Annotated in this window: 51 protein-coding genes and 1 pseudogene (2 of these 52 cut by a window edge); 20 read left to right on the plus strand and 32 right to left on the minus strand. The window is 71.8% G+C overall.

What is annotated here, in order from left to right:
• Window positions 1-549 carry the 3' portion of a serine protein kinase RIO gene (locus AC1QRC_RS13775; protein ID WP_484203850.1) on the plus strand. It extends 324 nt beyond the left edge of the window, so 549 of the gene's 873 nt are visible here — the last part of the coding sequence; its start codon lies off the left edge, out of view; its stop codon occupies window positions 547-549.
• Here the strand turns inward: AC1QRC_RS13775 and AC1QRC_RS13780 are convergent.
• From AC1QRC_RS13780 to AC1QRC_RS13790, 3 genes are all read right to left on the minus strand, one after another.
• Window positions 540-1487 carry a diacylglycerol/lipid kinase family protein gene (locus AC1QRC_RS13780; RefSeq protein ID WP_484203851.1) on the minus strand — a complete coding sequence of 316 codons (948 nt, stop codon included), beginning with the start codon at window positions 1485-1487 and terminating at the stop codon, window positions 540-542. The two genes, AC1QRC_RS13775 and AC1QRC_RS13780, sit on opposite strands and share 10 nt — an antisense overlap.
• Window positions 1488-1492: 5 nt before the next feature.
• On the minus strand, window positions 1493-3391 hold the full coding sequence (gene dxs, locus AC1QRC_RS13785) for a 1-deoxy-D-xylulose-5-phosphate synthase (protein WP_484203852.1): 1899 nt from the start codon (window positions 3389-3391) through the stop codon (window positions 1493-1495).
• A gap of 65 nt (window positions 3392-3456) precedes the next feature.
• Entirely contained in the window at window positions 3457-4470 is a 1014-nt protein-coding gene (locus AC1QRC_RS13790) for a LacI family DNA-binding transcriptional regulator (RefSeq protein WP_484203853.1), read from the minus strand.
• 203 nt (window positions 4471-4673) lie between these two features.
• On the opposite strand from AC1QRC_RS13790, the gene AC1QRC_RS13795 reads away from it, so the two are divergent.
• From AC1QRC_RS13795 to AC1QRC_RS13820, 6 genes are all read left to right on the plus strand, one after another.
• Window positions 4674-4985 (plus strand): sugar-binding domain-containing protein, encoded by a 312-nt coding sequence (locus tag AC1QRC_RS13795; protein ID WP_484203854.1) that lies wholly within the window; start codon window positions 4674-4676, stop codon window positions 4983-4985.
• A gap of 165 nt (window positions 4986-5150) precedes the next feature.
• Window positions 5151-5294 carry a hypothetical protein gene (locus tag AC1QRC_RS13800; RefSeq protein ID WP_484203855.1) on the plus strand — a complete coding sequence of 48 codons (144 nt, stop codon included), beginning with the start codon at window positions 5151-5153 and terminating at the stop codon, window positions 5292-5294.
• A 203-nt stretch (window positions 5295-5497) separates the two neighbouring features.
• Window positions 5498-6148, plus strand: coding sequence for a glycoside hydrolase family 2 TIM barrel-domain containing protein (locus tag AC1QRC_RS13805; protein ID WP_484203856.1), 651 nt, complete (start codon window positions 5498-5500; stop codon window positions 6146-6148).
• Between the two features lie 93 nt (window positions 6149-6241).
• Window positions 6242-6379 carry a glycoside hydrolase family 2 TIM barrel-domain containing protein gene (locus AC1QRC_RS13810; protein WP_484203857.1) on the plus strand — a complete coding sequence of 46 codons (138 nt, stop codon included), beginning with the start codon at window positions 6242-6244 and terminating at the stop codon, window positions 6377-6379.
• A gap of 13 nt (window positions 6380-6392) precedes the next feature.
• Window positions 6393-7841: a glycoside-pentoside-hexuronide (GPH):cation symporter gene (locus AC1QRC_RS13815; protein ID WP_484203858.1), complete on the plus strand. Its 1449-nt coding sequence runs from the start codon at window positions 6393-6395 to the stop codon at window positions 7839-7841.
• Between the two features lie 2 nt (window positions 7842-7843).
• Window positions 7844-8503: a cytidylate kinase-like family protein gene (locus AC1QRC_RS13820; protein ID WP_484203859.1), complete on the plus strand. Its 660-nt coding sequence runs from the start codon at window positions 7844-7846 to the stop codon at window positions 8501-8503.
• Between the two features lies 1 nt (window position 8504).
• On the opposite strand, the gene AC1QRC_RS13825 is transcribed toward AC1QRC_RS13820, so the two are convergent.
• The 5 genes and pseudogenes from AC1QRC_RS13825 to AC1QRC_RS13845 all read right to left on the minus strand — a co-directional run.
• Window positions 8505-9083 carry a DEAD/DEAH box helicase family protein gene (locus AC1QRC_RS13825; RefSeq protein ID WP_484203860.1) on the minus strand — a complete coding sequence of 193 codons (579 nt, stop codon included), beginning with the start codon at window positions 9081-9083 and terminating at the stop codon, window positions 8505-8507.
• A gap of 76 nt (window positions 9084-9159) precedes the next feature.
• Entirely contained in the window at window positions 9160-9525 is a 366-nt protein-coding gene (locus AC1QRC_RS13830; protein WP_484203861.1) for a hypothetical protein, read from the minus strand.
• A gap of 31 nt (window positions 9526-9556) precedes the next feature.
• Window positions 9557-10312: an iron ABC transporter ATP-binding protein gene (locus tag AC1QRC_RS13835; protein WP_484203862.1), complete on the minus strand. Its 756-nt coding sequence runs from the start codon at window positions 10310-10312 to the stop codon at window positions 9557-9559.
• Window positions 10309-11352 (minus strand): iron chelate uptake ABC transporter family permease subunit, encoded by a 1044-nt coding sequence (locus AC1QRC_RS13840; RefSeq protein WP_484206650.1) that lies wholly within the window; start codon window positions 11350-11352, stop codon window positions 10309-10311. Before AC1QRC_RS13840 ends, AC1QRC_RS13835 begins: the two co-directional genes overlap by 4 nt.
• A gap of 1 nt (window position 11353) precedes the next feature.
• A pseudogene (locus AC1QRC_RS13845) lies at window positions 11354-11908 on the minus strand (iron chelate uptake ABC transporter family permease subunit); the annotation flags it as partial.
• A 16-nt stretch (window positions 11909-11924) separates the two neighbouring features.
• Between AC1QRC_RS13845 and AC1QRC_RS13850 the strand changes: the two are divergent.
• Entirely contained in the window at window positions 11925-12053 is a 129-nt protein-coding gene (locus AC1QRC_RS13850) for a calcineurin-like phosphoesterase C-terminal domain-containing protein (protein ID WP_484206651.1), read from the plus strand.
• A gap of 120 nt (window positions 12054-12173) precedes the next feature.
• On the opposite strand, the gene AC1QRC_RS13855 is transcribed toward AC1QRC_RS13850, so the two are convergent.
• The 3 genes from AC1QRC_RS13855 to AC1QRC_RS13865 all read right to left on the minus strand — a co-directional run bounded on the left by AC1QRC_RS13855 (window position 12174) and on the right by AC1QRC_RS13865 (window position 18337).
• A complete protein-coding gene (locus tag AC1QRC_RS13855) occupies window positions 12174-15002 on the minus strand; it encodes an aconitate hydratase (protein WP_484203863.1) in 2829 nt (942 codons plus the stop codon).
• Window positions 15003-15146: 144 nt separating this feature from the next.
• Complete coding sequence (locus tag AC1QRC_RS13860) at window positions 15147-16391, minus strand: class I SAM-dependent RNA methyltransferase (protein WP_484203864.1); 1245 nt, start codon at window positions 16389-16391, stop codon at window positions 15147-15149.
• On the minus strand, window positions 16388-18337 hold the full coding sequence (locus AC1QRC_RS13865; RefSeq protein ID WP_484203865.1) for an APC family permease: 1950 nt from the start codon (window positions 18335-18337) through the stop codon (window positions 16388-16390). The genes AC1QRC_RS13860 and AC1QRC_RS13865 overlap by 4 nt, the downstream gene beginning before the upstream one ends.
• 55 nt (window positions 18338-18392) lie before the next feature.
• Here AC1QRC_RS13865 and AC1QRC_RS13870 point away from each other — a divergent pair, with 55 nt between their 5' ends.
• The gene (locus tag AC1QRC_RS13870; protein ID WP_484203866.1) at window positions 18393-19055 is read left to right on the plus strand and encodes a potassium channel family protein; all 663 of its coding nucleotides are present in this window, start codon (window positions 18393-18395) and stop codon (window positions 19053-19055) included.
• A gap of 13 nt (window positions 19056-19068) precedes the next feature.
• Window positions 19069-19737: a potassium channel family protein gene (locus tag AC1QRC_RS13875; RefSeq protein ID WP_484203867.1), complete on the plus strand. Its 669-nt coding sequence runs from the start codon at window positions 19069-19071 to the stop codon at window positions 19735-19737.
• Between the two features lie 10 nt (window positions 19738-19747).
• On the opposite strand, the gene AC1QRC_RS13880 is transcribed toward AC1QRC_RS13875, so the two are convergent.
• The 8 genes from AC1QRC_RS13880 to AC1QRC_RS13915 all read right to left on the minus strand — a co-directional run bounded on the left by AC1QRC_RS13880 (window position 19748) and on the right by AC1QRC_RS13915 (window position 25527).
• Window positions 19748-20473 (minus strand): DUF3159 domain-containing protein, encoded by a 726-nt coding sequence (locus AC1QRC_RS13880; protein ID WP_484203868.1) that lies wholly within the window; start codon window positions 20471-20473, stop codon window positions 19748-19750.
• On the minus strand, window positions 20466-20831 hold the full coding sequence (locus AC1QRC_RS13885; RefSeq protein WP_484203869.1) for an OB-fold nucleic acid binding domain-containing protein: 366 nt from the start codon (window positions 20829-20831) through the stop codon (window positions 20466-20468). Before AC1QRC_RS13885 ends, AC1QRC_RS13880 begins: the two co-directional genes overlap by 8 nt.
• Window positions 20828-21598, minus strand: a complete 771-nt coding sequence (locus AC1QRC_RS13890) for a DUF3710 domain-containing protein (RefSeq protein WP_484203870.1) — start codon at window positions 21596-21598, stop codon at window positions 20828-20830. Before AC1QRC_RS13890 ends, AC1QRC_RS13885 begins: the two co-directional genes overlap by 4 nt.
• A 7-nt stretch (window positions 21599-21605) precedes the next feature.
• Window positions 21606-22109 carry a dUTP diphosphatase gene (gene dut / locus AC1QRC_RS13895; protein ID WP_484203871.1) on the minus strand — a complete coding sequence of 168 codons (504 nt, stop codon included), beginning with the start codon at window positions 22107-22109 and terminating at the stop codon, window positions 21606-21608.
• 48 nt (window positions 22110-22157) lie between these two features.
• Window positions 22158-22457 carry a DUF4193 domain-containing protein gene (locus AC1QRC_RS13900; RefSeq protein WP_484203872.1) on the minus strand — a complete coding sequence of 100 codons (300 nt, stop codon included), beginning with the start codon at window positions 22455-22457 and terminating at the stop codon, window positions 22158-22160.
• Between the two features lie 221 nt (window positions 22458-22678).
• Entirely contained in the window at window positions 22679-23563 is an 885-nt protein-coding gene (locus tag AC1QRC_RS13905; RefSeq protein WP_484203873.1) for an inositol monophosphatase family protein, read from the minus strand.
• 6 nt (window positions 23564-23569) lie between these two features.
• Window positions 23570-24859 carry a ferrochelatase gene (locus AC1QRC_RS13910; RefSeq protein ID WP_484203874.1) on the minus strand — a complete coding sequence of 430 codons (1290 nt, stop codon included), beginning with the start codon at window positions 24857-24859 and terminating at the stop codon, window positions 23570-23572.
• Window positions 24856-25527: a trimeric intracellular cation channel family protein gene (locus AC1QRC_RS13915; protein ID WP_484203875.1), complete on the minus strand. Its 672-nt coding sequence runs from the start codon at window positions 25525-25527 to the stop codon at window positions 24856-24858. The genes AC1QRC_RS13910 and AC1QRC_RS13915 overlap by 4 nt, the downstream gene beginning before the upstream one ends.
• Before the next feature lie 133 nt (window positions 25528-25660).
• Between AC1QRC_RS13915 and sepH the strand changes: the two genes are divergently transcribed.
• Window positions 25661-27217 carry a septation protein SepH gene (sepH, locus tag AC1QRC_RS13920; protein ID WP_484203876.1) on the plus strand — a complete coding sequence of 519 codons (1557 nt, stop codon included), beginning with the start codon at window positions 25661-25663 and terminating at the stop codon, window positions 27215-27217.
• Window positions 27218-27242: 25 nt separating this feature from the next.
• Here sepH and AC1QRC_RS13925 read toward each other — a convergent pair whose 3' ends face one another.
• From AC1QRC_RS13925 to AC1QRC_RS13945, 5 genes are read right to left on the minus strand one after another with little or no spacing between them, the layout of a single operon-like run.
• Complete coding sequence (locus tag AC1QRC_RS13925) at window positions 27243-28844, minus strand: MFS transporter (protein WP_484203877.1); 1602 nt, start codon at window positions 28842-28844, stop codon at window positions 27243-27245.
• Window positions 28845-28855: 11 nt separating this feature from the next.
• Complete coding sequence (locus tag AC1QRC_RS13930) at window positions 28856-29542, minus strand: thymidine kinase (RefSeq protein WP_484203878.1); 687 nt, start codon at window positions 29540-29542, stop codon at window positions 28856-28858.
• Window positions 29543-29553: 11 nt separating this feature from the next.
• On the minus strand, window positions 29554-30696 hold the full coding sequence (locus AC1QRC_RS13935) for an alkaline phosphatase family protein (RefSeq protein WP_484203879.1): 1143 nt from the start codon (window positions 30694-30696) through the stop codon (window positions 29554-29556).
• Between the two features lie 14 nt (window positions 30697-30710).
• Window positions 30711-31292 carry a DUF5998 family protein gene (locus tag AC1QRC_RS13940; protein ID WP_484203880.1) on the minus strand — a complete coding sequence of 194 codons (582 nt, stop codon included), beginning with the start codon at window positions 31290-31292 and terminating at the stop codon, window positions 30711-30713.
• A gap of 41 nt (window positions 31293-31333) precedes the next feature.
• Window positions 31334-33982 (minus strand): bifunctional acetate--CoA ligase family protein/GNAT family N-acetyltransferase, encoded by a 2649-nt coding sequence (locus AC1QRC_RS13945; protein ID WP_484203881.1) that lies wholly within the window; start codon window positions 33980-33982, stop codon window positions 31334-31336.
• 111 nt (window positions 33983-34093) lie between these two features.
• On the opposite strand from AC1QRC_RS13945, the gene AC1QRC_RS13950 reads away from it, so the two are divergent.
• Complete coding sequence (locus tag AC1QRC_RS13950) at window positions 34094-37363, plus strand: S41 family peptidase (RefSeq protein ID WP_484203882.1); 3270 nt, start codon at window positions 34094-34096, stop codon at window positions 37361-37363.
• A gap of 25 nt (window positions 37364-37388) precedes the next feature.
• Here the strand turns inward: AC1QRC_RS13950 and AC1QRC_RS13955 are convergent, their stop codons facing one another.
• Both AC1QRC_RS13955 and AC1QRC_RS13960 read right to left on the minus strand, forming a co-directional pair.
• Window positions 37389-38768, minus strand: coding sequence for a WD40/YVTN/BNR-like repeat-containing protein (locus AC1QRC_RS13955; protein WP_484203883.1), 1380 nt, complete (start codon window positions 38766-38768; stop codon window positions 37389-37391).
• Entirely contained in the window at window positions 38765-39271 is a 507-nt protein-coding gene (locus AC1QRC_RS13960; RefSeq protein ID WP_484203884.1) for an RNA polymerase sigma factor, read from the minus strand. Before AC1QRC_RS13960 ends, AC1QRC_RS13955 begins: the two co-directional genes overlap by 4 nt.
• Before the next feature lie 107 nt (window positions 39272-39378).
• Between AC1QRC_RS13960 and AC1QRC_RS13965 the strand changes: the two genes are divergently transcribed.
• Window positions 39379-39999, plus strand: coding sequence for a nitroreductase family protein (locus tag AC1QRC_RS13965; protein WP_484203885.1), 621 nt, complete (start codon window positions 39379-39381; stop codon window positions 39997-39999).
• Here AC1QRC_RS13965 and AC1QRC_RS13970 read toward each other — a convergent pair.
• A complete protein-coding gene (locus AC1QRC_RS13970) occupies window positions 39996-40865 on the minus strand; it encodes an AraC family transcriptional regulator (RefSeq protein ID WP_484203886.1) in 870 nt (289 codons plus the stop codon). The two genes, AC1QRC_RS13965 and AC1QRC_RS13970, sit on opposite strands and share 4 nt — an antisense overlap.
• A gap of 27 nt (window positions 40866-40892) precedes the next feature.
• Here AC1QRC_RS13970 and AC1QRC_RS13975 point away from each other — a divergent pair, with 27 nt between their 5' ends.
• Window positions 40893-41363, plus strand: a complete 471-nt coding sequence (locus AC1QRC_RS13975) for a VOC family protein (protein ID WP_484203887.1) — start codon at window positions 40893-40895, stop codon at window positions 41361-41363.
• A 559-nt stretch (window positions 41364-41922) separates the two neighbouring features.
• Here AC1QRC_RS13975 and AC1QRC_RS13980 read toward each other — a convergent pair.
• From AC1QRC_RS13980 to AC1QRC_RS13990, 3 genes are all read right to left on the minus strand, one after another.
• Window positions 41923-42456: a P-loop NTPase family protein gene (locus tag AC1QRC_RS13980; RefSeq protein ID WP_484203888.1), complete on the minus strand. Its 534-nt coding sequence runs from the start codon at window positions 42454-42456 to the stop codon at window positions 41923-41925.
• Window positions 42457-42531: 75 nt separating this feature from the next.
• Window positions 42532-43110 (minus strand): hypothetical protein, encoded by a 579-nt coding sequence (locus AC1QRC_RS13985; protein WP_484203889.1) that lies wholly within the window; start codon window positions 43108-43110, stop codon window positions 42532-42534.
• A gap of 163 nt (window positions 43111-43273) precedes the next feature.
• Window positions 43274-44863, minus strand: a complete 1590-nt coding sequence (locus tag AC1QRC_RS13990) for a hypothetical protein (RefSeq protein ID WP_484203890.1) — start codon at window positions 44861-44863, stop codon at window positions 43274-43276.
• Window positions 44864-45670: 807 nt separating this feature from the next.
• On the opposite strand from AC1QRC_RS13990, the gene AC1QRC_RS13995 reads away from it, so the two are divergent.
• From AC1QRC_RS13995 to AC1QRC_RS14020, 6 genes are all read left to right on the plus strand, one after another.
• A complete protein-coding gene (locus AC1QRC_RS13995; protein ID WP_484203891.1) occupies window positions 45671-46861 on the plus strand; it encodes a winged helix DNA-binding domain-containing protein in 1191 nt (396 codons plus the stop codon).
• 133 nt (window positions 46862-46994) lie between these two features.
• On the plus strand, window positions 46995-47747 hold the full coding sequence (locus AC1QRC_RS14000) for a gamma-glutamyltransferase (RefSeq protein WP_484203892.1): 753 nt from the start codon (window positions 46995-46997) through the stop codon (window positions 47745-47747).
• Window positions 47704-48732, plus strand: coding sequence for a gamma-glutamyltransferase (locus AC1QRC_RS14005; protein ID WP_484206652.1), 1029 nt, complete (start codon window positions 47704-47706; stop codon window positions 48730-48732). The genes AC1QRC_RS14000 and AC1QRC_RS14005 overlap by 44 nt, the downstream gene beginning before the upstream one ends.
• A gap of 83 nt (window positions 48733-48815) precedes the next feature.
• On the plus strand, window positions 48816-50597 hold the full coding sequence (locus AC1QRC_RS14010; RefSeq protein ID WP_484203893.1) for a cell wall-binding repeat-containing protein: 1782 nt from the start codon (window positions 48816-48818) through the stop codon (window positions 50595-50597).
• Window positions 50598-50726: 129 nt separating this feature from the next.
• A complete protein-coding gene (locus tag AC1QRC_RS14015; protein ID WP_484203894.1) occupies window positions 50727-51815 on the plus strand; it encodes a class I SAM-dependent methyltransferase in 1089 nt (362 codons plus the stop codon).
• A gap of 10 nt (window positions 51816-51825) precedes the next feature.
• Window positions 51826-53979 carry an alpha/beta fold hydrolase gene (locus AC1QRC_RS14020; protein ID WP_484203895.1) on the plus strand — a complete coding sequence of 718 codons (2154 nt, stop codon included), beginning with the start codon at window positions 51826-51828 and terminating at the stop codon, window positions 53977-53979.
• Here the strand turns inward: AC1QRC_RS14020 and AC1QRC_RS14025 are convergent.
• Window positions 53959-56697, minus strand: a complete 2739-nt coding sequence (locus tag AC1QRC_RS14025; protein ID WP_484203896.1) for a helix-turn-helix transcriptional regulator — start codon at window positions 56695-56697, stop codon at window positions 53959-53961. The two genes, AC1QRC_RS14020 and AC1QRC_RS14025, sit on opposite strands and share 21 nt — an antisense overlap.
• A 20-nt stretch (window positions 56698-56717) precedes the next feature.
• On the minus strand, window positions 56718-57671 hold the 3' portion of the coding sequence (locus AC1QRC_RS14030) for an ABC transporter permease (protein WP_484203897.1). It continues 60 nt past the right edge of the window; only the last 954 of its 1014 coding nucleotides appear in the window; its start codon lies off the right edge, out of view; the stop codon is at window positions 56718-56720.

A 57671-nucleotide genomic window follows, 5' to 3' on the forward strand; every position in this document is an offset into this window, starting at 1 on the left:
CACACCAGCTTCCGCCGCAGCGCCGCCTACACCGAGGACCGGCGGGCGCGCCGCAGCCGCGACAACCGCGCGCTGGACCGCAAGTCAGCCTACGGCCGCGCGGTCGCCGCCGGCATGTGGGCGACCGCGGAGTGGGAGGCGCTCAACCGGTACTGGAGCGCTGGCGTCGCGGTGCCCTACCCCGTGCAGGTCGATGGCACCGAGATCCTGATGGAGTTCATCGAGGTGGACGGCGAGGCCGCGCCGCGGCTGGCCGAGACCAGGCCGGGCCGGGAGCTGCTCGCGCACTACCTCGACCAGCTCCGCGAGGCGATGGTGCGACTCGCCGCGCTCGGGGTCGCCCACGGCGACCTGTCTGCCTACAACATCCTCGCCGCCGGCGAGCGCCTGGTGATCATCGACCTGCCCCAGGTGGTCGACCTGGCGGCCAACCCTGCCGGGTTCGAGTTCCTGCACCGGGACTGTCGCAACGTCGCGCGGTGGTTCACCGCCCGGGGCCTGCCGGTCGACCCGGACCGGTGGTATGCCGAGCTGCTCGACTACGCCTGAGAGGGCTGGCGGCGCGGCGCCGGCCCCCGCACCCGCACCCGCAGTGCGCCGGTGTCCACCCAGGCGGTCACCTCACGCACGCCCGGGTGGGCGTCGCCGTCCACCTGGACACCGGTGGGCGCGGGCAGGGACACCCGTATGTCGTGTGCTGGGCGGAAGCCGATCCCGCTCACCGGTCGTCGGTGGTGCAGCACACCCTGCAGCGCGATGGGCACCCAGCCCCACAGTGACCGGGGCGCCACCAGCGCCGCGTCGAGCACCCCGTCGTCGAGCCGGGCACCGGGGACCACCTGGATGCCCCAGGGAATCGAGCCGCAATTGGCCAGCAGGAGGCTCCAGGCCCGCACCTCCTGCACCGCGCCGCCGTCCCGTCGGACCCGCATCGGAAGCAGTGGTGCCCGCAGTCGCCGCAGCCCCGGGAGCAGGTAGGCGAGCGCACCGAGGTGGCGCTTGAGCCAAGGTCGGGTGTGGGCCACGGTCGTGGCGTCGTGGCCGATCCCGACCACGACGAGGAAGACCTGCTCCCCGGAGTCGGCCGCTCCCCCGGGTCCCTCCTGCTCGTACCGCACCCGGCCCAGGTCGATGAGGCGCTCGGTCCCGTCCAGGGCGACACGCACCGCCTCGCCCAGGTCCCGTGGAAGGTCGAGGTTGCGGGCCAGCAGGTTGCCGGCCCCGAGCGGCAGGACGCCGAGCGGGACCCCGGAGCCGGCCAGCACCTGGGCGACCTCGCGGACCGTGCCGTCTCCCCCACCGGCGACCACGAGGTCGGCACCCCCGCCGAGGGCCCGTGCCGCCTGGGTTCCCCCGGGCTCGGCCTCGGTCGTCGGCAGCACCTGCACCGGTGGCCACCCCCGTGAGGCGCAGGCTGCGTGGAGCAGGTCGGCGGCCCGCCGTGCGCCCGACCTGGCGGGGTTGAGGATCGCGACGACGCGGGGCATCGCGATCAGCCCGGTGAGTCGGCCAATCGCCCGGTGACGGAGGTGGCGATGACGTCCGGTGTGAGTCCCACGTGCTCCAGCACCTGACCACGGGAGCCGTGGTCCAGGAACTCCTTGGGGATGCCGTAGCACCAGACCGGCTGCGCGTGCCCCTCCCGCCGCAGGGCGGTGGTGAGTGCCTCCCCGATCCCGCCGTCGACGATGTTGTCCTCAACCACGACGACGTGCCGGCTGCGTCGGGCCAGGTCCACCAGGTCGGAACTGACCGGCAGCACCCAGCGGGGGTCGACCACCTGGACGCCTACGCCCGCCGAGGCCAGCTTGTCGGCCACGCCCAGGCAGATCGGTGCCATGGCACCCACCGACACGATGACCACGTCGGGCGTCGGGTGTGCCTGCCCCTCGGCGTCCAGGTCCCGCAGGACGTCGACGGTGCCGTGCCGACCGACAGCGTCGATGGGCTCGGCGACGCTGCCCTTGGGGAAGCGCAGCACAGTGGGGCCGTCGTCGACGGCCACGGCCTCCCGGAGGGCGGTCCGGATCTGGGCGCCGTCCCGGGGCGCCGCCAGACGCAGCCCGGGGACGATGCCGACCACGCTCATGTCCCACATGCCGTTGTGGCTGGCACCGTCGCTGCCGGTGATGCCGGCACGGTCCAGCACGAAGGTCACGCCCTGCCGGTGCAGGGCACAGTCCATCAGGAGTTGGTCGAAGGCACGGTTCAGGAAGGTCGCATAGACCGCCACGACCGGGTGCAACCCGGCGAAGGACAGCCCAGCCGCCATGGTGACCGCGTGCTGCTCGGCGATGCCGACGTCGAAGACCCGGTCGGGGTACCGCTCGGCGAACGGGCGCAAACCGACCGGCAACAGCATCGAGGCGGTGAGGGCGACGATGTCCTCCCGCTGATCTCCCAACTCCAGCAGCTCGTCGCTGAACTCGTCGGTCCAGGACCGGCCGGACAGCTCCAGCGGCAGCCCCGTCTCGGGGTTGATGACCCCCACGGCGTGGAACCGGTCCGCCTCGTCGGTGGTCGCGGGCTCGTAGCCGTGCCCCTTCTCGGTGAGGACGTGCACCAGCACCACCCCGCCGAAGTCGCGAGCGCGCCGCAACGCCGTCTCCACCGCGCCGATGTCGTGCCCGTCGACAGGGCCGAGGTACTTCAGACCCAGGTCCTCGAACATGCCCTGCGGGCTGACGATGTCCTTCAGCCCCTTCTTGACCCCGTGCAGCGTCTCGTACATGGGACGCCCGAGCACGGGCGTGCGCTGCAGCAGCTGGCGCTTGCCCCACTGCAGCACGTCCTCGTAGCGCCGGTCCGCCCGGAGCCGGCCCAGGTACTCGGCCATCCCGCCGGTCGTGGGTGCGTACGAGCGCTCGTTGTCGTTGACCACGATCACGAGCGGCAGGTCCGGGCTGGCGGCGATGTTGTTCAGCGCCTCCCAGGCCATCCCCCCGGTGAGCGCGCCGTCGCCGATCACGGCGACCGTGTGCCGGTGCCGCTCGCCGCGCAGCGTCCTGCCCGTCGCGATCCCGGTCGCCCACGACAAGGAGGTCGAGGCGTGCGAGTTCTCGACCACGTCGTGCTCGGACTCGCTCCGGCTGGGGTAGCCGGATAGTCCCCCTCGCTTGCGCAGGGCCGAGAAGTCGCGCCGCCCGGTGAGCAGCTTGTGCACGTAGGACTGGTGACCGGTGTCGAAGACCACGGTGTCCGACGGGGACTCAAAGACCCGGTGCAGCGCAATGGTCAACTCCACCACGCCCAGGTTGGGACCCAGGTGCCCCCCGGTCCGGGAGACCGAGCGGATCAGGTAGTCCCGGATCTCGGCCGCCAGGTCCGCCAGCTGCTTGCTGGTCAGGCCCTTGAGGTCGGCCGGTCCGTTGATACTGCTGAGGAGACCCACGTGCGCTGCTGCCCTTTCGCCGTTGACGTGCCGTCGAGTGTACGGCTCTGTGCTGGTGCCGGAGGTCAGCGACGGCGTCGGGCCGTGGAGCCACGCACCATCAGCCTGACCGGGAGCACCACGGGCCCGGTGGCCTGGGGCTGCGCCCCACGGATCATGGCGATGAGGTTCGTCGCCCCGGTGGCACCCATCGCCCGCAGCGGTGAGGCCACCGTGGTCAGCGTGGGGGTGACCCAGTCAGCGGCCAGGATGTTGTCGAAGCCGACGACGCTGACCTCCTCCGGCACGGACCCGCCGGCCCGCTGCAGCGCCTGCATGAAGCCGATGGCCATCTGGTCGTTGTAGGCCACGACCGCCGAGGTCGGGCGCACCGTCCAGTCCTCGAATGCGGCCGCCCCTCCCGCGACCGTCGGTGCCTGCGGCCCGACCCGGTGCACGACCAGGTCCAGTTCCAGGGCCGCCTCACGCATCGCCCGCCACCGCATCCCGTCGGCCCAGGACGCCTCCGGGCCGGCCAGGTAGGTGATCGTGTGGTGCCGCATCTCCCCGAGGTGCTCCACGGCCCGACGGGTGCCCCGGGGGTTGTCGGTCACCACGCACGGGATCCCACCGATCGCCCGGTTGAGGACCACGAGGGGGCCGTGTTTGGTCAGCGTGCGGATCGCAGAGTCCGACATCCGCGAGCTGGTCAGCAGCACCCCCTCGACGGATCCGATGACCCGGTCGAGCGCCTCCCGCTCCCGGGCGCCGGACTCCCGGGAGTCGGCCAAGACCAGGGTGAAGCCGGCCTCGGCCGCGGCCACCTCGGCGCCCCGGATGATCGGGAAGTTGACCGGGTTCGTGATGTCGGGGACGACGAGGGCCACCATCCGTGTCCGGCTCGTGGACAGGGCACGGGCGATCGGGTTGGCGCGGTAGCCCAGCTCCTCCGCCGCCGCGCGCACCTTCTCGGCCGTGGCGGCACTGACCCGTCCGGGGCGGGCGAAGGTCCGCGACACGGTGGACGGTGCCACACCTGCCCTGCGCGCCACGTCGTAGATCGTCGGCACACCCTCGTGCCCCGGGCCGGACCGGACCATGAGCTCACGCTAGGTCGAGCGGCAACTTGTGGCAACCGATTGCCAACCCCGAGGCCACCCTGCCTCAATGAGAGTAGGTCATCCCACCGACGTTAGGACCCCACGATGCTCCGACCACAGGACAGCACGACACGTGAGCGCAAGACCCTCAACGGCATCTGGTCGTTCGCGCTCGACCCGGAGAGCACGGGGCGAACGGCCGGATGGTTCTCCGGCCCGCTCCCCGAGTCCCGGCGAGATGCCGGTGCCGGCCAGCTTCAACGACCTGGTCGCCCGACGAGGACCTGCGCAACTACGTCGGCGACTTCTGGTACCAGACGGTCGTGCGGGTCCCCCGCGGCTGGGCCGGGCAGCGCATCGTGCTGCACTTCGAGTCGGCCACCCACCGCGCCACCGTCTGGGTCGGACGACACCGAGGTGGTGTCGCCACGAGGGCGGCTACACCGCCGTTCGAGGCCGACGTCACCGGCCTACGTCACCCCCGGGGAGGAGGTCCGGATCACCGCCGCTGGTGAACAACACGCTCAGCTTCCAGTCCATCCCCCCGGGCGTCATCGAGGAGACCGCGGACGGCCCGCGCCAGCAGCTACTGGCACGACTTCTTCAACTACGCCGGGATCTGCACCGCACCGTGTGGCTCGTCCGCGACCCCCACGGCCTACGTCGACGACGTCACCGTCGTGACCGACCTGGAGGGCGGCACCGGCACCGTCGACTTCACCGTGACGGCGGTCGGCGCCGAGGGGCTGCAGACCCGCGTCGGTGCTCCGCGACGCCGACGGGCAGGAGGTCGCCTCGGGCGACGGTGCGACCGGCGATCCTGACCGTCGCCGGACGTCCACCCCTGGGCGCCGGGCGACGGCTACCTGTACGACCTGGAGCTGCAGCTGCGCGACGGTGACGACCGTCGTCGACAGCTACCACCAGAACGTCGGGGTGCGCACCGTCGAGGTGCGCGGCACCGAGTTCCTGATCAACGGTGAGCCGTTCTACTTCACCGGCTTCGGCATGCACGAGGACCACGCCGGTGCTCGGCAAGGGGCACTACGACGCCTTCCTGGTCCACGACTTCGAGCTGCTGAACTGGATCGGGGCCAACTCGTTCCGCACCTCGCACTACCCCTACTCCGAGGAGGTCCTCGACTACGCCGACCGGCACGGCATCGTCGTGATCGACGAGACCGCGGCGGTGGGCCAGAACATGGGTCTGGGCGGTGGCATCTTCGGCTCCGCAGGGCTACGAGACCTTCACGCCCGAGACCGTCAACGACGAAGTCCCGGGAGACGCACGCCCAGGCGATCCGCGAGCTCGTTCGCCCGCGACAAGAACCACCCGAGCGTGGTGCTGTGGTCGATCGCGAACGAGCCGGAGTCGCGACACCCGAGAGCCCGGAGGACTACTTCCGAGCCGCTCTTCGAGCTGGCCCGCGAGCTCGACCCGACCCGGCCCGTCGGCTTCGTCAACGTCATGCTGGCCCCCCACGGCAAGTGCCGGGTGTCCCAGTTCGGCGACGTCCTGATGCTCAACCGCTACTACGGCTGGTACGTCCACACCGGCGACCTCGGCGCTGCCGAGGTCGCCTGGGACCGAGGAGCTCACCGGCTGGGCGAGCGAGGGCAAGCCGATCATCATCACCGAGTACGGCGCCGACACCGTACGCCGGCCTGCACGGCATGACTCCCCAGCCGTGGACCGAGGAGTACCAGGTGGCCTACCTCGACATGAACCACCGCGTCTTCGACTCGCTGCGACGCGGTCGTCGGCGAGCACGTGTGGAACTTCGCCGACTTCCAGACCACGTCCGGGATCATGCGCGTCGGCGGCAACAAGAAGGGGGTGTTCACCCGGGACCGCCAGCCCAAGGCAGCGGCGCACGCGTTGCGGCGTCGCTGGACCAGCGAGAACTGAGAGCAGGCCCACCATGTCCATCCCCACTGCTGCGGCGAAGACGCCCGGCCCCACGAGCCGTAAGCCCGCGGCCGCGCGCACCAAGCTGCGCCCCATCCAGCTGTTCGGCTACGCCTCAGGAGATGCCGGCAACAACCTGGCTTTCTCCATGGTCTCCATGTTCCTCCTGCTCTACTACACCGACGTCGTGGGGATCACCGCCGCCGCGGCGGGCACGATCTTCCTCGTCGTCCGGATCTGGGACGCCTTCGGCGACGTCATCGCGGGCCAGCTCGTGGACCGGACCAAGTCCCGGTGGGGCAAGTTCCGCCCCTGGCTGCTGTTCGCCTCGGTGCCGCTGCTCCTGACCAGCGTCGCGGTCTTCTCCGTCCCCGGTGGGTTGAGCCCCGGCCTGACCCTCCTCTACTGCTACGTCAGCTACGCGCTGCTGTCCTTCCTGTACGGGCTGTGCAACATCCCCTACGGCTCGCTGGCGGCGACCATGACGCAGGTGCCGGAGGAGCGCGGCAAGCTGGCCATGTCCCGGAGCATGGGGTCGGCCCTGACCATCGTCGTCCTGGCCCTCGTGGTCGCGCCCCAGATCCGGGGCTCGGAGGACCTGCAGCGCTCTCTGACGACGACGACGCTCATCTTCGTCGGCGCAGGCTTCCTGCTCTACCTGTTCACCTTCCTGACCTCCCGTGAGGTCGTGGAGCGCGACGTGGAGCAGGTGAGCCTGCGCGACAACCTGGTCACGCTGCGCAGCAACCGCGCCCTGCTGCAGTTGTGCGCGGCGGCAGCGGTGTTCCTGGTCGGGATGTTCTCCATGCAGACCATGGGGATCTACCTGGCGCGGGACGTGCTGGGCAACGCCAACCACTTCATCTGGCTCACCATGCTGGGTGTCGGCGCGATGTTCGCCGTCGCCCCGCTCGTGCCCATCGTGGTCCGGACCGTCGGCAAGCGGACGGGTTTCATCGCCGGCGCGCTCACCACCGCGGTCGGCGGGATCTCGCTGATGCTCGTCCCCGCCGACCCGCCGGCCTTCGCCTTCGCCTGCTACCTGCTGATGGGCATCGGCAACGGCCTGGTCAACACCCTGATGTGGGCCATGGAGGCGGACACCGTCGAGTACGGCGAGTGGGTGACCAACACGCGCACGGAGGGCACGACATACGCGGTGTTCTCCTTCGTCCGCAAGGTCGGGCAGGCGATCGGCGGGGCGGCCGCGGCCTACAGCCTCGGCTTCGCCGGCTACATCGCGGGACAGGAGGCCCAGACCGAGGGCGCCCTCTTCGGGATCCGCGCGGCTGCCGGCCTGCTCCCCGCCATCTGCTGTCTGATCGCGGTGCTGATCATGCTCCGCTACCCGTTGACGGAGGCCCGGTTCCGCGAGATCGTCGAAGAGGTGGCCACCCGGCGCACTCAGCGACTGGTGGCCGAGGCCCGCGGTGAGACCGGCGCGTCGGACGGGAGGAACTGATCATGTCCGAGCAGACCTCGACCCCGAACCCTCCCGTCGTCACCCTCTTCGAGTCCTACGGCGCGGGCGCCGCCGAGCTGGGCGCCCTCCTGGCGACCGAGCTCAACGTCCCCTTCCACGCCCAGGCGTTCTCCTCCGAGGACCTCGAGTCCGCCCAGCACGGCGCGGAGCCGCCGCCGGGCCCGCTGACCAGGGTCCTGGGCAGCATGGGCTCCTCGCACGCGTTCGCCGCCGCGGCGGGACCGGGCGCGGGAGGGCGGACGGTGGCTGCCGCCCAGCAGGACGCCTACGACCTGGTCATGGACAACACCCGCACGGTCCTGGGCTACGCCGCCGGCGGCGGGGTCATCCTGGGACGCAACGGCGCCTTCATCCTGGGTGACCACCCCGGTGCCGTCCACGTCCGGCTGGACGCCCCGGTGAAGACGCGCATCGAGCGGGCGGCGGCCGCTGCCGGCATCCCGCCGGCGCGTGCCGCCGACCGGCAACGCTACGAGGACCACATCCGGGTCGAGATGTCGCGCACCCTCTACGGCTGGGACCCCTCGCTGGACGAGTCCTACGACCTGGTCCTCAACACCGGGCGTCTGAGCCTCGACACCTGCGTCCGGATCATCCTGGCCGCGATCGACGCGCAGGGCACGCCGGACCAGGAGGTCTGACCTAGGCCCGCGGCAGGTGCAGCTGCTCGATGATCCGCTCCGCGGCTGCACCCGCCGACAGGCGGGAGGTATCGACCAGGACGTGCCCGCCCGGGAACTCCACCCGGGCGGGCAGGTCGACGCTGCTGAGCACGTGCCGCTCCGACAACTCCCGGTTGTGACCGACGGCCCATTCCACGTCGGCCTTGGACGGCTTGTGGCGCATCCGGTTCGCGGTGCCCTCCCGCGCCAGCCGGGTCGGCAGGTCCGCGGTGAGCTCCACGAAGTCGACCCGGTGCCCCTCGCGGTGCAGCGGCGCCACGAGCTCACGGACCGCCTCGCCGTCCTCGGGCACGTCGAAAGCCCACACGAAGGTGAACAGCAGCCCCGGCAGCTCGGCGACGACCGCCTCCTGGAGCACCCGCTCGCGCACCTCGTCGCGGAGTCGGACGAACGACGGGGTGCCGTAGTCGAACACCGTCAGGAACGGCTCGATCGTCAGGTGGTTGTGGAACAGCCGGTATGTCGTGCGCCGGGCAATCTCCTGGCCCACCGTCATCTTGCCGACAGCGGGCGGGCCGATCAGGGTCACCAGATGCATGGGGCGACCCAATCACACGGAGGGCCTGCGCGACACGGGTTTGCCGACTGGCTCAGCGCGGCACCGGTCGGTCCTCTCAGCGGTGCGAGATCGGTGCCCGCACGCGCAGCGCCTCCAGCAGCAGCTCCGCCCCGCGCAGGGTGGCGCGCAGCCGCAACCCCTCCTGGGTCAGCGAGCCGAGCACGTCCCCGAGCGAGCCGGGTGGCAGCAGCGGGCCCAGATCAGGCCGCACGTCCCGCCAGGCGCCGCGCATCGCCTCCAGCTCCGCGCGCACGTGCCGCACCGTCACCCAGGCGAGGGCCACCGGGTGACGGCGCCATGCGGCATACGCCCGGTAGTCGGCGGGGCACTGGTCCAGCAGCCAGGAGACCGCGGCCTGCTCCCACCCGGCGACGCCGGCGGGCGGCACCCGGTCGGGCCAGCCCGGCGGTCCAGAAGTCATGCGTACAAGTGTACGACGTCTCCCGGTGTGCTCAGTAGTAGACGGCCAGCGCCCCCTCCGGCCCGTCGATCACCTGCACGGGAGTGTCGAAGACGCGAGTGAGCACCTCCCCCGTCATGATCTCCCCGGCCGTGCCGAACTCCACGACCCGGCCGTCCTTCACCGCGCAGATGTGGTCGGCGTAGTGCCCGGCGAAGTTGATGTCGTGCAGCACGATGATGACGGTCCGCCCCAGCTCTGCGGCCGCGCGCTTCAGGTGCTTCATCATGTGCACCGAGTGCTTCATGTCGAGGTTGTTCAGCGGCTCGTCCAAGAGCACGTAGTCGGTGTCCTGGGCGAGCACCATGGCGACGTAGGCGCGCTGTCGCTGGCCGCCAGAGAGCTGGTCCAGGTAGCGCCCCTCCAGTTCGGACAGGTGGAGGAAGTCGATGGCCTGGCTGATGATCTCCTCGTCGGCCCTGGTCAACCGGCCCTTGGAGTAGGGAAAGCGACCGAATCCGACCAGTTGGCGCACCGTCAGCCGGGTGATGAAGTGGTTCTCCTGCCGCAGGATCGAGACGATCTGGGCCAGGTCCTTGGACGCCGTCGTCGACACGTCATAGCCGGCCACCTCGATCACGCCGTCGTCCAGCCCGAGCAGGCGGCCGATCATCGTCAGGAGGGTCGACTTGCCCGCACCGTTGGGCCCCACCAGCGCGGTGACACCACCGGCGGGGATCTCCAGGTCGACCGGGCCGATCGCGACCTCGCTGCTGTAGTTCTTCAGGACGTGGGTCAGGGTGATCACAGGCGCCCCTTCCGGAGGATCACGTAGAGGAAGACTGAGCCGCCCACGAGCTCGATGATGATCGAGACCACTCCCTGGGCGTAGAAGATGTTGCGCATGACGAAGTAGGCGCCGGACAGCACCACGAAGCCGGTGAGGAAGGCGACCGGGAAGATCCGACGGTGGTCATAGGTGTCGGCGAACTGGTAGGCCAGGGTGGCCACCAGGAAGCCGAAGAAGGTCATCGGTCCCACCAGGGCGGTGGAGACCGCCATCAGCACCGAGACCAGGAACAGCACCCGCATCGTCTCGAACCGGTGGTTCAGTCCGAGGTTCAGCGTGGCGTCCCGCCCGAGGGCGACCACGTTGAGGCGGTGCGAGCTGGTCCACAGGAGCAGTCCTGCCGTCAGGCAGAGCGGGATCGCGATCGGCAGGTAGGCGGCATCGGCGTTGGTGACCGAGCCGAACAACCGGGCCGTGAGCACGTCGAACTCGCTGGGGCTGAGCAGCCGCCGCATGAAGGTGGAGATCGACCCCAGCCCGCCGCCGATGATGATGCCGATCAGCAGCATGATGTGGATGTTGCCGTAGCGACCCGACAGCAACCAGCCGTAGAGCGCGAGCGCGAGCACCACCATCAGCGCGACCTGGAGCACGAACTGGCGCACGCCGGTCAGCGCCACGATCCCGGCCACGCCCAGGAAGTAGACGGCGGAGGTCTGCACCAGCACGTAGAGGGACTCAAACCCCATGATCGAGGGGGTGATGATCCGGTTGTGGGTCACCGTCTGGAAGCTCACCGTGGCGAGGGCCTGGCAGAACGCGACGATCAGCATCACGATCAGGTCGGTCATCCGCATCTGGGCGATCAGCCAGAACCCCTCGCTGCCGTAGGGCTCGGGGTTGCCGTAAGCCAGGCGGCCGAAGCCGAACCCGACGGCGAGCACGAGCAGGGTGGCCACCACCACCCAGTAGCGGATCCGCGACCTCCGGGTCGGCAGCGCACCGGAACTCCGGCCATCCCGCGGCGTGGCCTGTGCCGGCACGGCGGACGTCCTCAGGTCAGCCACGGCGCCGCTGCCGCAACAGGAGGAGGATGAAGACGGCCGCCCCGACGATGCCCAGGATGAGGGACACCTGGACCTCGAATGGGCTGATGATGGTGCGCCCGACCAGGTCACAGAGCGTCACGATGGCGATGCCCAGGAGGCACACCCACGGCAGGTTGCTGCGCAGGTCGTCGCCGCGGAACATCGAGACGATGTTGGGCACGATGAGTCCCAGGAAGGGCAGGTTCCCCACGACCACCGTGACCACGCCGGTCGCGATCGCGATCAGGCCGGTGCCGAGCAGGATGAGCCGGTTGTAGTTGAGCCCGACGTTGGTCGCGATCTCCTCACCGAGCCCGGCCACGGTGAACCGGTCGGCGGCGATGAAGACCCCGATGCCGACCAGGAGCACGATCCACAGCACCTCGTACTGGCCGCGGATCACCGAGGTGAAGCTGCCGCCGAACCAGATGCCGAGCTGTTGCAGCATGTCGGTCTTGAGCGCGAGGAAGGTCGAGATCGAGCCGACCACCGCCCCGAGCATGATGCCGACGATCGGCACCGGCAGCGTGGCCGACCGCACGATGCACCTGTGGCGCGCCGAACTGCCCACAGGCCTATCCACCGGCACGCACGTGGCGGAGGTGGTGGCGACCGATCACCACGGTCGGACGTTCACCGACACGATCGCGTTCACCGTGGCCGAGGACTGAGCCCCACAACGCCGACGGCCCCCGCACCGGTGCACGGTGCGGGGGCCGTCGGGTTGGCTGAGCTGAGCAAAGCCACTACGAAAGTGCGGGTTCGGGGAGCAAAACCTCCCTGAAAATTGGTCAGGAGTTGGCGAGGGAGCGCAGCACGTACTGCAGGATGCCGTCGTTGCGGAAGTAGTCCGCCTCGCCCGGGGTGTCGATCCGGACCACGGCGTCGAACTCGATCGTCTCGCCGCCCTCCTTCTCGGCCACCACGTGCACGGTCTCGGGCGTGCTGCCCTCGTTCAGCGCGGTGATCCCGGTGAAGGAGAAGGTCTCGGTGCCGTCCAGCCCCAGCGAGTCGGCGTTCTCCCCCGCCGGGTACTGCAGCGGCAGGACACCCATCCCGATCAGGTTGGACCGGTGGATCCGCTCGTAGGACTCGGCGATGACCACCTTGACGCCCAGCAGACGGGTGCCCTTGGCCGCCCAGTCGCGGGACGAGCCGGAGCCGTACTCCTTGCCCGACAGGACCACCAGCGGGATGCCGGCATCGGCGTAGGCCTGCGCGGCGTCGTAGATCGTCGTCTGCTCCCCGCCGGCGAGGAAGTTGCGGGTGAAGCCACCCTCGACGCCGTCCAGGAGCTGGTTCTTGAGCCGGATGTTGGCGAAGGTGCCGCGGATCATCACCTCGTGGTTGCCACGGCGCGAGCCGTAGGAGTTGAAGTCCTTGCGCTCGATGCCGTGCTCGGCCAGGTAGCGGCCCGCAGGGCTGTCGCCCTTGATCGAGCCGGCCGGGCTGATGTGGTCGGTGGTGACGGAGTCACCCAGCTTCGCCAGCACGCGCGCGCCGGTGACCTCCTCGAGGGGCGCCGGCGCGGCCGCCATGCCCTCGAAGTAGGGGGGCTTGCGCACGTAGGTCGACTCGCCGTCCCAGTCGAAGGTGTTGCCCTCCGGCGTGGGCAGGGACTGCCACCGCTCATCACCGGCGAACACGTCGGAGTAGTCCTCGGTGAACATCTCCCGGCTGATCGAGGTGGCGATGGTGCGCTCCACGTCCTCCGGCGCCGGCCAGATGTCCTTGAGGAACACCTCGGTGCCGTGCTCGTCGGTGCCCAGCGGCTCGGACTCGAAGTCGAAGTCCATCGTCCCGGCGAGCGCGTACGCGATAACCAGCGGCGGGGAGGCCAGGTAGTTCATCTTCACGTCGGGGTTGATCCGGCCCTCGAAGTTGCGGTTGCCGGACAGCACCGAGGTGACCGCGAGGTCGTTGTCGTTCACCGCCTGCGACACCTCCTCGATGATCGGGCCGGAGTTGCCGATGCAGGTGGTGCAGCCGTAGCCGACCAGGTGGAAGCCGAGCTTCTCCAGGTAGGGCCACATGCCCGCCTTGTCGAAGTAGCCGGTGACCACCTTGGAGCCCGGCGCCATCGAGGTCTTCACCCACGGCGGGACGGTGAGGCCGCGCTCGACCGCGTTCTTGGCCAGCATGGCCGCGGCCATCATCACCGAGGGGTTGGAGGTGTTGGTGCAGCTGGTGATGGACGCGATCACCACGTGGCCGTGGTCGATCTCGACCTCGGCACCGTCCAGGCTGACGGTCGCGGGGTTGCGGGCCCGGTCACCATTGACCCGCGCGGCCGAGTGGGACGGGCGACCGGCGGACTGGGACTCCTCGTGGGCGTCGTGGCTCGGCGCGTCGGAGGCCGGGAAGCTGTCGCGCAGCTCCTGGTCGACCGAGCTCTTCTCGATCACATTGCCGTTGACGACGTAGTTCTTGAGGTCGTTGCGGAACTGCTCCTTGGCCTCGGTCACGGCGACCCGGTCCTGGGGCCGCTTCGGTCCGGCGATCGAGGGCACCACCGTGGACAGGTCCAGCTCGAGGTACTCGGAGAAGCGCGGCTCGACCGAGGGGTCGTGCCACATGCCCTGCTCCTTGGCGTAGGCCTCCACCAGGGCGACCTGCTCGTCGGAGCGTCCGGTGAGACGCAGGTACTCCAGGGTCACGTCGTCGATCGGGAAGATCGCGGCGGTCGAGCCGAACTCCGGGCTCATGTTGCCGATGGTGGCCCGGTTGGCCAGGGGCACCTGGGCGACCCCGTCGCCGTAGAACTCGACGAACTTGCCGACCACCCCGTGGTCGCGCAGCATCTCGGTGATGGTGAGCACGACGTCCGTGGCGGTCGCACCGGCGGGGATCGACCCGGAGAGCTTGAATCCGACGACACGCGGGATGAGCATGGAGACGGGCTGGCCCAGCATGGCCGCCTCGGCCTCGATGCCGCCCACGCCCCAGCCCAGCACGCCCAGGCCGTTGACCATGGTGGTGTGCGAGTCGGTCCCGACGCAGGTGTCGGGGTAGGCCTGCACCACGGAGTCGTCGCCCGCTGCGGGACGGGTCATCACGGTGCGGGCCAGGTGCTCGATGTTGACCTGGTGGACGATGCCGGTGCCCGGGGGCACCACCTTGAAGTCCTCGAAGGCCTTCTGCCCCCAGCGCAGGAACTGGTAGCGCTCCCCGTTGCGCTCGTACTCGATCTCCACGTTGCGCTCGAAGGCGTCCGCGCGGCCGAAGACGTCGATGATGACCGAGTGGTCGATCACCAGCTCGGCCGGCGCCAGCGGGTTGATCTTGCCGGGGTCACCGCCCAGGTCGGCCATCGCCTCGCGCATCGTGGCCAGGTCGACGACGCACGGGACGCCGGTGAAGTCCTGCATGATCACCCGGGCCGGGGTGAACTGGATCTCGACGCTGGGATCGGCGTTCTCGTCCCACTGCGCCAGCGCGGTGATGTGGTCGGCCGTGATGTTGGCGCCGTCCTCGGTCCTCAGCAGGTTCTCCAGCAGCACCTTCAGGCTGTAGGGCAGGGTCTGCGCGCCGTCGATCCCGCCCAGCCGGTAGATCTCGTAACTCGCGTCCCCGACCTGCAGGGTTCCTCTGGCTCCGAAGCTGTCTGATGTGGCGGTCACTGCGGACTCCCTTCCCGGGTATCTTGACGTCAAGATACATCTTCTCACACCTGTGCTCGTTAGTCTTGCCCACCCCGCCGGGCCGCGCTACCGAGTCTGACCTGACCACGGCCTGTCCCGGCGCCCACGCCCCGGGGCGCCCGCTCAGCTCTCCGGACCGAGCAGCGCCACGCACTCCATGTGGTGGGTCATCGGGAAGGCGTCGAAGACCCGCAGGTCCCACAGTTGCAGGCCAACGTCCCGGGCGTACCCCACGTCGCGCGCGAGCGCGGCAGGGTCGCACGCCACGTAGGCCACGGCCCGGGGGCCCAGCCGCGCCACGTCAAGGATGACCGCGCGCCCGGCACCCGAGCGCGGCGGGTCCAGGACCACCACGTCGGCCTCCTGCCCCGCGCGCACCATCCGGCGCACCGCCCGGTCCACCCGGTCCCGCGTCACCCGCGTCCGTGGCCACGGCGTGAGGTTGTCGTGGGCGTGCTCGACGGCGACCCGGTCGCCCTCCACGGCGTGCACCGAACCCGACGGACCGACCGCCTCGGCGAGGGCCGCGGCGAAGAGCCCCACCCCGGCATACAGGTCCAGCGCCCGCTCCCCCGCACGGGGCTCCAGCCACTCCAGGACCGTGCGCAGGAAGGTGGCCGGCGCGCCGGGGTGCACCTGCCAGAACCCGCGGGCGGCGACCCCGAACTCCAGCTCCGCGCCGGCGGGAGCGGGCACGTGCTCCAGCACGAGCGGGGCCAGCGGCTCCCCGGCGGGGACGGGCACCACGACCGGCTCCCCCACCGACGGCGCGATCACGTCGACCGATCCCTGGCCGGGGAAGCGGCGCTCCAGTACCCCCGTGCCGACGACCGCCTCCCGCGCGATCAAGCAGTCCGTCACCGGGACGACATCATGCGAGCGGTGCGCCCGAAGGCCCGGGCGACCGTCGGGACCGACCGCGAACTCCACCCTGCTGCGCCAGCGCAGCCCGTCCTCGTCCCCCGGCACCGGCTCCACCACCAGGTCCCTGCCCAGCAGCTCGACCGGGTCCAGGCCCGCGAGCCTGCGGAACTGCTCAAGGACGACCTCCCGCTTGAGGTCCCGCTGCGTGGGGAGGCCTGCGTGCTGCCAGTCGCATCCCCCGCAGCGCCCCGGCCCGGCATACCGACACGGCGGTGGAATCCGCCCCGGCGCCGCGTCGAGCACCTCGATCGCGTCCGCCCGCAGGAACCGGCCACCCGGGCCGGTGCCCGTCACCAGCGCCCGCACCCGCTCCCCGGGCAGTGTGTGCCGGACGAACAGGACCCGCCCCTCGTGCCGCGCGACGCAGTGACCCCCGTGCGCGACGGACTCGATCACGAGCTCGAGGGTGCTGCCGACCAGGTCCTCGCCCGCGGGCCGGCTCACCGACCCTCCCCCTGCCAGGGCACGGTCACCAGCATGACGCCGGGGGTGCGCAGCAGCTCCCGCCGCAGCCGGTCCTCGGCACGGTCCCGCACCAGCCGGACCCACCAGCGCTCGCTGATGTATTCGGCCAGGTAGACCACGACCACCTCCCGCGGGCGGTCCCGGTGCAGCCGGCGCACGTAGTCGATGACCGGCCGCACCGACTCCCGGTACGGCGACTCCAGGGACCGCAGGGTCACCGGCAGGCCACGCCGCGCCCACTCGCGCTGCAGCGCTGCGGTGCGTTCGGGGGTCACGTCGGTGGTGACCGCCTCGAGCTCCTGGGGGCGTCCGGCCCGGGCGTAGGCGATGGCGCGCATCGTCGCCCGGTCCAGCTGCGGCACGTAGACCACGGCGTAGACCCGCGACGGCACGATCTGGCTGCTGTCGTGCCCCTCGGGCGGCAGTGCCAGGTCCTGGTCCACGGACCGGTGGTAGTTGTAGACCATCGTCATCACCATCCAGAGCAGGCCGATCCCGAGCAGGGCCAATCCGGCCCCGTGCACGAATCGGGTGAGCGCCACGACCGTGAGGACGGTGGCGGCGCAGGTGGCGCCGGCGATGTTGATCGCCCGGCTGCGGATCATCGCGCGGCGGGTGCGCAGGCTCAGCTCGGTGCGCAGCTGACGGTTCCAGTGCCGCACCATCCCGAGCTGACTGAGCGTGAACGAGACGAACACCCCCACGACATACATGTGGACCAGGTCAGTGACCGTGGCCCGGTAGACCAGGACGAGGGCCAGCGCCGCCCCCGACAGCAACAGGATCCCGTTGGAGAAGGCGAGGCGCCGCCCACGGCTGAGCAGGTCGGTCGGCAGGAAGCGGTCCCGCGCCAGCCGGGAGGCGAGCACCGGGAACCCGTTGAATGCCGTGTTCGCGGCGACCACGAGCATCACCCCGGTGCAGATGGACACCAGCAGCAGGCCCAGGCTCCCGGCGCCGAACACTGTCGTGGACAGCTGGCCGAGCACGGTGTCCTGCACCAGGCCCCCGGGCACCGGTTCCCCATCCAGGCGCAGCTGCTCCTGGGGGTCGAGGGCGATCTGGATGCCGGTAGCACGGGTGAGCAGGATGACCGAGATCAGGATGGTGATCGACAGGGCCGACATCATCAGCAGGATCGAGGCCGCATTGGCGCTCCGGGGCTTCTGCAGCGCGGGCACCCCGTTGGCCACGCCCTGGACGCCGGTCAGCGCCACGGTCCCCGAGGAGAAGGCCCGCAGCAGGAGCAGGCCCAACCCGAACGCCGTGAGTGCCTCGTACCCGTCGGCGGGGACCAGCTCGTAGGCCGAGGACGCGGCGTGGCGCAGGGACCCGGTCACCCACTGGTAGGCGCCGACCCCCACCAGCAGCGCCATCGAGGCCAGGAACGCGTACACCGGCACGGCCAGGGCCCGCCCGGACTCCCGGACCCCGCGCAGGTTGCTGAGCGCCAGCACCGCGATCAGCACGGCCGCGGCCAGCGGCTCGAACCCCCGCAGGAAGCCCAGCGCGGACGCCGCGTTCTGCACGCCGGCGGACACCGACACCGCGACGGTGAGGACGTAGTCGACCATGAGGGCCGCACCGACGCCCAGTCCGGCCCGGGGCCCCAGGTTGGTCGTGGCCACCTCGTAGTCCCCGCCGCCGCCGGGGTAGGCGTAGACCGTCTGCCGGTAGGAGGCGATGATCAGCATCATCACCACGCAGACCGCGGCCGTCACGCTCCAGGAGTGGGCCAGTGCGGTGACGCCGCCGGCCAGCGCCAGCGTCACCACGATCTCGTCGGGGGCGTAGGCCACCGAGGACAGCGCGTCGCTGGCGAACACCGGCAGGCCGAGCCTGCGGGGCAACAGCTCCTCGTTCAGCCGGTCGGTCCGCAGCGCCCTCCCCACGAGGACGCGCTTGACCAACCGACCGGTCTCCATGTCGTGGAGTCTAGGGAGGTGGGGCCGGCCGCGGTGGCAGGAGTAGCGTCGTCCCGTGCACTTCGTGATCATGGGCTGCGGGAGGGTGGGTGCCACCCTCGCCTCCAGCCTGGAACGCCGCGGCCACGACGTCGCCATGATCGACCAGGATGCGTCGGCGTTCGCCCGGCTCGGGAAGGGCTTCTCCGGGCAGCGGGTCAAGGGCGTCGGCTTCGACCGGGACGTGATGAAGGCCGCCGGCATCACCTCGGCCTACGCCTTCGCGGCCGTCAGCAGCGGCGACAACTCCAACATCATCGCCGCCCGGGTGGCCCGCGAGACCTTCGGCGTGCAGCGGGTGGTCGCCCGCATCTACGACCCCGCCCGGGCGGAGATCTTCCAACGCCTCGGCATCCCCACCGTGGCGACCGTGCGCTGGGCCGCGGACCAGACGCTGCACCACCTGCTGCCCTCCGGGGCCACCCCCGACTACTTCGACCCGAGCGGGCGGCTGGTGCTGGCCGTCGTGCACCTCAACCCCGGCTGGGTCGGTCGCCGGCTCACCGAGGTGGAGTCGTTCAGCGGCACCCGCGTGGGCTTCGTCACCCGTCTCGGGGACGCCCTGATCCCGGCGCCCGACACGGTCTATCAGGAGGGGGACGAGGTGCACCTGATCGCGCCGCGGGACGCGTTGCCGCAGGTGGAGCACCGCCTCGAGCAGTCCCCGCCCGAGGAGTGAGGGAGGGTATGCCGTGAAGGTCGCCGTCGTCGGGGCCGGGAGCGTGGGCCAGTCCATCGTCAAGGAACTGGTCGGCAACGGGCACGAGGTGCTCGTCATCGACCGGGACGCGGACCAGGCCAGGGTGGCCGCACTGCCGTCCGCCGAGTGGGTCATCGCGGACGCCTGTGAGATCAGCACCCTGGAGCAGGTGCGCCTGGAGACCTTCGACCACGTCGTCTGCGCGTCGGGCGACGACAAGGTCAACCTGGTGGTCTCCTTCCTGGCCCGCACCGAGTTCGGGGTGCCCCGCACCGTGGCGCGGGTGAACAACCCGCGCAATGAGTGGCTGTTCACCGAGGCCTGGGGCGTGGACGTGGCGGTGTCCACCCCGCGCCTGATGACCGCGCTGGTCGAGGAGGCGGTGGTCGTCGGTGACGTCGTGTCCCTGTTCGACTTCCAGCAGGGCAACATCGCGCTGGTCGAGCTGACGCTGCCGGCCAGCAGCCCCTACGTGGGCGTCCGGATCGGCGACATCCCGCTGCCCCCGGACACCGTGATGACCGCCGTGCTGCGCGACGGGCGGCCGATCGCGCCTGCCCCCGACGAGGCGATCGAGGCCGGCGACGAGTTGCTGTTCCTCTGCCCACCGCAGGCCCAGCACGACCTGGCGATGACCCTCAACCCGCAGGAACGGGACTGACCGGGCCGGGTCAGGACGGGGAAGGGTCCGATGGGGGCGCGCCGTTGCTGTGCGGCGTGCGCCCCACGGTGAGCAGCACCCCCATCACCAGGATGGCCAGCAGGTACAACGGCCACCCCAGGACCACCTTGGCGACCCCGAGCCAGGCCACCTCGCCGGCCAGGTAGAGCGGCAGCATGATGGCGACGCGGACGGTGAACAGGGCGACCAGGACCCAGGTCAGCCGGGAGCACACCCGCACCAGGGAGCGGTCCCTGCGCCAGGCCGTCGGGTCCTTGGCATAGTCCGGGTCCCCCACGGCCACCAGGAACCCCAGCACCGGCCAGCGGGCCAGGATCGAGACGAGCGTGCCGACCGCATACGCCCCGGAGGTGAGGATCCCGGGCAGGAACGCGTCCTCGGCCCGCCCGGACCGCAGGGCGAAGAAGGCGGCGATCGCGGTGGCGAAGATCGAGGTGAGCACGAAGCGGACCGAGCCGCCGACATACAGCCGGATCCCGAGCAGGATCAGGGTGATGGCGCCGGCGGCCAGCAGGGCCGGCCGGACCTCGCTGCGCACCAGCCAGACGATGACGAAGGCCACGGTCGGCAGGGCGGTCTCGAGGGAGCCGTACCACCCGCCGAGGGCCTCGCTGAGCCGGGTCCGGATGACCGCCTCGACGGTGTCCTCGGCACGGGTCGCGCTCGTGGTGCCGGGCCGCTCGGTCCCGGGCGCCTGCTCCTCCGGCTCAGCCATGGTCGGGCCACAGCTCGTAGCCGGGGTTGAACATGGTCAGCTGCTCATCGACCTCGGTGACCCGCCCCTGCACCGTCAGGTAGGCCCCCGGGCGGATCCCCGCCACGCTGCGCCGCCCGAGCCAGGTCAGCACCAGGATCCCGGTGCCGTCGTAGAGCTCCACCTCCAGCCGCGGGGCCACCCCCGCCGGCTGCACGGCCAGGCTGTGCACCGCGCCGCTCACCCGCGCCTGCTGGCGCGGCACCAGGTCCGCCACGGTGTGACATCCCTGCCGGGCACAGGTGCGCGTCAGGTCGGCGGCCTCCAGCTGCGCCTGGTCCTGTCCCAGGCGATCCAGGGCACGGGAGAGCAGGTTCATCGCGGGGTGTCCGCCTCCCCCGGCAGCTCGGCAGCCGTCGAGGCGGGCGCGGCCCCCTGGGAGTCCTTGGCCGCCGAGTCCTTGGCCGTCTTGGCGGCGGCCGCCCTCCGGTTCATCTCCTCGACGAACTCCGTGGGCGGGCTCAGGTGCAGCACCTCGCGCGGCGGTCGTGGCTCGTCCCCACGGTCGACGACGACCAGCCGCACGAAGGTCTGGACCACCTGGAGCGCCTTCTCGTTGGCGGCGGCCGGGCCGTTGATCACCGCGCGGAGGAACCAGCGTGGGCCGTCGACACCGATGAAGCGGGCCGGTTGCAGCACGGCGCGCCCGTCGGTGGTGCGGGCCGGCATCTGGGCCACGACCTCCTTGCCCATCACGCCGTCGACCACCTCGGCCTTCCCCCCGGCATTGACCAGGCCCTCCACGATCTGCGGTCGGATGTCGTCCCAGACCCCGGAGGACTTGGGTGCGGCGAACACCTGCAACTGCACCTTGGACTGGGCCAGGGAGCAGGTCACCCCGACGACCTGGTTGGACCCCTTCTCCACGTCCAGCCGCAGCTCCATACCCTTCACGGCTGGGACCCGCAGCGGACCGAGGTCGATCCGGCCGGCCATCTCCTCCTGCTCGGCGGCGTCGAACGGCCCGTCCACCGCACGGTCCCAGTCCCGGTCCACACCGGGCTGTCCCTCCGGGGCGGTGGACTCCTGCTCCACCTCCTCGACGTCGTCGGGGGTGGAGTGCTTCTTCCTGCCGAAGATGGCCACGGACGCCTCAGTTCTGCTCGGTGGTGGATGGGTGGATGACGGGGCTGTTGCCGGGAGCACCGAAGCCGCCGGAGTCGCCGTGACCGGTCTCGCCGCGGTCGCTGCCGGGCAGCGTGCTCACCTCGGTGAAGCTCACGCGGACGACCTCCTGGACGACGAGCTGGGCGATCCGGTCCCCCCGGTGCACGGTGAACGACTCGACCGGGTCGGTGTTGATCAGGTTGACCCGGATCTCCCCCCGGTACCCGGCGTCGACGGTCCCGGGCGAGTTGAGGGTGGTGATGCCGTGCCGGGCCGCCAACCCCGAGCGCGGGTGCACGAAGGCGGCATACCCATCCGGCAGCGCGATCGCCACGCCGGTGGGCACCAGGGCACGATGGCCGGGCGCCAGCTCGAGCCCTTCCGCGGCGTAGAGGTCGACCCCGGCGTCACCGGGGTGGGCCCGGCAGGGCACCGGCAGGCCCTCGTCGAGCCGGCGCAGCAGCACCGGGACAGCAGGTCGGTCAGTCACGTGACCCGAGGCTACCCGTGATGCCGGTCGGCTCGACGATCACGCAGGTCAGGCGGCGCACTCGGTGCACACCGGGAGCCCGCCGACCTCCTTGGCCAGCTGGCTGCGGTGGTGCACCAGGAAGCACCGCGAGCAGGTGAACTCGTCGCTCTGGCGGGGCAGCACCCGCACCGAGAGCTCCTCACCGCTCAGGTCGGCCCCCGGCAACTCGAAGCCCTCGGCGTGCTCGGTCTCGTCCACGTCGACGTTCGAGGAGGACTTGTCCGCCCGGCGGGCCTTCAGCTCCTCCAGCGAGTCCTCGCTGAGGTCGTCGTCGGTCTTGCGTGGAGCGTCATAGTCGGTTGCCATGACTGTTCTCCCTCCCTCGGAGATGGTGCCGTGCGGGGCCTGGCGTGCCCCGCGTCGACGGAATACCTATGGAATCTGGCCTCTCAACGTTCTGGCCACCGATTTTGTGCCCGGTGCAGGCGACCGGTTCGCAGGCGCGAGCCGTGATTGTGCCGTATGCCGTCCCATGGCCGCTACCCGGGGGTGCACCGGGGCGTTGACCTGCAGGTTCAGCGGCAGACTCAGGGACGGCTGATGAGATCCCGCAGGGGGCCGTGCAGGTGGGGTCCGGCCGCCACGACCATGTCCCTCCCGGGCGGGCCGCTCAGGCCGGTCACGGTGCCCCCCGACTCGCGGACCAGCAGCGCGCCGGCAGCCAGGTCCCACGGGAACAGCCCGCGCTCGTAGTAGGCGTCCAGCCGCCCCGCGGCCACGGCGCACAGGTCCAGCGCCGCAGCGCCCATCCGACGCAGGTCCCGCACCTCCATCAGCACCCGCTGGGCCAACTCTCCCTGGGCCTGGCGCTGCGCCCGGTCGTAGGCGAATCCCGTGCCGACCAGCGCCCGGGACAGGTCCTCCTCCCCGCTGGCCCGGAGCGTGACCGGACCCCGCGAGCCGGGCCGCCCGTCCGCCATCGGCTGCACCCGGGCGCCCCCGCCGTGCCGGGCCCGGAACACCTCGTCGACCCGGGGGTTGCTGACCGCCCCGGCGACCGGCAGCCAGGCACCGGGGACCCGGGGGTCTCCGACGACCACGGCGACGGACACGGCATACGCGGGTTGGTCGTAGAGATAGTTCACCGTCCCGTCGATGGGATCGATCACCCAGGTGAGTCCCGAGGCGCCCTCGGTCAGACCCTCCTCCTCACCCAGGATCCCGTCGTCGGGCCGCCGCTGCGCCAGGACGCCACGGATCAGCTGCTCGCTGCCGGTGTCCATGGCCGTCACCACGTCCAGCGCCGTCGACTTGGTGGCCGAGACCCGCACCGTGTCGGGCCGCTCGTCCCGCACATACGTCCCCGCCCGGACCGCCAGGTCGACGGCCAGCGCCTCCAGCTCCACGAGGTCGGCGTCCCCCGGCAGGTCGGGGTGGTCCGACGGCCAGTCGCGGGTGGGGGTGTGCGTCACGGGCCCTCAGTCCGCCCCGCAGGCAGCGGGCTTGGCGACCCGGAGGTTGGGGCAGCAGCCCGGCAGGCACACGGCCGGGCGGGGCGCCGGCACCGGCCACGACGGGTGGGCCACGTCCACCCCGCGGGCGTCTGCGGCGCGCTCGAGCACGAGGTCGACCAGGCCGGACACGAACTCCGGGTCGACCCCGACCGTCGGCACCCGCACCAGCTCGAGCCCGACCTCCTCGGCGGTCTCCTGCGCCTCGGTGTCGAGGTCGAAGACGACCTCCATGTGGTCGGAGACGAAGCCGATCGGGGCGACCACGACGTGCTGGACCCCTTCCTGGGCCAGGTCCCGGAGGTGGTCGTTGACGTCGGGTTCCAGCCAGGGCTGGGAGGGCGGGCCAGAGCGGGAGCAGTAGACCAGCGCGCTGTCCAGCGTCACGTCCAGGGTGGCGGCGACCTCATCGGTGATGGCAGCGGCCAGCGCCTGGTGCTGCGCGCTGTAGATGTTGCCGTCCTCCTCACCGCCACCGGAGGTGTCGTCCATGCCGTCGGGGATCGAGTGGGTGACGAAGGCCAGCGCGGGCGCAGCGCCCGTCCGCTGCAACACGTCGCGGACCGCCTCGGTGACCAGGCGGGAGTTGACCGAGGAGAAACCGGGGTGGTTGAAGTACTGGCGGACCTTGTCCACGTGCAGGGTCACGCCCTCCCCTGCCAGGTCGTCCAACGCCTCGGCGATGTCCTCACGGTACTGCCGGCACGAGGAGTAGGAGGAGTAGGCGCTGGTGGTGACCGCGACCAGGTTGCTGATCCCGTCGGCGTGCGCCGCCCGGAGGGTGTCGGTGAGGAACGGCTCGGAGTTGCGGTTGCCCCACAGCACGGGGATGTCGAGCCCGCGCCGGTCCAGCTCGGCCCGCAACGCGGCCTGCAACGCCCGGTTCTGGTCGTTGATGGGGCTGCGCCCCCCGAACGCCATGTAGTGCTCGGCGACCTCGGCGAGGCGCTCGTCGGGGATGCCGCGGCCCCGGGTGACCCGCCGCAGGAAGGGCATGACCTCCTCCGGGGCCTCCGGCCCGCCGAAGGACAGCAGCAGCAGTGCGTCGTAGGGGTCGGTGTCACCGGACCGCTCCCCGCGGGGCTCTTCCTCCAGCACCGGCGCCACGTCGGGCTCGGCCGGCTCCGGCTCGGGTTCGCCCGCGAGTCCGGCCGGCTCGGGGCCACCCGTCGGCTCGGGCACGCCAGCCGGCTCCAACGGCCGCTCGGGCTCGGTCGGGTCGGGCTGGGGGGTGGGTCCGGCGGGGGGCGGGGTCATCGGGAATCTCCTGTGCGCAGCGCCTGGGGCGCATTCAGATTGAGGGTGACCGCCACGATGCGGATCACGAACACCAGGATGACTGATCCGTAGACCACCCACACGTCCAGGTACCCCAGGTGGTCGGCCAGGACCACGGTGGCGGCACCGATCACGGCGGGCACGGCATACAGCTCCCGCCGCAGCACCTCGGGCACCTGCCCGGCCAGCAGGTCACGCACCAGGCCGCCGCCGACGGCGGTGACGGCCCCCACCACGACGCAGGTCAGCGCGGGCATCCCGAAGTCAATCGCCTTGACCGCCCCCGTCACCGCGAACACCGCCAGGCCGACGGCATCCAACACCAGCACCATCCGGGTGATCAGGCCCCGGCGCAGTCCGCCCCGGGGCACGTCGGGGTCGCGCAACACGCCGTGGAGCAGGAACACCAGCACCGCCGCCACCAGCGCCGCCGTGACGAGGCGCCAGTCACTGATCCCCACCGGCGGGATCGCCCCGATGAGCACGTCCCGCATGATCCCGCCGCCGAGCCCCGCCATCCAAGCCAGCACGATGACCCCGACCAGGTCCAGCCGCCGACGCACCGCGACCAGGGCGCCGGACAGCGCGAAGACGAAGACCCCGACCAGGTCGAGGGTCAGCTGGAGGTCCGGATTGAGGGCAGTCATGGCCCGACAAGTATGTCGCCCGGGACGACGATGTATGCCGTGGGGCGGCGTGCCCGTTGCCCTCCCCGGGCTCCGGCATGGCAGAGTCGGACGGCAGGAGACCGGCAGGACACACAGCACGAGGAGATCCGGCATGCGCGAGTTGCGGTTCGTTGCCGTCCACGAGGACGGTGAGCACCTGGTGCTGAGCGAGGGCGGGGATGATGGCGGGCAGGACGTGGAGTTCCTGCTGGCGGTCGACGAGCGGCTCCGGGCAGCACTGCGCCAGCGGGCGACCGGATCGGCCCCCCGTCCGGACTCCCCGATGAGTCCGCGGCAGGTCCAGGCCCTGATCCGGGCGGGGCACAGCACGGAGGAGATCGCCGGCGCGACGGGGTGGGACCCGGCCCGGGTGGCCCGCTTCGAGGGCCCGATCGTGGCCGAACGCGAACATGTCGCGACCCGCGCCCGGGCCGCGCACGTGCGGGGGCGCGGCGCCGACGGTGGTATCGCCACCCTGGACTCCCGGGTCGCCGAGCGGCTGCAGGCCCGCGGGGTCGAGCCCGAGCAGGTGTCCTGGGACGCCACCCGTCCCGAGGGCGGCCAGTGGACCGTCAGCGTGTCGTTCGTGGCCGCCAATCGCAGTCGCCAGGCCGCGTGGCGCTACGAGCCCGCCGGCGCGACCGTCGAGGCCCTTGACGACGAGGCACGCTGGCTCTCCGAGGACGAGCAGTCCCTGCCCGGTGGACGGGAGGCCGTCCTCGGCGGCGACGCGGCGGGCGTCGATCTGGTGGCCACGATGCGCGAACGCAGTCGGGCACGGGGCCGCAGATCCCGGAAGGGCTCCGGTGGCACAGCGAGCGGTGTGAGCGAGCAGGCGGGCTCGGGATCAGACGCCACCGAGGCCACGACCACGTCGGGGCCGGCTTCTGCGGACCCCACGGCCCTGCCGCCGGATGCCCGCCCGACCGAGGACGTCCTGCCCCTGGAGCACCTCGACTACGACCCGAGCACGGCAGGCCTTCCCCCGGCCGCCGGCCGGCCCGAGGGCGACCTCCCCGCCGCGGACGACGCGACGGCCCAGGACGACGCGACGGCCCAGGAGGGGGCGGCAGCCGAGGACGTGGGCGCCGATGGAGGCGACGAGGCGCAGGACCACCCGGGACCCGCCGAGCGGCTGCTGGGGCGACGCGGCAAGCGACGTCGCAACCGCAAGGTCGAGGAGGCGACCCTGGCGGACTTCTTCGGTCCGGCGCAGTCCGAGGACCCCGGCGCCGAGGCTGACGCGGAGCCGCCGGAGGAGCAACTGGACGAGGGTGAGGTCATCGCGGTCGATGAGGTCACGCCGGTCGACGAGGTCGGGGAGCCCGAGTCTGCCGAGGAGACCGAGCCGGCTGATGAGGCTGCCACCGTCGAGGACTCCCTCCCGGTCGACGAACCGGCACCACTGGACGACGTCGACCCCCAGCCCGAGGAGCCGGGCCAGCCGACTTCCGACTCCGAGTCCCTCACTGACGGCGCGACCACTGACGGCGCGACGCCCGACGGCGAGTCAGAGCGCGCGGAGGGTGCCGAGGGTGCCGAGGGTGCGGAAAGCGCGGAGGGTGCGGCAGAGGGCGGCGATGAGCCGACACCGACACCCCGCAAGAAGGGTCGCAAGAGCGTCCCCAGCTGGGACGAGATCATGTTCGGCGCCCAGGACCGTCGCTGACACCCGGTCTCTCACTGCCGGGCATTCACTCCCGGTCCCCGGGCGGGTCCTGCGCGAGGGGGCGCGTGGGCTCCGGCCGGTGAGGTCGGGTGACATCGGTGCGGATCTCCCGCTCGTACGCCTCGCCGCGCTCCACGGCATACCCCTCCTCAGTTGACTCATCCGCCGGTCCCGCGTCCGCCCGAGGCCGGGGCCGCCGCCCACTCACCCGCTGGCGGCGCTTCGGCCGCCACAGCACGAAGGCCAGCCACAGCACCAGCAGGCCGGCGACCGTGCCCATCCCGATCGTGGCGTCGGTGGGGAGCGCGACACCGAGTCCCCCACCGACCACCCAGGCGAGCTGGATCAACGTCTCCGACCGTCCGAAGACACTGGTCCGTTTGTGTTCGGGGACCCCCTCCTGGATGGTCGCGTCGAGAGCCAGTTTGCCGACCTGCTGACAGAGTCCGACCGTCAGACTCAGGATCACCAGGGTGATCATCCCGAAGTTGATCGCCGTCACGACCGCGACGACGACGTCCACGATGAGGGAGAGCCGCACCAGGTATAACGGCGGGACGGCCTTGAGCAGGCTCCCGATGAGCGTGCCCAGCGCCGACCCGACGCCGACTGCCGCGACGACGACCCCGATGAGGAGCGTGAAGTTGTCGCCCCATCCCGGCGGCGGGTCCGTGCGCAGCAGGAAGGCCAGGAAGATCGTCAGGAAGCCCGACATCATCCGCAGGCCGCCGTTGGCGCGCAGCGCGATGACGACATCCGGGGGCACGGCCCAGCCACGGCCACCGCCGGTGAATCCGCTGATCGGGACGGACTTCTCGCCCTTGACCGAGTCGACCTCCTTGGGCAGCAGGATGGCCAGCACCGTGCCCGTCGCGAAGATGAGGAAGGCGAACCGCAGCGCCCACTCCGAGCCGAAGGAGGCGGCCACCACCCCGATGGGGGCCAGGACCGAGGCCCCGACCACTCCCGCCAGCGACATGCGGCCGTTGGCCTTGACCAGGTTCATCCCCGGTGGCAACAACCGTGGTGTCGCCGCGGACCGCGTCACGTTGTAGGCCTTCGACGCCACCAGGATCGCCAGTGCGGCCGGGAACTGCCACCACGACTCGTTCTGGATCGAGGAGGCCAACGCCCAGCACAGGAACGCCCGCACGGCAAACATCGAGCCGATCGCCCACCGCCGTCCGTGGCGGAACCGGTCCAGGAACGGGCCCACGAACGGGGCGATGATGCTGAACGGCAGCAGGGTCATCAGCAGGAACAACGCCACCTGGCCCTTGGCCTCCCCGGTCGGGACCGAGAAGAACAGGCTGCCGGCGAGGGCGACGGCCACCACCGCGTCGCCACCGTTGTGCAGGCAGTGCACCTCGATGAGCCGGGAGAGCCCGGTCTCGCCGGCCCCGTCGGCGTGGGTGGCCTTGCGGGTGAGGCGCACGGTGCCCTTGCCGGCGACGGCGGTGCCGTGTGCCGCGGCACGCATCCCCTTGCCCAGGCCGTGGCCGACCTTCGCCCCGACCTCGGCCGCCTTGCTCGGCTTGGGGCGGGCCGACACGCCCTGGATCGGCACGCCGTACCCATCGACGGGCTCCCGCGGGGGCCGCGGGTCGGGGTCGTCGTGGTGGGTCACCGGGTCCTCACTCAGCGGGTCGGCAGCGGGCACAGGTCGAGGTCGAAGGGCAGCACGTCCGGCGACAACGCCTGGGCGCGTGCGGCCTGCGCGGTCATCCGGCGCATGTAGTGACGCCGGCAGAGCACCTCGTACTCCACCGTGGGCGTGGGTGCGCCGGGATCCCCGTCGGCCACGTCGCCGACGACGACCTGGGCACCCTCGACGACCATGACGCCGTCGACCACCCGGGCGTTGTGCGTCGCCTTCCGTCCGCACCAGCACAGCGCCTCGACCTGGAGCACCTGGGTGCGGTCGGCCAGCTCGATCAGGCGCCGCGACCCGGGGAACAGCTCGGTGCGGAAGTCCGCGGTGATCCCGAAGGTGAAGACGTCGATGCCCATCTCGTCGACCAACCGGGCCAGCTGCTCCACCTGGAGCGGGGTGTAGAACTGGGCCTCGTCACAGATCAGGAAGTCCACCTTGCGTCCGTTGGTGACCTGCTCGACCACCAGCTCCCAGAAGTCCAGCTCGTCGCCGACGGTGAGGGCTTCCCGCGCCAGGCCCAGGCGTGAGGACAGCACGGACTCGCCGGCCCGGTCGTGTTTGGAGAAGACCAGGCCGGCTCTGCCCCGGGCGGTGTGGTTGTGGTGCATCTGGAGCGCCAGGGTCGACTTGCCACAATCCATGGTCCCGGTGAAGAAGACGAGCTCGGCCACGATGCAGGAGTCTACGTAGCCGGGGCGTGCAGCAGCGGCACCGACATCTCGGCGCGGCTCAACGAGCCGTGCTGGCCGACCAGCCGGAGCAGCTCGGGACGCACCGCCCGGGAGTCCAGCACGGTGGCCTGACCGTGCATCGCGGCGACCACGTCGCCGATCCGGGCCACTACCTCCGGCTCCGCGTCCGCCCCGACGGGGCCGAACCAGCCGGCGTCGAGTGCCTCCTGCCGCTCGAGGACTGTGGCGGTGTCCCCGAGCAGCTCGCGCCAGGCGGCGGCCACGTCGGAGGCCGCCCCCGGAGCGCAGTGGGCCTGCGGACCGCGGGGCTCACCCCCCAGGTGTCGTATGCCGTGGGCCAGGTCGGGCTCGTACGCCAGGTCCCGCCGCAGGTGCTCGGGCGCCGTCACCATCCCGTGGTCTGCGGTCACCGTCAGCGAGGTGCCGGGGGGCAGCCGGCGGGACAGCTCACCCAGCGCGGCGTCCACCGCCTCGACCCGCTCCCCCCATTGCCAGGAATCAGGCCCGTGCACGTGCCCCGCCTTGTCCACGTCGCCGAAGTACAGGTAGACCAGCGCCGGCCCGGACGCTGCCGTCAGGGCCGCGAGGGTCGCCTCCACCTGCTCCGCCTCCGTGCCGACCACCCGGAAGTCGCCGCCGCGCAACGCGGCCCGGGTGAGCCCGGACTTCTCGAACTTCGCGGGCCCGACCCGGGTGATCCGGACTCCCCCGGCCGCCAGCTGCTCGAAGAGCGTGGGACGCGGTTGCCAGGCCAGCGGGTCCGGCCCCCCGTCCCACGACAGGTGGTTGAGCAGCCGGTCGTGCTCCGGCATCAGCACCTGCCATCCCACCAGTCCGTGCAGCACCGGCGGCAGCCCGGTGGACAAACACGCGGTGCTGGTGGCGGTCGTCGACGGGAAGCCCGAGAGGACGGGGCCGACAGGAGCCTGCAAGGAGCGCAGGAAGGGCGCGTGCCCGCCCCGGAGGGCCAGCTGCTCGGCGCCGAGCCCGTCCACCAGCACCACCACGGCGCGCTGTGCCTCCGGGAGTTCCACGGGGCTGCCGACCCAGGAGTCCGGTGCGAGCGGGTGCCCCAGGGACGCTGCCACGGAGGGCAGCACCGACCCCAACCAGACGTCGTAGTCGGGCAGCACGAGCTCGGGAGCGGTCAGGACCCGATCCTGAGGGAGAGCTGCTGGGCGAAGTCGAGCGCCTGGTGCAGCAGGTCGGCCCCGTCGGCGTCGGCGGTGATCCGCAACGAGATGTCGTCGGAGGCCACCGTCCCCTCGTAGCCGTGGTCGCCCTCGCAGGTCGGGTCGGAGCAGGAGGCGGGGATCAGGTCGAGCCGGGAGACGGTGCCCCAGCCCAGGGTCAGGGTGACAGCCCGACCGCGGTCGCTGCCGTCGAACTCCGCGGGATCGGGCAGCACGTGCGTCATCATCACCCCGCGGACCGCGGACAGCGGCACCGTCTCGGTCGTGGCGGTGGCCATGTGCTGGCCCGCCTCGGGGCCCTGGTGGTCGTCGGCGTGGGCGATGACCAGCCGGGTCTCGGTGAGTGCCAGCACGGTCAGGTGCCGGCGCACCGCCTCCTCGTCGAACGTGGTCTCCTGGTGCAGCAGGTGGCTCACGACCTCATCGGCCCCCAGGGCGACGGACAGCACCTCCCGGACGACGGCCGGCAGGTAGCCCGCCCGCTCGATGCTCTCCTGGAGCTCGGCGGGCAGCTGGGGTGCGGTGCGACGGGCCATGGCCCCCATCAAAGCACCTCTCGAGCGAGCGCGACGACACCTCAGGTCGCGAGGGCACGCCGCTCCCGGTCGGCGCGCTGTCGCCCGGGCGCCACGTGCACGCTGGCCCCGAGCACCGCCACCCCCGCCTCGTGGGCCATGACCGGGTTCAGCCTGAGGGCGGCGATCTCCGGGTGCTCGTCCGACAGCACGGAGACCCGGGCCAACAGGTCCTCCAGGGCGTCGATGTCCACCGCCGGCGAGCCCCGGTATCCGGACAGGATGGGCGCCGAGCGGACCTGGGCCACCATCTCCGAGACATCCAGGTCGGTCAGCGGCGGGAACCGGTGTGCCACGTCCCCCAGCAGGTCCGTGGGGATCCCCGCCACCCCGAAGCTGACGACCGGGCCGAACAACGGGTCCTCGGCGCTGCCGACCACGACCGCCACCCCGTCCGGCGCCATCGACTGGATCGCCACCTCGTCCAGGCCGAGCGGCTCGATCGCGGCCCGCACCCGCTCGTATGCCGTGCCCGCCCCCGCGACGGACCGCACGTCGGTGCGCACCCAGCTCCGGTTCGGCTGGTGGCGCACCTCCTGGCTGGTCGCCTTGACGATCACCGGGAGCCCGAGCTCGACCGCCGCCTGCTCGGCCTCCTCCCGCGAGGTCACCTGGCGGCTGGGCCACAGCACGATCCCGTAGGCGGCCAGCAGGTCGGTGGCCTCCTCCTGGGTGAGCTCGCGGCCCTCCGGCTCCCGGGACAGCACGGTCTCGATGATGTTGTGCGCCTGGCGGCGATTGACGTTCCCGGGCCGGACCCGTTCCCCGTGCTCCCGACCCCGCCACTCCGCATACCTCGTCGCGGCCGCGAGCGCCCGCACGGCGTCCTCCGGCATGGGGTAGGTCGGCAGGTTGCCACCCGGCGCGACACCGCGCATCCCCAGGAAGGTGGCCACGCACGGTTTGTCGTGCCCGCGCACCGCCTCCTCCACGGCGGCGACGACCGCGCTGTCACCGGTCACCACGGGCGGGATGAAGCAGGCCACCAGCGAGTCGACCTGGTCGTCCTCCAGCGCGGCGGCCAGCGCCGCCGAGAACTCCTCGGCGGTGGCGTTGGTGGACAGGCAGACGGGCCCGTGCGCCACCTGCAGGTCCCAGGAGAGGCACGCGTCGGCCGAGAGCGCGCCCAGCGCGTCGGAGTTGGTGACCACGGCGACCCGCAGCCCCGTGGGCAACGGCTGGTGCACCACCAGCTGGGCCACGTCGAAGAGCTGGTGGGTGTTCTCCACCCGGATGACCCCCGACTGGCGCAGCATCTCGGCGAACGCCTCAGGCCGCTCGTTGGTCATCCGCACCCGGTGGCCCGGGGGCGGCTCCCCCTGCACCCCGGCCCCGGACTTGACCACGATGACGGGCTTCACCGACGAGAGTTGTCGGGCGATCCGGGTGAACTTGCGCGGGTTGCCCATGGACTCCAGGTAGAGCCCAACCGCCGTCGTCGCCTCGTCGTCGATCCAGTACTGCATCAGGTCGTTGCCCGAGATGTCGACCCGGTTGCCCGCCGAGGCGAACGTCGAGATCCCCAGCCCACGGCGTTCTGCCGAGGCGAGGACCGCGATGCCCAGGGCGCCGGACTGTGCGAACAGCCCCAGTGCGCCAGGCGGCGGCACTCGCGGGGACAGGGAGGCGTTCAGCCGCACTCCCGGGTCGTTGTTGATCAGGCCGAAGGAGTTCGGCCCCAGCAGGCGCATGCCGTGGGCCCGCGCGGTGAGCAGCAACTGTTCCTGACGCCGCCTGCCCTCCTCCCCCGCCTCGGCGAATCCCGAGGAGACGACCACGGCCGAGGGCACCCCGACCAGGGCGCACCGGCGCACCAGGTCCTGCACCTGGTCTGCGGGCACCGCGATGATGGCCAGGTCCACCGGGCCCGGCACCTGGTCGATGGAGGAGTAGACGGGCTCCCCGTCGATCTCCTCGGCCCGCGGGTTCACGGCATACACCTCGCCGGCGAAGTCGCTCTCCCGCACGTGCCGGAAGAGGGCCCGCCCCACCGAGCCCGGCTCCCGGCTCACCCCGACGACCGCTACCTTCTCGGGGGTGAGCACGCGGCGCATGCTGACCGCCTCGGCCCGGTGCTCCCGGGAGAGCCGCACCGCGGCGGAGCGGTCGGTGGGCTCGATCGCGAAGGAGACCGCGATGACCCCGTCGTCGAATTCGTGGGTCACCTCGAAGCCAGCGTCGGCGAAGACCCCGATCATCCGGCGGTTCTGCGGCAGCACGTCGGCGACGAAGCGCCGCACCCCGGCCTCCATGCCGATCGCCGCGAGGTGCTCCAGCAGGACGGACCCCACCCCCCGGCCCTGGTGGGCATCCGCGACGTTGAACGCGACCTCCGCGGTCGTCCCACCGGGCTCCAGCCGGTCATAGCGGCCGATCCCGACGATGCCCTCCCGCGTCGTCATGACCAGGGCGACCCGCTCGTCGTAGTCGACGTGGGTGAACCGGTGCACATCCTTGTCGGAGAGCCGGGTGATGGGGGCGAAGAACCGCAGGTAGATCGACTCAGGCGACTGACGGGAGTGGAACTCGTGCAGCCCCTCGGTGTCCTCCGGCACGATCGGGCGCACGTGAGCCACCGAGCCATCGGTGAGCACCACGTCGGCTTCCCAGGAGTGCGGGTAACCAGGGGGCAGCGCCGGCCGGTCCGTCATGGTCCCCAGCATCCCAGACGACGGTGCGCTGTGGTCGGACCCCGAGCGGCTTGGTGGAAACCGTGTGGAAACCTCCGCGACACTGTCGGACCCAGCGTCTACGTTGGGACGGTGAGTTCGACGACGCACTATCTGCGATACCCCCACGTCCACGACGTCCTGGTCACTTTCACCGCCTCCGACGACGTCTGGGTGGCACCCGTGACAGGAGGCCGCGCCTGGCGGCTCACCAGCGACCGGGCACCGGTCCAGCAGCCCCGCTTCTCCCCCGACGGCGCCCACGTCGCCTTCGTGTCGAGGCGGGACGGTCACCCCGAGGTGATGGTCACCGACCTCCGCGACGGGTCGACCCGGCGCCTCACCTGGTGGGGGGCCGCGGTCACCCTGGTGCTCGGCTGGACCGCCGACGGCAGGGTGCTCGCCGCGTCCCATGCCGGCGAGGCCAACCTCCGGCACGTCACGGTGCGTGCGGTGGCGCTGGACGGCTCGGTCGAGCGGCTGCCGTACGGACCCGCCTGGGGCGTGGCGGTCCGCGCCGATGGCGCCACCGCCCTGGCGACGCCGGGCAGCCGCGTCCCGGCGCACTGGAAGCGCTACCGCGGGGGCACCGCGCCGCGGCTCTGGCTGGACCCGGTGGGCGACGGCAGTTGGCACAAGCTGCTCCCCGACGAGCCCGCGTCACTGGTCGACCCGATGTGGGTGGGTGACCGGCTGCTCTTCGTGTCCGACCGCGCGGCCAGCTTCCCGGACCGTGCCGACGAGCAGGCCAACCTCTGGGTGTGGGACACCCCGGGCGAGGGCGATCCGCGTCAGCTGACCCACCAAGGGGTGGATCACGGATACGTCCGCGATGCCACCACCGACGGTCGACGTGTCGTGTGGCACAGCCGGGGCCGGCTGTGGCTGCTGGACGACCTGGACGGCACGCCGCGAGAGATCGAGGTGCACCTGCCGGGTGCCCGGCCCGAGGCCCGGGCTGCCTCGACCGAGCACCTGACGACGGTCGTGCCGGACCACGGGGGCGACGCCAGCCTGGTGACCTGGCAGGGTGCGACCGCGTGGCTCAGCCACCGGGAGGGGCCGGCCCACGCCCTGGTGGCCGACGCCGCGGTGCGCACCCGGGAGCCCGTGCTCCTCGGCCGCACCGGCGGTGCCCTCCTGGTGACCGACGCCGCGGGTGAGGACTGCCTCGAAGTACACCTGCTCGATGGCTCGGCCGAGCCGCGCCGGCTCGCCGAGGGAGCACTGGGGAGGGTGCTGCATACGGCTTCCGACCCGGCGGGCGAGCGGGTGGCCACCGTCTCGCACGACGGCCGGATCAGCGTCGTCAGCGTCGCCGACGGGGCCATCACCCCGGTGGGCCACTCCACCGAGGGCGAGCCGCTGACCCCGAGCTTCTCCCCGGACGGGCGCTACCTCCTGTGGTCCCAGCCCACCAACGAGGGTGAGCTGCACCAACTCGTCATCGCCGACCTGTCGGCGCCGGACCCGACCCCGGTGGTGCTGACCGCGGGGACGGTGCACGACCGGGACCCGGCCTTCACCCGGGACGGCAGGTTCGTGGTGTTCCTGTCCGACCGGACGTTCGACCCCAGCTACGACACCCACGCCTTCGCCCTGGCCTTCACCGGCTCGACCCGCCCTTGGCTGCTGCCCCTCTCGGCCACCGAGCCGGCGCCGTTCGGCCCCAGCGCCGACGGGTGGCGGATCAGCAAGGCGGTGCCGAAGCCGACCGCGACGTCCGGCGACGACGGCGCGACCGGCGAGGCCCAGGCGGACCAAGCGGAGCCGCCACCCGCGTCGCCCGACCTGGACGTCGAGGGCGCCGAGGACCGGATCGTGCCGTTCCCGGTGCCGTCCGCCGAGTACCGCGACCTGCGCGTCGCCAAGGGCGGGGTGCTGTGGGTCCGGGAGGCGGGAGAGGCGGGCGCCCTGGGCACCCGCCGTGCCGCCGTGCCGGACGACCCGACCCCGGACACCCTGGAGTTCTGGTCCTTCGAGCAGCGCAAGGTCACCACGATCGCGGACGCGGTGGAGGCGTATGCCGTGTCCGGCGACGGAGAGCGGGCCGTCATCCGGGCCAAGTCCGTGGTCACCGTGCAGCCCGCCGACCGCAAGCCCGACGAGGACGCGGCCGAGGTCGTGACCGTGGACCTGGACCGGCTCCGGTTCCAGGTCGACCCGAGGGTCCAGTGGCACCAGATGTTCGAGGAGAACGCCCGGGTCATGCGCAGCCACTTCTGGCGCGAGGACATGGATGGCGTGGACTGGGACGCCGTGGTGGAGCGGTGGCGTCCGGTCGTTGCCGGGCTGGGCAGCCACGACGACCTGGTCGATCTGCTGTGGGAGGTCTGCGGCGAGCTGAACACCTCGCACGCCTACGTGATGCCCAAGGAGCCGCCAGGCGACCAATCGCGACGGCTCGGACTGTTGGGGGCCGACCTGTCCCCTGCCGACGGGGGCTGGCGGATCGACCGGATCCTGCCGGGTGAGTCCACCGACCCCGACGCCCGCTCGCCCCTGCGGGCCGCCGGCGTGGACGCTGCCGTCGGCGACCTGGTCGTCGCCGTCGACGGGTCCCCCGTCAATCCCGCGTTCGGCCCGGCGACCGGGCTGGTCGGGGCCGCCGACAAGCCCGTCGAGCTCACGCTGCGCCGGGACGGGGTGGACCGCCGCGTGGTGGTCGTGCCGGTCGCCAGCGAGGAGGTGCTGCGCTACCAGGACTGGGTCCGGTCGCGCCGGGAGTACGTGCGGGAGCACTCCGGCGGCCGGCTCGGGTACGTCCACGTGCCCGACATGATGAGCAATGGCTGGGCCCAGCTGCACCGCGACCTGCGCAGCGCCACCCGGGCCGAGGGCATGATCGCCGACGTGCGCTACAACCGTGGCGGCCACACGAGCCAGATGGTGATCGCCAAGCTCGCCTCCCGGGTCGTCAGCTGGGGCCTGGGGCGGCACTACGCCACGCCCAGTACCTATCCCGACATGGGGCGCCGCGGGCCGCTGGTGCTCGTGGCCAACGAGAACTCCGGGTCGGACGGCGACATCGTCAACGCGGTCGCGCAGGCGATGGAGCTGGGCCCCGTAGTCGGGGTGCGGACGTGGGGCGGAGTGGTGGGCATCGACGGGCGCTTCGACCTCGTCGATGGCACGTCCATCACCCAGCCGCGCTACGCGACGTGGATCCGAGGTCGGGACTTTGGTGTGGAGAATCACGGCGTCGACCCCGACATCGAGGTGGTCCACTCACCCGCCGACTTCTTCGCCACCCGTGACAAGCAGCTGGACCGCGCCATCGAGGAGGCCCTGGCCCGGCTGGAGCAGGAGCCCGCCGTGACGCCGCCCGAGCTCCCCGCCCCGAAGGTGCGGCCCCAGGACTAGGCCCCAGGGAGTCGGCCCCTCCGAGCTAGGGCAGGAGTCCCGCCCGGGTCCAGGTCTGGCCGCTGTCCGTGGAGACCCAGTAGCCCGGCTCCTCGACCTCCCCCGCCAGGACGTCGTCCCAGGCATAGACCGTGCGTCCCGGCACCGCCACGACCCCATCGAGGCTCCCGCTGGTGCCCGGTATGGACTCGGCAGGGACGGCGAGGGTCTGTCCACCATCGTCGCTGGTCAGCGTCCCGTCCGGGGTGATCACGATAAGGTGCGCGGCGTCCGGGGCGACCACCTGGACCGGCCCGGCGGACACGGCATACGACGGCCCCGACCCGCCCCACGTGCGTCCGCCGGTCCCGGAGGAGGCGACCACGATCTCGCTCGAGGGAGCGCCTTCGGCGTCGGCCGCACGGCAGGCGAGGAACACCTGGTCGGCGTCGGCAGCCGCCGCGAAGTCCAGGGGTGCGGCGCACTCCAGCGGCTCCGCGACGGACTCGAACCGCCCGTCCTGCCACCGCTGGACCACCAGACCGGGGACCCCGTCCGGCAGGTCCCCTCCCGGCGCGTCCTCCTCCGTCCCGCGGATGCCGACGGCGAAGGTCTCCGACGCGGACAGCGACAGGCTCGCCCCGGCAAAGGGCCCCTCCACCTCCGCGGGGGTCAGATCGTCCGTGGCCGGGAACTGGCCGACGGGGGCCTGGGCCAGGGCAAGGCCCTCGCAGCGAGAGTCCGGGCCACAGCCTGTCCCGGCCAGCACCACGACGAGATCCCCACGCACGGCGACGTCCCAGACCCGCTCGACCTCGAGCTCACCCTGCTGCCAGGTCCGCCCCCCGTCGGTGGTCACGGAGAGCGTGGCGCCGGTGGAGGCCCAGCCGTAGCCGACCTGCGCGTCGGCGAATTCGACCCGGTCGATCCAGAAGTTCACCAGGTCCGCAACCGGCTCCCACGTCACGCCGCCGTCCGCCGAGGAGATCAGGGCGGCACAGACCGCGTCGTAGGTGCACTCCGACCCGTAGCCGCCGGTGGCGAAGAGGTGCCCCTGCCCGGCGTCGGACAACCGCGTGATGGCGAAGTCGGTCGGCACCGTCTCGGGTGTGTTGCCCAGCAGGTCGTCCACTGCGGGGTCGGTCGTCGGAGCGGGCTCCTGTGTCGGCTCGGGTTCCTGCGTCGGCGCGGAAGGGGGCGGGGCCTGCACGCCGCCCTGGGGCCACGCCAGGTAGGAACCGACGAGCACCGCGGCCGCGGTCGCCGCCACCCCTGCCTGCCTGACCCACCGCGCGGTCCGGGCCTTCCGGTGGTGCCGGTCGGTGATCCGTCGCCAGGTCAGGTCGTCCGCCGCAAGCTCGACCACCCCGGCCCTGCGGGTGGCGAAGAACTCCTCGACCGCTCGGCTGTCGTCCCGCCCACTCATCGCTCCACCTCCAGTGCCCGGGCGAGCAGTGCCCGCGCGTCATACAGGTCGCGTTTGACCGCGCCCTCGGACTTGCCCAGCTCTCGTGCGACCTGCCCCACCGTCAGGTCCGCGTAGTAGTAGAGCAACACGCTGACCCGCAGCCGGTCCGGCAGCGCCGCCACTGCCCGGCGGACATCCAGCACGTTGTCCGAGTCAGGCACCCGGCCGGCGACGTCAGGGTCCACGACGCCGCCCTGGTAGCGCTCGTAGGCCGCCGCCTCCCGGCCCCGTTTCCTCCAGTGGTCGCGGACGAGGTTGGCCACCGTCGCGTAGAGCCAGGGGCGCGGCTCCTCGACCCGCGCCCAGTGTCCGAGCAGCCGCACGAAGGCCTCCGTGGCGAGGTCGTGCCCGAGGTCCCGGTCCCCGACCAGGGAGGCCGCCCACCCGGCCAGCCGCCCGTAGTGCGCCAGGAACACCTGCCGCACCTCGGCCTCGACCGCGGCGTCCGCCGAACGCGCCATCAGGCCTCCTGTCCGGGACCCCGGCTCGGCCAACAGATCCATGCCCAGTACGACGCCGTTGCCCTGCCGCCGGTTGGGTCGACCCGAGCGGTTGGCACGATGGTGGCATGGAGTTCGCGGAAGTGGTCCGAAGACGCCGCATGGTGCGCAACTACGACCCGGATCGGCCCGTGCCGCCGGACGCGCTGCAGGAAGTTCTCGGCAACGCGGTGCGGGCGCCGAGCGCCGGCTTCTCCCAGGGCTGGGACTTCGTGGTGCTGACCGACCCGGCCGACCGGGCCAGGTTCTGGGCGACCACGACCAACCCCGACCATGCCCCGGACAGTTGGCTGCGCGGCGTCCAACGGGCCCCCTGCCTGATCCTCTGCTGCTCTGACAAGGGCTCCTACCTGAGCCGGTACGCCGAGGCGGACAAGGGGTGGACCGACCAGGACGAGGCCCGCTGGCCGGTGCCCTACTGGGACATCGATACCGGCATGGCCGCGCTCCTCATGCTGCTCACGGCCGTGGACGAGGGCTTGGGGGGACTGTTTTTCGGCATCGCGCCCGAGCACCACGAGGCCACCCGCGCCGCCTTTGCGATCCCGTCCGAGCGCAACCTCGTGGGCGTGGTCTCCCTCGGATTCCGGGCGCCCGACCGCAAGAGCCCCAGCCTCAAACGGGGCCGTCGGGAGGTGCCCCAGGTCGCGCACGCCGGTCGGTTCGGCACCCCGTTCCCACAGTCCTAGGGTGTCGGCGTCCCCGTCCGGTAGCGGGCCGGGGAGACCCCGATGACGGCCCTGAACTCGCGGGTGAAGTGCGCGTGGTCGGACCAGCCGAGGGAGGCGGCCAGGCCTGCCAGATCGTGGCCCTCCCCGGCATCGATCGCCGCCGCGGCGTCCTGGAGCCGGTAGCGCCGCAGCACGCGCAGCGGTGACACCCCGACGTATCGATTGAAGGCCCGCTGCAGGCTCCGCGGGGACAGGTGCACCGCCTCGGCTACCGGCCCGAGGGTGACCTGCTCGCGGGAACGCATGAGATCCACTGCCTCCAGCACTGCCCGGTATGTCGAGTCCTCCGCGACACGCTCCGCCGCCGGGGAGAGCCGGTCACCGAGGTAGTCCAGGAGGACCGAACGTCGCTGGTCCTCGCTCTCCAGCCGCGTCACCGCGCGGGAGATGTCGGCGATCTCGGTTCCGAGCACCTCGCGAGCGTCGACGACCCGGCCGGTGAGCGCTGCGACGTCTCGATCCAGGAGCGCGGCCAGGCCACCGGGACGGAACGCCACTCCGGTGACGCGACCGGCCCTCGGCAGGTCGACCGTGAACATCTTCGTGACGACCCCGTGGACCAGGACGGCTGGGGTCGGGATGCCGTGGATGGGCTCCCCCGTCGCGGCCTCCTCGACAGTGAGGTGCACGACGGGTTCGCCCAGCACCCTCGCCCGGAACGGCACCTCCGCCTGCCGCCGCCAGCGCACCCACCAGGTCCGCGCTACCACCAGGGACAACGGGCCACTCACGTCGTCCCGGGCCGTGTCGTAGACGTCAGGCCCGCTGGCTGGCCAGAGAACACCCTTGGCGCGTCGGGGTTGTCGCGAATCTGCAAGCGGCACGCACCGATCGTAGGCACGCTGGGTGACATGGCTACCTCCTACATCCCCCACGGCTACAGCACGTTGACCCCCTTCATCGCCGTCGCCCCCGCATCGGAGGCGATCGAGTTCTACGGCACCGCGTTCGGTGCCACCACCATCAGCCGGATGGACGGGCCCGGCGGCACCGTGCTGCACGCCGAGCTCGACTTCGGTCAAGGCCGACTCCAGCTGGGCGATCCCTCGCCCGACTACGGACTGACCGCACCCGACCCGGCGACCGACACCACGACATACTCCCTGGCGGTGTATGTCCCCGACGTGGACGCCACGTTCGCGCGGGCCGTGTCCCTCGGAGCCACTGTCCGCGAGGAACCCGCCGACTTCGTGACCGGGGACCGGTTCGCCAGCGTGCGCGACCCCTACGGCATCCGCTGGACGGTGCTCACCCGGGTGGAGGACGTCTCCGACGAGGAGGTCCAGCAACGTCTGGACACCTGGGCCGCGTCGATGTCCTGACCCGGACAGACATCTAGGAGCTCAACTGGACCGACGCCACAAACAACTCGGGGTCGCACCCCTCACCGTTGGGTAGTCCTTCTCCGGGGTGATGGTCATCTGCTCCGACGCGATCTCTTCCGTTCCCTCGTGGACCGAGACGAAGACGTCCTCGAGCGGGTCGGTGGAGTCAAGCCCGTTCATCTCCACGAATACTTCCAACGGTTCGTTCTCGCTGAAGGAACGGACCCCGGCCGGGCATCGGCCGTCCCCGAAACAGATCGTGGCATCAAACCGTCGGTCCTTAGTTGCCTCTGCGGCAGGTCCCGTCACGGTCACGGTGATGCCGCTCTCGCCCCCGATGTCAGTGCAACTGCGACTGCAGCCGCTGAGGCACGTCGAAGCGAGCACAGCGAGTCCGAGGACGGCTAGGCCCGTGCCTGCCTGGCGGCGGGTGCCCTTCACACGGGACATAGTGCCCGGCAACAAACCCAAGATCCAGCACCGACGCGGAGGTCCAGCAACGTCTGGCCACCTGCGCCGCGTCGATGTCCTGATCCGCAGGCGGCCACGCGGCCTGCTAGGTCCTTGTCGGGAGCGAGGCCAACCAACGCTCGGTCGCCCGAGGGCTGCGCAGGTGCACGACGGTCAGGCTCCCACCGTCCCGGACCCATTGCCGGATGCGTCGACGTTTCCTGGGGAAGCTGTGGAAGTGCCACCAGATGATCGAGTCCGACGTGAAAGCCCGGCGCACCGACTCGATGTTGCCGTTGCACGCCCGTTCCCGTGTCACGACCCGCCGGGCAGTCCGACGCAAGAGGCGCCCCAGGGAGACCCATCGCGGGTAGTCCAGCGCGACGATGACTTGCGCCCGCGTCATCGGCAGGTCGCGCCATGCCCCGTATGCAGTGTCCAAAACCCACTCGTCGCGCTCGACAATCTCGGCGATGAGCGCTCGTTGCTCCTCGTCCGGCCGGGGTTGCCAGCCGGGGAGCCACCCGATGTCGTCGTCCACCGATGTCCAGGGGATCCCCGTCTCGTGGGCGATACGTGCCGCGAGGGTGGTCTTGCCGCTCCCCGTCACCCCGTAGATCAGGATCCGTCTCGCCTCCACCCGGAGAGCCTATGTCGGTCGTGTCACCAGCAAGGCTCGTGCCCCTCAGACTCGTGCCCCTCAGACTCGTGCCCCTCAGAAGGGTGGTGGTGGTTCGGCGCGGTCGATACTCGGTCCGCGGTCACCGTGGCCCCCGCGGTTGCCCTGTCCGTCGCCCCTGCCGCCGCGGCCGCCCTCGCCGCTGCTGCCCTTGCCCGTGCCGGTGCCCGTGCTCTTGCCCGGGCGGTCGCTGTGGCTGTCGTTGTCGTCGTCGCGCAGGCCGAGGATGTCCTCGGGTGTGGGCTGGTCCGGCGGGGCCCCACCACGCCGGTGCCCCTTACGGGTCTGGTGCCGCAGCTTGATCGGGGCCTGGTGATGCACCCAGGCCGGTCCCAGGGACCGGGTCTCGGGATCAAAGTAGTCATCCTCATCGACCAACCTGGAAGGCCGCTCCCGGTGCGCCAGCGCGGCATAGATCAACCGGTTCTGCAGGTCAACGTCACCAGCCTCGGCCGCAGCCAACCGTTCCCGCGCCACCGCACGCCGCTCCGCACCGCCGGACCCCGACGACTCACGACCCGCCCCGCCGGACCCACCCCCCGTGCTCCCGGGCCTGCCGGGTTCACCGGTCTCGTTGCGATCACCCTGGCCGGTGGGCAACGGATCGAGCAGCACCCGGTAATCAAACGTGCGAGTCGTGTAACACCCGAAGAGCAACGTGGTCCACCTCACCCGACGCGCCTCATCGATCTGCGCCGACCAAACCTGCGCAGTCTTCAACGAGTGATGCGACCGGTGCAAGCACATCCCGTTCCGACAACTGGTCTGCCCACCCTCACTATGCGCCACGCACATGATCAAAATCGCACTCCTGCGCAGGACGCCGACACCCCGGCGCCCGACACCGCCGATCCGCAGCCTGCACAAACGCCCTGATCTGCGCATCCGGACGGTACGTCGTGGCAGACCGTTCGATCACATGCCCATCCACCGGGTCCGTCACCAACCGGCGCAACACCCCACCAGCCCGGACCGCCAACTCACGCACCTCCTCGCCCGACAAGTACCCATGGCCCGGGATCATCCCGACCCCGGAGGACTCCGGACTCAGCAACACATCCAACGGCACGATCACCTCAAGACTGACCCGCGGATCCCCCGACAACACCCGCGCCGTCTCCTCATCCACCCCACCAAACAGATCACCACCAACACCAGGCCCCTCAGGGCCCCCGGGAACCTCAGCCCCCATCGCCCCACGCCCCGTGCCGCGAGCTTCCTCAGCGCCGGTGCCACCAGCACCGGCGCCATCAGCATTCGTGTCACCGAGGTCGGTGTCATCAGCACCGGTGTCAGGGTCGGTGTCATTAGCACCGGTGTCGTGACCGGCCCACCCCGGCTCGGCAACAGCACCCTCGGGCACGAACCAGGGCGCACTGCCCCCACTGCCCCTCTGACCGGCGCTGCCCGCGCGCTCGTCGCTGCCCGTCGTGTCGTCGTCTGCTGACTGGCACTCCGCTGCCGTCTGGTCGTCGCTGCCCGTCGTGTTCTGGCTGCCTGTCGGGTTCTCGCTGCCCGCCTGACCGGCGTTGCCCATCGTGTTCTGGCTGCCTGTCGTGCCCTCGCTGTCTGTCGTGCCGGTGCCTGCCGGGGCAGTCGCACGTCCTGTGGTGTTGGTAGTGCCATGGATCAGCAGGGACAACGCCAGATCAGCCCGCAACTGGGACAGGGTCCGCTCATCACCAGCAGCCCGCAACGCCCGAGCAGCACGATCGATCCGGTTGATCGCGGCCACGACCGCAGCAGTACCCCCCGTGATCGTCAAACACCCCGTCCCATCATCCTCCAACACGACCCGGGCATCACGACGAGCCAACGCCGCCGCACGACCCGCCCGCGCCGCCGCCGGATCTTCCCCCAACAACGCCGCCACCAACCGAGCCAACGTGTCCTTGGTCTCCCCCCACCCCTCCCGCGCCATCGAACCCGGATCCACCCCACCATCACGAGCCGAACGAGCACGAGCCGAACCCGGCCCAAACGTCTCCGAAGCCACCTGCGCCGCAACCTCCACCGGCATATGCCGACACGCCGACCACCACGCCCGCACCTGATTCCACTGCACCTCCCCACCCGCCCACGCCTCCCACACCACCCCCGTAGCCAACCCCGGCCCCGTCGCGAACCCGACCCGGTCATGACAATCCTGAATCCCCCACCCCGTCACCAACTGCACCTCATGCGCCAACACCGACTTCACCTTCGCCCGCCACCGACCCCGCGCCGTCTTCGACAACTCCTGCGGCCCCGCCACCCCAGCACGACCCAACAACTCCTGCCCCGTCGCCGCCGCCAAATCACGCAACACCCCCGCCAACAACGCCTCCGACCACCGCGACAACACCACCGACGCCTCCACCGCCGCCACCAACTCCCCATCACTAGCCCGCGCACGACCCGAAGCCCCACCCCACCCCCCACCACCGGCCAACGTCCCCCCACCCTCGACCGGACAACCCCGACCCTCGGCCGGTGAACCCGGCAGGCCCCCGGCCGGGCACTCCCCCGCCGCGCCCGAGGCCAACACCGGCACCAACGCGACCAACTGGCCCACCACCGCCTCAGGAAACTCACACTCAGTCAACGCCGCCACCAAACGACCCACCCGCCCCTCAACACGAACAGGGTCACGCCCCTCGCCCTCGCGCCCCTCGCCCTCGCGCCCCTCGCCCTCGCGCCCCTCGCCCCCCACGGCGTCAGACTCGCCCTCGGGCCCGCCCTCGTCTTCGGGCAGCAACACCAACCGGGCACCCGCCGGCACCCACCCCCGATGGACATCCGCACGACACGGCATACCCCCCACCGACTCCACCGACTCCAGCAGGCCCACCATCAACGGCTCGACCAGGCCCTCGCCGACCCGCAACCCCACCAACCGCGGCAAAACCTCCTCCACAGCAACCCGGGCAAACGACCGATCCAACCGGACACGCCACTCCGGCTCAAACAACTCCCGCCCCGCACCCCCGGATGACCGATCCACGACAACACCCCCTCTCCACCGACTCCCAGACCCCACCAACCCCGGCCCCGCAATCCCCGTACGAAACCAATCAGTGCGACCTCTCCGATACCCCCCTATCGTAGAACACTCGTACACAACTTCGCAAGCCTGTCCACAAACAAACTCCACCAAATCCCACCCCCGACAGACGAGCACGACATCATGGGCCGAATGCGACACATCGACGACGCCGAGCGACGCCACCGCATGGCCCGTCGCCACGGCCTGCACCCCGCCCACCGGCTCCCCGACGCGGTGGCGGCCACGCGGGCGATGACGGTCCTGCACGCGACCGAGGCGTCGACGGTGCACCTGGCGATCCAGGCGAGGGTGGACGGGACGACGCCGGAGGACGTCGACCGGGCCCTCTATGAGGACCGCACGCTGGTCAAGCAACTGGCGATGCGCCGCACCCTGTTCGTCTTCCCACGTGACCTTCTCCCCGCGGCGCTGGGCAGCGCCTCCGCCCGGGTCGCGGCGGAGCAGCGACGACTCATCGTCAGGGACGTCGAGAAGCACGGCCTCGCCGAGGACGGACATGCCTGGCTGGAGACGGCATCCCGCGCCGTGCGGGAGCGACTCGCCGACGGCGACGCCCTGCCCGCGCGACAGTTGCGGGAGGAGCTTCCCGAGCTCCGCGGCGCCATCACCGTCGACACCGACAAGAAGTACGGCGGCACGTTCCAGATCAGCCCCCGGGTCCTGACCATGCTCGGCGCCGAGGGACACCTGGTCCGTGGCCCGAACGTCGGGCACTGGCGGCTCGGTCGCCCCTCGTGGACCGGCATGAGCTCCTGGCTGGGGACCCAGCCCCAGGCCCTGACGACAGACGAGGGGTATGCCGAGCTGGTCCGCCGCTGGTTGGTCACCTTCGGGCCGGGCACCGTGGAAGACGTCCAGTGGTGGCTGGGGTCGACCAAGACCGCCGTGCGGGCGGCGCTGGCCGCTGTCGGGGCGGTCGAAGTCACCCTGGACGGTGGTGCCAGGGGCTGGGTCATGCCGGACGATGTCGAGCCGATCGAGTCTCCCGGCCCGTGGGCCGCGCTCCTGCCGACGCTTGATCCGACCACCATGGGCTGGAAGGGGCGCGCCTTCTATCTCGCCCCGGAGCACGTCCCGTTCCTCTTCGACACCAACGGCAACGGCGGGACGACAGCCTGGTGGGACGGACGCATCGTGGGCTGCTGGGTGCAGGACCCTGACGGTGTCGCGCAGGTGATCCTCCAGCAGGGCGAGGACCCAGGGGCGGAGGGAAGGAAGGCGCTGGATGCCGAGGCAGTCCGCCTGACCGAGTGGCTGGACGGCGTCCAGATCACCAACGTCTATTCATCTGCCCTGATGAAGGGCGCCCGCCTCCCCTGACCCTTGCCGTCGACGCCGGCAGGGTAGACCCTGGAACGGAGGGGAGGATCCAGTGACACCACCCAACTGCCCGGGCCGCACTCACCACGCGCGTGGCCAGGCACGCCCGCTGACCACCGCCATCAGGGGCTGCGTGGCGGGCAGCATTGCGGCCCTGCTCCTCGCGGGATGTCAGGGCGACACTCCCCCGGGTCCGACTGGCGACACCTCCGCCGGGAGCACGACGACCCGCCCTGGCCCGGCCGCGACAACAGGCACCGACGACGCGACCGACACCGACGACGCGACCGACACCGACGACGCGACCGCCACCGGGACGATCCCGCCAGCCAGCCCCGAGCCGGCGTTCGGCGGCTACGGGATCAGCGCCGGCCACCCTGCGGCGGTCGATGCCGGGATGCGGGTGCTGGCCGACGGGGGCAACGCCGTGGACGCTGCTGTGGCCGGGGCCTTCGCCATGGCGGTCGCCGAGCCCCTCAGCTCCGGGCCTGGAGGGGGCGGCGCGGCAGTCATCGCGGCACTGCCCGGCAGCAGCGCCCCGGGGATGCAGGACGAGCCGTTGTCCTACGACTACCGGGAGGTGGTCGCCGAGGACGGCGTGGTCCCCGACACCGGCACGGGCGTGCCGGGGTTCGTCGCCGGGATGGCCCTGCTGCACAAGCGCCACGGGGTGCTGCCGTGGGAGGACGTCCTGGCGCCTGCGGTCGATCTGGCCGAGGGCGGCGTCGAGGTCAGCTGGTTCCTCGCGCAGGAGCTCCGGTCGCCGGCGGGGATAGGCCGCCACCGCACAACAAGCGGCCTTCCACCGCCCGGACGGCGGACCCCTCGCCGAGGGCGACACGCTGGTCCAGCCCGAGCTCGCCGCCACCCTCAGCGACATCGCTGACCAGGGCGCAGACGGGTTCTACCGCGGACCGCTGGCCGAGGAACTCTCCGAGGTCGAGGGCCTCGACACCACGTCGTTGGCCGGCTACCAGGTCGACGTGCGGGAGCCCGCCCGCGGGACCGTCGGGGACCACGAGGTCCTCGCGGCCGCCCCGGCACTGTCCGGCGCCGCCGTGATCCAACTGCTCCAGGTCGCGGAAGCGGCCGGAGTCGGCGACACCGAGCCAGGATCAGCCGACTACATCCACCGGATGACCGGCGCCTGGCAGGTAGCCCACCACTCCCTCGAGACCGTGTTCGGCGACCCGCGCTTCGTCGACGTGCCGCTGACCGAGCTCACCGACCCCGAGGCGAACGCCACCCTCGCCGCCGGCTCCACGACATACGGGCGGGTGCCGACCCCTGACGACCGGCCCGGCGCGCGACCGGCGGAGGGCAACACCACCCACCTCAGCGTGGTGGACGCGGAGGGCACGGCGGTCTCGATGACCAACACCATCACGAGCTTCTGGGGGTCCGGGCAGGCGGTGGGAGGCTTCTTCCTCAACGACCACCTGATCCGGTTCGGCATCGGCGACGGAGACACCAACGAGCCGGAGCCGGGGCGTCGCACGGTGAGCTACATGGCGCCGGTCGTGGTACTCGACGAGGAGGAGCGCCCGTTCCTGGTGGTGGGAACGCCGGGGGGACAGCGCATCCCCACCATTCAGGGGACCGTCCTGGCCCGCACCCTACTCCTGAACGAGTCACTCCAGGACGCGGTGGACGCTCCCCGGTTCCACCTCGACGGCGACGTCCTGCGCGTGGAGGACCTGCCGGGCACCGTGAGCGCCGACCTCACCGCTCAGGGGTATGCCGTCAGCCCGGCCCCGCGGTCCTGGAGCCTCTTCGGGTCGGTCGGGGCACTCGAACTGGACCACGGGGCGGGGACCGTGACCGGTGCCACTGACCGACGGCGCACGGGCACCTGGGACGCGGGGCCGTAGCGCAGCCAACCGTCGCGTCACCTGCGGCGTCATACTGACCGAAGGGCACAACGACGTGCCCCACGGCACCCCCGGAGGTCCCGATGAGCGCACCGCGCCCCTCCCCCCGTCCTGGTCGTTCCGGCACCGCGCGGCACACCGTGCGCGGCCTGCTGTTCGGCCTGTTACTCCTCGCCCTGGGCCCCGGCCTGCTGGGCGGCGTCGGAGTCGGCGCCAGCGCCAGCGCCTGGGCCGACACCGCCCAACCACAGGGCGACCTGGCGTTCCGGCTGCAGCGGCTGGCCGGTGCGGACCGCTACGCCACGGCCGCGGCCGTCAGCCGCGAGTTCTTCTCCCCCGGCGTGCCCATGGCCGTGGTGGTGACCGGCGCCAACTATCCCGACGGGCTGGCCGCGGGGCCGGTCGGTGACCGGCTCGGCGGGCCGGTCCTGTTCACCCGCCCGAACTCCCTCCCCGCTGCGACGAAGGCAGAGCTGCAGCGGGTGAAGCCCCAGGTCATCCTGGTGGCGGGCGGGCCGTCGGCCATCTCCTCCGCGGTGCGCAGCCAGTTGGCGGCCCTCGCGCCCGGTGGCGCGCCCCGCATCTCCGGCGCGACCCGCTACGGCACCGCCGCCGCCCTCTCGGCGCACGCGTTCCCGTCCGGGGCCTCCGTCGCCTACGTCGCGACCGGGGAGGCGTTCCCCGACGCCCTGGCCGGCGGCGCCGCCGCCGGCGTGCAGGACGCCCCGATGCTGCTGACGCCGCGGACCAGCCTGGACCCGGCGACCCGGGCGGAGCTGCTCCGGCTGGCACCCGACCGGATCATGCTGCTCGGCGGCACGGGCTCGGTGTCGCAGGCCGTGGCCACCGAGCTGGGCACCATCGCGACCACGGAGCGGGTGTCCGGCAGCGACCGCTACCAGACGGCGCTCGCGATCTCGCGACGGATCTTCGGCCCGGACCGGCCGGGCGTGCTCTTCGCCACGGGGACGGACTGGCCGGACGCGCTCGCCGCGGGACCGGCGACCCGCACCACCCGCGGGCCGCTGCTGCTAGCGGCCGGCACCAGCCTCCCGGGCGGGACGACCGCCGAGTTGCAGCGCCTCACCCCTGCACGGGCCTCCCTCCTCGGGGGACCCACGGTGATCCACGCCGAGATCGCCCGCAAGGTGCAGGGCGTCCTCGGCGTCTGCTCGGCCGGCGCCCGGCCCGCACCGGGCTCGCAGCAGATCATCGACAGGGTGCCCAGCGCCACCAAACAGCTGGCGTTCACGCTCGACATCGGCGGTCGGTTGGATCCGGCGATGGACATCGTGCGGTACCTGATCGACCACCAGGTCTGCACGACCTTCTTCCCGACCGGCACCATGGCCGACACCGCCCAGGGCCGGCAGGTGTTGGAGCTGATCGGGCAGCACCCCCACCTCTTCGAGGTCGGCAACCACACGGTGCACCACTGCGACCTGGTCAACGGTGGTGGCGGCAGCCCGACCACCGCCCCCTGCCAGCGGACGATGACCGCCCAGTTCATCCGCGACGAACTGACCGGCGCCGAGTTCACCATCGAGCTGCGCTCCGGAGGGATGACGGTGACGCCCTACTGGCGCCCGCCCTACGGATCGCACAACGCCTTCGTCCGCAACACCGCGGCGCAGGTGGACTACACCAAGACCATCCTGTGGAACCGCGACACGGTCGACTGGTCGACGGAGACCACCACCCAGCAGATCATCGACCGGGTGACCAAGCCCCTGCCCCCGGACGGCACCATCGTGCTCGCCCACCTCGGTGGCTACCGCACCCTGGACGCCCTGCCCACGATCGTGAGCACGTTGCGGGCCCAGGGCTACACCTTCACCACGGTGTCGGACATGCGGGACGGCTGAGCCTGCGGGTGCGTCCAGGACTAGGTGGGGCACCGGATGCGATGAGCCGCGACCCGGACCGAACCTTGGCGGATCCGGGACTGGCGGAGCACCGATTCGCCGTCCACAGTCGTTGCAGAGGACTACCCCATGAGCACCACTACCGCCCCGTCCGGGGCTGCCGAGATCAACAGCGAGGCGTTGATGTCGTTCGTCTTTCGAGCCGTCGACGAGGTCGGCGCCGCCCTGAACGCCGCCCTGGTCGTGATGGGTGACCAGCTCGGCTACTACCGGGCCATCGCCGACCACGGCCCGCTCTCGCCGCCCGACCTGGCCCGGCTCACCTCGACCGACGAGCACTACGCCCGCGAGTGGCTGCACGCGCAGGCGGCCGGCGCCTACCTCGACTACGACGCCGAGACGGGGCTCTTCAGCATCTCGCCCGAGCACGCGGTCGCCCTCACCGACGAGACGAGCCCTGCCTACCTGCAGGGCCTGTTCCAGATCGCCCACGGCACGGTCCGGGACACCACCCACATCCTCGCGGCTGCCCGGACCGGCGACGGGTATGGCTGGCACGAGCACAACGCCGACGTGCACGTCGGGTGTGAACGGTTCTTCCGGCCCGGCTACCTGACGCACCTGGTGGCCGACTGGCTGCCCGCCCTCGACGGTGTCGTGCCCAAGCTCGAACGCGGCGCCCGGGTGGCCGATATCGGCTGTGGGCACGGGGCGTCGGCGGTGCTCCTGGGGCAGGCCTTCCCCCAGAGCACGGTCCTGGGCACCGACTACCACGCGGAGTCGATCGAGGTGGCGCGCCAGCGGGCCGCAGCCTCCGGACTCGCCGACCGGGTGACTTTCCAGGTCGCCGACAGCACGCAACAGCCCGGCTCGGGCTACGACCTGGTCACCATGTTCGACTGCCTGCACGACATGGGCGACCCGGTCGGGGCAGCCCGACAGGTCAAGGAGATCCTCGCCGAGGACGGCACCTGGATGATCGTCGAACCGATCGCCGGCGACCGACCCGAGGACAACTTCAACCCGGTCGGTCGCGCCTACTACGCCTTCTCCACGCTGCTGTGCACCCCCGCCTCGCTGGCGCAGGACGTGGGCACCGCGCTCGGCACCCAGGCCGGCCCGGCCCGGATCCGGGACGTGACGGCCGCGGCCGGGTTCACCCGGTTCCGCACGGTGGCCAACACCCCGTTCAACAACGTCTTCGAAGTGAAGGCCTGAGGGCGCCGCCATGGCCGTGGACCAGTCCGTCGCGGATACGGCCGTGGCACCGCGGGCCGTCGGCGTCACCCACCGCGAGGGAGTACCCCTCGCCTGGCGGGTGTACGGCGATGGCGCGCGGACCCTCCTCCTGATGCCGACCTGGCAGATCTTCGACTCCCGGTTCTGGAAGGCGCAGGTCGGCTACCTGTCCCGGCACTTCCGGGTGGTGACCTTTGACGGTCGTGGCACGGGCGCATCCGGACGCCCCCAGGGGGCGGCGGCCTACAGCAACCAGGAGTGCGCCGACGACGTCCTTGCCGTGCTCGAGGCGACAGGCACCACCCGGGCAGTCCTCGTGGCGCTCTCCTGCGGCGTCTCGTGGGCCGTCCACGTCGCCGCGGATCACCCCGACCGGGTCGAGGGCATCTTCGCCCTCTCCCCCTCGTGCGGGCTGCAGGTCTCCCAGCCAGCACGGGAGACCCACGCCTTCGACGAGCGGCTCGAGACCACGGAGGGCTGGGCGAAGTACAACCGCTACTACTGGACCGAGGGCGACTTCACCGCCTTCCGTGAGTTCTTCTTCCGCCGGATGTTCTCCGAACCGCACTCCACCAAGCAGTTCGAGGACGCGATGCGCTGGTCGGAGGCGACCGATCCCCAGGTGCTCGCCGATGCCACCGCGGGCCGGCTCGGCTGCGACGGCGTGGTGTGCCAGCCGATCGAGGAGGCCTGCGCCCGGGTCCGTTGCCCGGTGCAGGTGGTCCACGGCACCGCCGACCGCATCCGGACCGAGGCGATCGGTCGTCGGCTCGCCGAGCTGACCCGCGGCTCCCTGGTGCTCGTCGAGGGCGGCGGGCACGGCCTCATGGCCCGCGCCCCGGTCCGGATCAACCACCTGATCCGCGACTTCGCCCTCTCGCTGCCGGGACCGCTCGAGGCGCCCGCCGTCCCCGTGACGTGGACCTTCGCGCCGGCTCGTCCGCGCAGGGTGCTCCTGATGTCCTCGCCGATCGGGCTCGGCCACGCGGCCCGGGATGTGGCCATCGCCCGGGAGCTACGCGCCCTCGTGCCCGACCTACAGATCGACTGGTTGGCGCAACACCCCGTCACCCGGGTACTGGAGGCGCACGGGGAACGGGTCCACCCCGCTTCGGACTGGCTCTCCAGTGAGTCCGCCCATGTCGAGCACGAGTGCGGCGAGCACGATCTGCATGCCTTCCAGGCGATCAGGAGGATGGATGCGATTCTCGCGCACAACTTCATGGTGTTCCGCGACGTGGTGGAGCAGACCCCGTATGACCTGGTGGTCGGCGACGAGTCCTGGGAGGTCGACCACTTCCTGCACGAGAACCCCGAGCTCAAGCGGTTCGCGTTCGCCTGGTTGACCGACTTCGTCGGCTGGCTGCCGATGCCCGAGGGCGGACCCGCCGAGGCCGAGCTGACCGCCGACTACAACGCCGAAATGATCGAGCAGCGGGCGCGCTTCGCCCGGGTCCGGGACCGCTCGATCTTCGTCGGGTCGGCCGAGGACGTCGTGCCCGCATCGTTCGGCGACGGACTGCCGATGATCCGCGACTGGGTCGGGGAGAACTTCGCCTTCGCCGGATACGTCACCGGCTTCCAGCCCGCCGCGCTGCCCGGGCGACAGGAGCTCCGGCACACCCTCGGTATGCCGGAACAGGAGCGGGTCTGCGTCGTCACCGTGGGCGGGACCGCGGTGGGCAGACCGCTCCTGGGACGGGTGCTGGACGCGGTCCCGCTGGTGCGCAGGAGTGCCCCGGATCTGCGCTTCCTGGTGGTGGCGGGGCCCCGCATCGACCCGCGTTCCCTGCCCCGGCGCCGCGGAGTCACCGTCCGCGGCTACCTCCCGGACCTGCACCGGCACCTCGTCGCGGCTGACCTCGCCGTCGTGCAGGGCGGCCTCACCACGTGCATGGAGCTCACCGCCGCACAGCGACCGTTCCTCTATGTCCCGCTGCGCAACCACTTCGAGCAGCAGTTCCACGTCCGACACCGGCTGGAACGTCACAGGGCGGGCCACCACCTGCCCTACGAGGAGCTGACGGAGCCGGACGCCCTCGCCGCGGAGGTGCTCTCGGAGCTGGACCGCACGGTCGACTACCGTCCCGTCGACACCGACGGGGCCGCCCGCGCGGCCGCGCTACTGGCCGAGCTGCTCTGAGGCCAAGGCCTCGGCCAGCTCAGCGCGCGAGCGCACACCCAACTTCGTGTAGACGTGGCGGAGGTGATACTCCACGGTCTTCGGGCTCAGGAAGAGGGCTGCCGCTGCCTGCCGCGTGGTCTGCCCGTCGCCGAGCAGCTCGGCGATCTGCCGCTCCCGCGCGGTGAGCACGGTCAGCCGGCTCGCACCCCGGCGCTGCACCGTCTCCCCCGTCGCGTCCAGCTCGGCGGCCGCCTGCTCGGCACGCTGCAGGGCGCCCAGTTCCTCGAACGTCCACAACGCTGCCCGAAGGAGGGGCCGCGCATCCCGACGCCGCCGACGACGGCGCAGAGAGGCACCGTGTGCCAGGGCGGTCCGGGCCGCCTCGAACCGATCGGGGGTCCCCGCGTGCAGGCGGGCCGCCTCCACGAAGTGCGGGTCGGCCTCCTCGTCGGGGGACACCATCGCCAGCACGCGTTCGGCCCGCGCCAGCGCCCACGCCTGCCCCTTGGCCGCGCTGAGGCGGTGATAGTCCTCCGCTGCGATCCGGGCCTCCGGGATCCGCCCGAGCCGGACGAGCGCCTCTGCGCGCTCCGACCCGGGATGCAGGTCCATGTCCTGCAGGCCGCTCTCGCGCAGCACGGCCTCGAGCCGATCAAGGTGGGGCAACGCCTCGGCGGGTCGTCCGGCCCCGAGCTCCAGCTCCGCGAGTGCCAGGTCCGCCCAGACCCTGCCGATCACGATGTCCTTCTCGCCGCACCACCGCACGGCCTCTGCGGCGTGGTCACGGCAGGCCGGCCCCCGCCCGATCCGGGCCTCCAACCAGGCGAGACCGGCCAACGCCAGGGCCAGGTCGGTGGTCTGGCCGGTCTCCCGGGCCAACTCGATGCTCTCCTGGTACTCAGCGTCTGCCCGGGGCCAATGGTCCGTGGCGGCATCATCCAGGGCGACCAGGAAGAGCAGGTGCGCCAGCTCACCCACCGCCGCTGCGTCCCGGGTCCCCGCGAGCGCCTGATGGACCAGCTGCCGGTATCGCCCCTCCTCCCGGAGGTAGAGGGGACCCAGCACGAGCCACTCGGCCCGCAACGGGTCCGACCGCAGCGTGTCCCCCGCAGCCAGGAGCTCGACCGATCTCCTGATCCGGTCGGCGCCGCCCTGACCGGTGAGCGTGCGCGCCATCCCGACGGCCAGGTCGCCGACGACCCGGGACCGGGTGGTGTGCACCAGTGGCTCGAGTCGCTCGAGCTCGACCACCGCCTTCCGCAGCACCTGGGTGTCGGCGCGATAGAACGCGACGTTGACCGCGTCCGCCCACAACTCCACGGCCGCGTCCGGTAGTCGCTGGGCGACCGCGTGAGCCGCTTCCTGGTGGACCTGCGCCGCCACAGCGAGCGACCCGGTCCGCGCGCAGATGGTGCCGTGGAGGTGACCCGCCCGGGCGATCAGCGCAGCGTCACCCAGGGCGCCCGCCTGCGCCAGGAGTCCCAGGGCACGTTCCCCCTGACCCGCGAGCCACGCGCACTCGGCCGCATCCACCCACCGGGGACCCCGCTCCCCGGCCGGCGAGGACAGTTGGGCCGCCCGCTCCAGTGCAGTCGCGGCGACATCGTGGGCGGACCGTTCCCGCGCCCGTCGGGCCACCACATCCAGTGCCTGCGCCACCGCAGGGTCGGGACCGACGGATGCGGCGGCCTGGTGCCAGGCGCGTCGGTCCGGATCCTCGGGCGGTGTGGCGAGGGCCAGCGCGGCCTGCACGGCCCGCATTCGCCCGGGGTCGGCCGCCCCGATGACGGCGGCCCGCACCAGCGGGTGCGTGAACTCCACCGTGCCGCTCCCGCCACGCAGCAGCCCCTCATCCGCGGCCTCGGTAAGGCCATCGACATCGACGCCGAGGCGGCGGCAGGCGGCCGCCACCACGAGCCGGTCACCCGCCGCGCAGGCGGCGACCAGAAGGGCCTCCCGCGCGTCCTCGCCGAGCCGTTCAGTCCGGGCGAGGAAGGCCCTGGCCAGGGCAGTGCGCACGGCAATCGGGTCGTCGGGTCCGAGGGACTCCAGACCCTCAGGACGCGCCCCCAGCTCGCGCAGCGCCAGCGGGTTGCCGCCGGTGGCCTGCACCATCTGCCGGGCCCGTCCGACGGTCACCCTCCGGCCGGCGAGCCCGGTGAGCAACGCTCGGGCCTCCGAGACATCCAGTCCGGAGAGCTCCCACGTGGGCAGACCGACCCGGAGCAGGGGGCTGTCCTCCCCGGCCCGCACCGCTGCCAGGAACAGCACCCGATCGGCCAGGAGCCGGCGCGCCGCGAAGCTGAGGGCCTCCGCCGAGGAATGGTCCAGCAGATGGGCATCGTCGACCAGCACCGCGAGCGGCGCGGCCTCGGCCCGCTGGCTGAGCAGACCGAGGGTGGCCGCCCCGACGGCCAACCGGTCCACCGAGCGGCCGGACCGGAGGTTGAGGGCGATCCCGAGTGCCCGTGCCTGGGGTGCGGGGAGGGTGGCGAGGTGCTCGGTCCACGGACCGAGCAGTTGGCTCAGCCCGCCGAATCCGAGGTCGCGCTCGGCCTCAGAGCCCAGCACCCGGCATACCTGCATGTCCCGGACGGTCTGCGCGACGTGGTCCAACAGCGCGGTCTTGCCGCCACCCGCCTCCCCGACGAGGACCAGGACGCCGCTCCGACCCACCCGGGCGCCGGCCGCCAGGGCTCCGAGGGTCCGCTGCTCACGCACTCGCCCGACGAGCACGAGTCCACTGTAGGCCGGGTTCAGCCGCCGGAGCGCCGCGAGGGCAGCAGGCTCAGGGCGAGGCCGACCGCCAGCCAGCACCCCAGCACGAGGAAGGCCGCGCCCGAGCCGGCACCGTCGAACCACGCCACCGACCGCAGCGCGGTCGCCGCGGCACCCACCGGCAACGCCTGCCCGACGGCACCCCAGGCGCTCGGCAGCATCTCCGGAGCACTCATGGCGCCGGAGAGCGGGTTGCCCAGCAGGACCATCGTGGCGGCCGCGAGACCGATGCCGGCCGGGCCGAGGTGTCGGTGCAGCCCGAGGACGGTGCTGCCGATCGCGGCGATCCCCAGGGCGAGGACCCCCGCGTTGGCCCAGAGCGAGCCCGCCAGCGCACCCAGCCAGGTCTGCATCACCAGGGTGAGCACGAGGCCGCCCAGTGCCGCGACCGCCAGCACCGCCCCGAGTTGCCTGCTCCGCCCCCTGACCTGGGTAGCGGCGACGGCGCCCGCCGCGATCCCGCCGAGCACCAGGGGCAACACCGCAGACCCCAGACCGGAGCCGCGCGGATCCTCCTCGGGGAGCGGCACGACGTCACTGACGGTCAGCGGTCCACCGACCTCGGCCGGGACTCCGGCGGCCACCTGTCCCAGGATCTGCGCCACTGCCGGGCTGGCCGCGCCCGCCGTCAGCATCTCTCCCCCGTCGGGGCCGAGCACGATCGCGCCGTAGACCTCGCGGTCGTGGATGGCCTGCTCGGCCGCCGCCCGGTCCGGGAGCACGGTCACCTCGAACGCGTCCTCGCCCGAAGCGCCAGCCAGACGCTGCCCCACCTGCTGCGCCGCGGCCTCGGAGGGTGCTGCGACGGCGATCGGTATGCCGTTCGGCGAGCTGTTGAGCGAGGGCCAGGCGAAGGCGGTGATCACCACGGCGAGCAGTGCCGCCACTCCCACGGCCAGGCCGGTGACCCGCTGCCAGGGGGTGGGCCCCGC

The sequence above is a fragment of the Ornithinicoccus sp. genome, from assembly GCF_057176825.1.

Excerpts from the sequence above, each read along its gene's own strand:
- AC1QRC_RS13960 (WP_484203884.1), bottom strand. The coding sequence starts at position 39,271 with ATGGCGCGTTCGGCGGACGCCGCGGTCGAGGCCGAGGTGCGGCAGGTG.
- sepH (WP_484203876.1), top strand. The coding sequence starts at position 25,661 with ATGCGCGAGTTGCGGTTCGTTGCCGTCCACGAGGACGGTGAGCACCTG.
- AC1QRC_RS13915 (WP_484203875.1), bottom strand. The coding sequence starts at position 25,527 with ATGACTGCCCTCAATCCGGACCTCCAGCTGACCCTCGACCTGGTCGGG.
- AC1QRC_RS13945 (WP_484203881.1), bottom strand. The coding sequence starts at position 33,982 with ATGACGGACCGGCCGGCGCTGCCCCCTGGTTACCCGCACTCCTGGGAA.
- AC1QRC_RS13910 (WP_484203874.1), bottom strand. The coding sequence starts at position 24,859 with ATGACCCCGCCCCCCGCCGGACCCACCCCCCAGCCCGACCCGACCGAG.
- AC1QRC_RS13795 (WP_484203854.1), top strand. The coding sequence starts at position 4,674 with ATGGTTCTCCGGCCCGCTCCCCGAGTCCCGGCGAGATGCCGGTGCCGG.
- AC1QRC_RS13940 (WP_484203880.1), bottom strand. The coding sequence starts at position 31,292 with ATGGCCCGTCGCACCGCACCCCAGCTGCCCGCCGAGCTCCAGGAGAGC.
- AC1QRC_RS13825 (WP_484203860.1), bottom strand. The coding sequence starts at position 9,083 with ATGCATCTGGTGACCCTGATCGGCCCGCCCGCTGTCGGCAAGATGACG.
- AC1QRC_RS13900 (WP_484203872.1), bottom strand. The coding sequence starts at position 22,457 with ATGGCAACCGACTATGACGCTCCACGCAAGACCGACGACGACCTCAGC.
- AC1QRC_RS13885 (WP_484203869.1), bottom strand. The coding sequence starts at position 20,831 with ATGAACCTGCTCTCCCGTGCCCTGGATCGCCTGGGACAGGACCAGGCG.
- AC1QRC_RS13880 (WP_484203868.1), bottom strand. The coding sequence starts at position 20,473 with ATGGCTGAGCCGGAGGAGCAGGCGCCCGGGACCGAGCGGCCCGGCACC.
- AC1QRC_RS13790 (WP_484203853.1), bottom strand. The coding sequence starts at position 4,470 with ATGGTCCGGTCCGGCCCGGGGCACGAGGGTGTGCCGACGATCTACGAC.
- AC1QRC_RS13995 (WP_484203891.1), top strand. The coding sequence starts at position 45,671 with ATGCGACACATCGACGACGCCGAGCGACGCCACCGCATGGCCCGTCGC.
- AC1QRC_RS14020 (WP_484203895.1), top strand. The coding sequence starts at position 51,826 with ATGGCCGTGGACCAGTCCGTCGCGGATACGGCCGTGGCACCGCGGGCC.
- AC1QRC_RS13975 (WP_484203887.1), top strand. The coding sequence starts at position 40,893 with ATGGCTACCTCCTACATCCCCCACGGCTACAGCACGTTGACCCCCTTC.
- AC1QRC_RS13780 (WP_484203851.1), bottom strand. The coding sequence starts at position 1,487 with ATGCCCCGCGTCGTCGCGATCCTCAACCCCGCCAGGTCGGGCGCACGG.
- AC1QRC_RS13850 (WP_484206651.1), top strand. The coding sequence starts at position 11,925 with ATGCACCTGTGGCGCGCCGAACTGCCCACAGGCCTATCCACCGGCACG.
- AC1QRC_RS13815 (WP_484203858.1), top strand. The coding sequence starts at position 6,393 with ATGTCCATCCCCACTGCTGCGGCGAAGACGCCCGGCCCCACGAGCCGT.
- AC1QRC_RS13820 (WP_484203859.1), top strand. The coding sequence starts at position 7,844 with ATGTCCGAGCAGACCTCGACCCCGAACCCTCCCGTCGTCACCCTCTTC.
- AC1QRC_RS14015 (WP_484203894.1), top strand. The coding sequence starts at position 50,727 with ATGAGCACCACTACCGCCCCGTCCGGGGCTGCCGAGATCAACAGCGAG.
- AC1QRC_RS13830 (WP_484203861.1), bottom strand. The coding sequence starts at position 9,525 with ATGACTTCTGGACCGCCGGGCTGGCCCGACCGGGTGCCGCCCGCCGGC.
- AC1QRC_RS13965 (WP_484203885.1), top strand. The coding sequence starts at position 39,379 with ATGGAGTTCGCGGAAGTGGTCCGAAGACGCCGCATGGTGCGCAACTAC.
- AC1QRC_RS13955 (WP_484203883.1), bottom strand. The coding sequence starts at position 38,768 with ATGAGTGGGCGGGACGACAGCCGAGCGGTCGAGGAGTTCTTCGCCACC.
- AC1QRC_RS13865 (WP_484203865.1), bottom strand. The coding sequence starts at position 18,337 with ATGGAGACCGGTCGGTTGGTCAAGCGCGTCCTCGTGGGGAGGGCGCTG.
- AC1QRC_RS14010 (WP_484203893.1), top strand. The coding sequence starts at position 48,816 with ATGAGCGCACCGCGCCCCTCCCCCCGTCCTGGTCGTTCCGGCACCGCG.